The sequence below is a fragment of the Spirulina sp. CCY15215 genome (assembly GCF_016888125.1).
Classification (GTDB): Bacteria; Cyanobacteriota; Cyanobacteriia; order Cyanobacteriales; family Spirulinaceae; genus CCY15215.
In genome coordinates this window covers 1-56,985 of the sequence record NZ_JACSWA010000535.1, presented here as the reverse complement: position 1 = coordinate 56,985, position 56,985 = coordinate 1, and the positions used below count along the sequence as shown (strand labels likewise).

Sequence of the window (56,985 nt, the reverse complement as noted above, 5' to 3'; positions counted from 1 at the left end):
AGCGAGACGACGCGGCTAGGGAGCGAGACGACGCGGCTAGGGAGCGAGACGACGCGGCTAGGGAGCGAGACGACGCGGCTAGGGAGCGAGACGACGCAGCTAGGGAGCGAGACGACGCGGCTAGGGAGCGAGACGACGCGGCTAGGGAGCGAGACGCTCCCACTACTGTATTCTCTTGCTATAGTAGTGCAGGCAAGATGCCTGCTAATGCGTAAGTCCTATTAATTTGATGCAAAATAAAACTGGGAAACTCTTAAATTTTCTCTTGGTCGTTTTTCTCTTGGTTGGTCTATTGTTTTTGGGATTATGGCGTGATATATTGCCTGCCCGTGCAGATAATACAAACTCATTGGAAGAACAAGTATTAAGTATTATTCGCGCTCATCCAGAAGCGATTATCGAGTCTGTACAAAATTATCAACGTCAGCAAGAAGCACAACAAAAGGCGATGCAAAAAGCTGTTGTACAGCAAATGCAGGTCAACCCGCAAGCCTTTATCAGAGATTCTCCTATCCAAGGGGCAGAAGATGGTCAAAATGTTCTCTTCATGTTCTCGGATTTTCAATGCCCATTTTGCTCTCTTGCCAGGGAAACAGTGAAGGAATTTATGGCAAAATATGGCGATCGCGTTACTCTTGTTTACAAAAATCTGCCTCTGAGCATTCATCCTCAAGCCTTAAATGCTGCTGTAGCGGCTTATGCTGCGGGACAACAAGGCAAGTTTTGGCAGTATTATGATGGCTTGTTTGCAAATCAAGAAGATTTAGGAGAAGAATTATATCAAGAACTTGCCGAAGATCTTAATTTAGATTTAGAGCAATTCGATCGCGATCGCAACCGTTCCCAAGCCCAAGATGCGATCGCCGAAGATATCCAACTAGCGCGATCGCTACTCATTCAAGGAACGCCCTTTTTTGCCTTCAATGGTGAAGCCTTAAGCGGTGCAGTTGATTTGAAAACATTGGAAACAGTATTTGCGAAAGAGAGTAAAGAGTAAAAATTTGGAATTCAAATTTTATTCTCCATCATTTATTCTTCCTTCACCAACACACCGCGCAGAAAAATATCAGCAATGCCTTCTGCCATTTCTTTCATAGATTCTGGCGAGGCATTGGGGTCAATAATAGTGTTGTCAGAAAAACCCGCCACTGCAAACATTCCTAAAAATACCTGGGCGACAATTTTAGGATTCATCTTACGATAAACTCCCCGTTCCATCGCCGTCTCAAAAAATGCCTCAGCTACATCGGTCATTTTATCGATAATTTCTGACTGAATGCGATCGCGCAACTCAGGATGAAATTGCGCCTCCATAAAGCATACCCGCATCAGATCGTGACTTTCGCGCATTCGTAGCATTCGTCTTCGCATGACTTGTGCAACAGCCTTATAACTTCCCATTTCACTCAACTCTGTCAGCAAATCAGTCAGAATTTCAACCCATCCTCGCGTTGCTACTTCCACCAAAATCGCCTTTTTATTGGCAAAATGACGAAATAATGTTCCTTCTGCTACATTTGCCGCCGATGCTAAATCGCGAGTGGTAGTGCCATCATAACCCTTACGCGCAAATAAGCGTTGAGCCGCTTGCAAAATGCGAGTGCGCGTACTCTCTTCTACTGGATGTTCGATGGTGGAGCGTTGATGAAAAACTGCCATAGCTTTACTGTGTAGGGGAAGGTCTTAAATTAAGACTAACGTTATTTTGCCTTTGTTGTGAGCAATTACTGAAAACCTTCACAAAAATTTCTACTGATTAATCTTTTGAGATGTCTATCGTATTTTTACCTATTCCTCTGATTATTTTACAACTTCTCACGCTATCTATCGGTATTTCGATTGAGGCGATCGTTATACACCAAAAATTAAGATTAACGCGCAAACAGAGTATAGAATTTTCAATCTCGATTAATCTTTTATCAACAATTGTCCTCTGGTTTGTCTTTTTTATATTTCAAGGTTTTGCACCAGAAAGCGAGAGGCTACATTTAATTGGTATTATCTTTTTCAATAACTTCAATGGTCTCAATCTGTGGATTCATGTTTATCCCATTCTAGCAGCAGTCTTAGTCATGATGTGTGCCTTAATTATTTTTGTAGAATTCAAGAGTTTACAACTTTTACAAGTGTTTTTAAAAAGTTCTGCCGAACAAAACAATGAAACAATCCAAAATGCTATTCCTTTGATCAATCGAATAAATACAGCAATTGTTAAAGTTGATGTTAAAACAATTGCTACGATTTTTCAAGCTAATGCTTTAAGTAGTTGTGTTGTTGCCTTATTTATCATTTTATTAAATGTATATCAGGCACAATGAAAGATATTTTTGATAAAATCTGGGGTATCTTTAAGCCTCCTCGTGCTTATTGCTGGCAAACGTTATTTTGCTTAAGTTTATTTTCAGGGGGGATGTCCGCGATCGCAAGAGGATTTCTAGGGGAAATTATTGCTATTATAGGTTATCTCCTTTTAATTATTAGTATTGCTTGGATCGGCATTGAAAACCGTTGGCAATCTACGCCTTGGATAGTAGCAGCATCAATTTGTGTATTTTGCTGGAAACTGTTTGGGATAAAGCCACAAATTCTGGTTATTTTGTTGTTTCCTCTCGCGGCATTCCTTGCTTCGCTGGCACATTTTATTACTCAAAATTTAGAGTTTAAAGTGCCTCATTCTAGCAAACGTCAAGCTGTTCTAATTTTACTAGAAACCCAAATTTTACTGGCTTGCTGGCTGCAATTCTATTTTCTCTGTAATGATTGGACTCAACAATATCCTAGTCTTCTTATCGAAGATTTTAGCGATAGTAAGTTTGTCGTAAAATTGGATACTTCTTCTTCTCAACCTCGAGTTTTTTTGATTCTTGAAGAAATGCGAAAATTGCTCGAACAACAATTTGACGATCGCCCCTGGGGGGAAGTCACAGAGCAATTAAAAGCCAGTGAAGGGGCAAGTTTTCTCCCCAATTTTCAGTCTCAAGTCTTGGAAAACTTGAATTTTCTCAAGGAAAATGACCTTTGGGAAATAGAGTCTCAATTATCTTCAATCTCATCGGAATATCAAGTGAAACTAATTGCTCAATGGCTTGGACCTCGCTCTAATAAGACTCTAGAAAATGGAAGCGATCGCCACGAAACAATTTGCGATATTCGCCAACAAGACGAACTCGCGCAAGTCATTTGCAACCTATCAAGAAATAGCAGCTTTACGGACTAAAGATAAAAACTAATTCTAGATGCCATTGTTGCTCGAGATCGCGGATAATTTTAATATGCTTAATAAACTCTCGAAAATAAAAACGTCGCTCGGTTTCTGACAAATCTAACCAAAATTGAGGAAAGGAAATCTCTTGGGCGATCGGTTTTAAATTATCGGGAGGAAGTTGAGACAGTTTTTGTTGCAATTGAGACAATTCTGTGCGGAGTTTATAGTGACGCAGATCGGCGGTTTCTGCATCGAGAATTCCTTGTTTTTGTAAGTCGGGGAGTTGCTGCATAATTGTTTCTTTTTGCGCCATTTGTGCCGCGATCGCGCCTTTAGGACTACTTCTCTCGGGGGCATTCATCCCGGCGATCGCCAAGGGTAAAATTTGACAGATTTGTGCGATAGTTTGTTCTAAAATATCTTGGTAAGGAATGGCTTTACATTTATTTTGTTCGGGACAACTAACGGGACGTAAATACAAGTATTCTTTGCTTTTTTTACGGGCAGTAACGCGGGTAATGGTATGATGAGAGTAGCATTGCCCGCATATTACCAACCCAGCCAGAGAACGCGGCGCACTGGCGCTACGAGAGGGTAAACGACTATTACGCTTTAATAAGCGATCAATTTGTGCGGCTTCTTCGCGGGATAAAATCGCTGTGTGGGTATTGGGAAGAATATCCCCGTTATGATACTTTGTATCGCCGCGATAGATGGGGTTTGTTAACCAACGACGACCGGTTGTGACGGAAATTTTTTTCCCGTATTTCTTTTCTAAGTAGCGAACGGAGCCTCGCAGGGAACTGTAAAGTAAATAATGCTCGAAAAAATCTTTAACAACTGGAGCAGTAGAACGATCTAAAATGTAACGGTCTTTTCCTCTTCGATAACCGTAAGTTGCCTTGCCAGGAGGAGGCATTACTTTGATACGATTGCGGGCATGACCTTGACGAATGCGACGACTGTATTGATTTTGCTGAATTTCTGCGAGAAGGTCGAAAAGGCGATCGCCGGATGGATCTTGTTGATTAGTCTCGAAGGAATGATAATGCTGTTCGGTGGCAATGATGCTAGTTCCTACTGCTTCAATTTGTGCCACTATTGTTGCTACGGTGTTGAGGGTATCTCCCAGTTCGTCTAAGCGACGTAACAGGAGATAATCGGGAGGATTAGTTTTGCAGTCTTGCAGGAGTTGTTGCAGTTGAGCGCGATCGCCTAAATCTCGATAGACTCGATCTATTTCTAACCCCCAAATATTAGCATCGGGGACAGATTCGATCGCAGGGTCGGCATAAATATAAGCAATAATTCTCACCAATTATCTTAAAAGGCTCATCTGAAAATGCAAGCCAGATAAAATCAAACTCCACTTTACCTAACTGTGGTAAAATGGAATCTGATTTTTAGTTTAGCGCCATTTACAATTAAGCTATTTTAAGCCAAGATTTTAAGCTAAGATTTCTAGCTAGTTTGAATCCTAGTCCTAAAAACTTTGCTTTGCTTAAAGATTAGCGATCGCCAGAGGGGGTTTTGTTGCTTTCTTTTGTGTAATTTGGGGGGCAATAGTCCTCAAACTGGGGAAAAGAAAGTGATTTTCTTCTACATACTGAGCGCCAAATAGACCCTTTTCAGCCCAAAAATAGCGGTCTGTTGTATGTTCGTTCCGTTTTACAACCAATAGTGCCGGGGGAATAATTCCTCTCGATGCAATGTATTTACGGGCTGCAGTGACGGGCTTATCCTCACCACTCTCGAGGTTAAATTGAGGCACTAGCTCCAAAATTTTACGTCCTTCTTGGCGACGGCGACTCTTGCGTTTGCGTTTTCTGGCCAAACTGCCTACCTCCTGTTCTCGAAACTAAATTTTTAAGACCCAGTTTGTAATCTTAGTTACAAAACAGTGGCTAGTATATCCGCTTTTTTTCCAAAAATCAAGGGGTTTTAGGAAAATAATAAGTTTTAGTTAATTTAAGCAAAAATCAAAAATCTAACCAAAAGTAATTTTCTGGTAATTCCCCAGTAATTCTCAAATAACTCCCATGATGATTGTTGGTGCGAGACCATTAACAAACGTCAAGTAATGAGAAAATAACTCATAGATATGCCACGGATTCTATCATTTTTTAATAAAATGTACAAGGGGTATTCAGAAGAATATTTGAGAAATGAGGGGGGAGGTGTACTCAGCCCATACCCATTGCCCCGATGTGATCGCTTATTGTTGTTGGGGTTATGATGTTTATTAGACCGAGTTCGGAATTTATTGCCCTGTGTCAAGCTCAGGTTTATCTCCTAGTCCAAGGGCTGGGGGCGACTTGGTGTGCGGTTTATCTAACGGAAAAATGGGTAGAAGGAGTTAATCCCAATCTCGTTCCTGTTGTTGTTTATCCTGATACAAGTATTGTCCGCTATTCTGAGGAGCAGCCTGGCCAATCAGAGAAGAAATGGCCAAAATCTAATCCATCATTTCCTCTCTATTTGCCTGGATCTCAGCGATCGCTGAAAGGAAGAGAAGATCAAGGCAGAGAAGATCAAATCACCGATCATGTCCTAGAAAGTGAGTTTATTACCAGGGAAGGGGAAGTTAAAGATTTTTGGGGAAAACGTCAAGTAATGTTACCGCTTCTTCATGAGGGAGAAGTTTTGGGGGTATTAGTGACCCGCAGAGACGATCGCGAATGGGAAAAACGAGAATTGACCCAAGTTGAAAATATCTTGCAAACCTTAGCCATCGCCAGATATCTCGATCGCCAGCAGGGATGGACAAAAGAACAACTTATACAACAACAGCGCAGTATTGTCGCACAACGAGATCGCTTTGACGATCTCCTGCACCAATTACGCAACCCGATGACGGCATTGCGAACCTTTGGTAAGTTGCTATTAAAGCGACTTCTACCGGAGGACAAGAATAGCGAAATTGCTGAAAATCTGATTCGAGAAAGCGATCGCCTGCAAACTCTCCTCAAGCAATTTGATGTTTATCTCGACGAGATGAGTCAAGATGCAGCAAAATCAGTTGATTTTTCGGTTCCTTCTTGGTCACAAAAATTATTACCAGAAAGTACATCTTCTTCTCTCTCTCTGCTACCGGAAGCACGTTTAAATCTGGAAACCTTTCCCCTTGCCGATATTTTAAACCCCCTGCTGCAATCGGCCTCAGCCATCGCCAGCGATCGCGGGCTAGAATTCAAGATGGATATTCCCGATGATTTGCTCCCCATTCAAGCCGATACTAATGCTTTGCGGGAAGTTTTAAACAATATCCTCGATAATGCCATCAAATATACCCCCAGAGGGGGCTATATTGCTGTAGAAGCTGGGTTAGACCATGAAAATGGACTTCTCCAAGGAGTTGCGATTCGCGACACCGGATATGGCATTCCCGAGGGCGATCGCGATCGCATTTTCGAGCGTCACTATCGGGGAATACAAGAGAAAGGTGAAATTGAAGGGACAGGTTTAGGTTTAGCCATCGTCAAGGGGTTAATTGAGCAAATGCACGGCAAGATAGAAGTATCGGATAATATGGGCGATCGCCTCCCTTTACCCGGTACTACTTTTATTCTTTGGCTACCTTTAGCGTGAACCACAGAAGATTGAATCACCAAAGATTAACCATCATTTTCATTTTCCTTGCCTTCGGGAATCTCCGTCGTGCGCGCTCCTAGTAACATATCAGATAAATTGACTCCAACGGAAGAACCCCCAGCAAATAAAGTTCCCGTTACGCCATTACTTAAACGAGTACGAACCCGTTCCAATAAATCCCCCGAAACCGGAACGTAACCGAATTTGGCGATCGCCGATTGATTTTCCGGATTGATGAGAAACTTAGCAAATTCCTTCACGGCTGGATTTGCCTCTAGTGCTTCCTCACTCACATAGAAAAACAAGGGGCGAGAGAGAGGGCTATAAGTTCCATTGTCGATGGTTTTTCGACTCGGCTCAACGCACTTACCTGCCTCATTTTCAACTGCGATAATCTTCAGGACATCTTTATTCTCCTCATAAGTCGATATCCCTAAAATCCCCAATCCTCCCTCTTCTGCGGTGGTGCTTTGTACAATGAGAGCCTCATCTGCTTGAGCATTATAATCGACACGCCCTTCTACACCCTCACCCTTGCCCAAAATCGCTTCGAGAAAATATTCCGATGTTCCCGAGTCCGAGGGAGGTGCGGAAAGTACGAGAGGAGAATCGGAAAACTCCTTCCGAATATCCTGCCAATTCTCAATCTTTCCGGATGCTTCCGTTGACCAGATTTTTTTCAATTCCTCTCGCTTGAGACAAGTCGCCCAGGTGTTCTTCGGATTAGCAACAACAGCGATCGCATCAAAAGCAAAAGGCATTTCGAGATAGCGGTGTCGTTCCTTGCGACAGACTTTCATCTCATCTTTATTGATGGGTCGTGCAGAATGAACAATATCGATTTCTCCTGCACAAAATTGCTCAAATCCCTGGGTGACTCCCGTACCACCCACACCGACTCGCACTCCTTTATTTGCCTCTTCAAAAGTTTCTGAGAGGGCTAAAGTAACGGGCAAAATTGAACTCGATCCATCGGCGATCGCCAAATAACCGCTTAAAAATGATTCTTCTTCTTCTTTCTTTTCATCTTTTTTAGGTTGAGCCGCGATGACTGATTTTGCCAGTTCCATGCGTTCTTTAACATAATCTGTGGGGGGGATTTTCCACTCTTCTTCCTTTTGAACAATAAATCCCTCCGCTTCCATTTGAATAATGGCTAAATTAACGGCCTCGAGTAACGACTCACTGTCGGGACCGCGACGCATTCCCATGCCCCAAGGAGTGGGAAAAAGGGTCGGCAATCGGCTATTGTTGTAGTCCGACCAATCTGAGTTTCGTACCAGGCCAGCAATAGCGGCTTCCTCCATTGCTCCCCCAACGCATTTTTTGTCTTTGAGGGCAGATAACATCCCTTCGGAGTTCTCAACTTCGAGGATGACCATCCCTAGTTTTTCTAATTCTCCTGCATATACTGATTTTCCCAACGTACAGACTGTTTTCTCCTTCAGATCGCTCCAGGCTTTAATCTCGCTGCTATATTTGGGGATGAGCAACCCTACTCCCGAGGAATAATAAGCCTCACTAAAGGCAATTTGCTGTTTGCGTTCCTCGGTTTGGCTCAAGCTGGTAATGAGAACATCAACTTCACCCGCATCGAGTTTTTCAATCCGTTCTTCCGTTTTTAAGGGAACGAACTCAATCAGTGCTTCTTCACCAATTAATTCTAGGGCGAGGTAACGGGCAATATCGACTTCCAATCCCGCATACTTGCTGTCTTCTCCTTCTCCTTCGGCAAAGCTAAAGGGGGGATAATCATCACTAATACCGATAATGATTTTGCCTTCTTCTTTAATGCGATCCAAGACATTTTTGGCTTCTGTGGCTCCTTCTTCCGTAGTGACCTCCCCTTGAACGGGGTTGCCAGATTGGGTTTTCGGTTTTCCACAAGCGGTAAAACTGGCGATCGCCGCCATGAGAACGATCGCTTTGAAAAGTTTAGGCATCATCATCATCAAAATATCTCCAGAGCAAGTAACAGTGTCAAATCCCGATCGCGGGAAAAGGAAAAATTTACCAAGGGTTAAGTTTTTTAGCCAAGACAGATGGTAAAACAGATCGTAAAATAAAAAAGCAACTTGTTTGCTCGACCCACTGAAACTTCCGCTCATGAATGTTTTTCAACGGTTATTTGGCGATCGCCCCAATAGTCAGCTTCCTTTATTATTACCCCAAACCCCCCAGATTTCCAGTAAAGCAAAATCTTGGTATGAGTGGGGCAGTACTCTCTACCGTTTGGGGCATTGGGAAAGGGCGATCGCCAGTTACGATCGCTCTCTTACGGTGCAGCCCGATTATGGTACAGCCTGGCAGGAGAAGGGTTTAGCTTTGGCACAATTAGAGCGCTACGACGAGGCGATCGCGGCTTGGGACAAAGCCAATCAATTTCAGGCAAGCTCTCCCCAAGCATGGTACGAACGAGGGGAGGTTTTAGCCCAGGCCAATCGCAGCGAAGAAGCCTTAGAAAGTTACGACAAAGCCCTAGAAATGCGCCCTGGAGATGAGATGGGGTGGTTGCGAAAGGGAGATTTACTCTGTCAGCTTCAGCGCTACGAAGAAGCCTTGGAGAGTTACGACAAAGCCCTGGAAATTAAGGAAGATTGGCCAATGGGTTGGAGCAAGCGCGGAGTCGTTTTGCTTCACTTGAACCGCACAGAAGAAGCCTTAAAAAGCTACGATCGCGTCATCGCTGTTGATGAAAGCGCACCGGAAAGTTGGCGCAACCGAGGTTGGTTGCTCTCCCAAATGGGACGTTATCAGGAGGCTCTACAAAGTTACGATCGCGCCCTCGATCTCCAGCAAAATTCTGCTTCTCTCTGGCAAGATCGCGGAGAAGTTCTTTCTTTGATGCAGCGTTATGGGGAGGCGATCGCGGCTTACGATCGCGCTTTGAGCTTACAACCCCAAAATGACCAAAGTTTGCTCAAAAAAGGCGATGCACTGGTACAGGTGAAGCGCTACAAGGAGGCGATCGCCATTTACGACGGTCTTCTTGACTTCAAACCCAATAATGAGGAAGCCTGGGGAGGAAAAGGAACTGCCCTGAATGGATTAGAACAATACGACGAGGCGATCGCCGCTTGCGATCGAGCCCTCAGTTTGAATCCCCAAGATTGGGAAATTTGGTTGCAACGCAGTAATGCGGCCTTTCATTCCCCTGGAGCGATCGCCAGCTTACCCGTCGAGATCGCGCCTTATCCCAGCAATTCCGACCTGCACAAACCGGGGTATCCAGGCGCTAGGGCTGCCCTAGAAGAGGGCTTAAAACACTGCGATCGCGCTGGAAATCCTGAAGGTTGGGGGGAACTGCAACGGGCGATCGGGCATTTACATATCGAACGAGGCAATCAAACCAAAGACCCTTTAGGGGACTGGTGTAATGCTATTCTGCGCTACAATGATGCCCTCTCGGTTCTCACCCCAGAGACATTTCCCGAGGCACACCGCGCCACCCTCAAGGATTTTATCGAAGTCTGTCGCGCTTTGAGCGAAAGCGATGCCGCTAAGAAATTATTAGGAGACAATGCCTATTTACTCGATCGCTTACTGGATCCTGTCCCTTTAGGGGAACAAACCAGCACCCTTTCCCAGCAACTGGCGATGGCGGTGCAAGGGCAGTTTAGTGAAAAAGAAAAAGCAGGAGGAAGCAAAATTCTAGAAAAGCGCGATCGCGTCCATCTCGAACCAGAAAAGGGGGATACTGAAGTTGGCGATACTGAAGTTAGCGATACTGAGGTTGGCGATACTGAAGTTGGCGATACTGAAGTTGGCGATACTAACTTAGCCGAAATTTCACCCATTGATGAAACCCTTGAAGCTCAAATTTTATCCCCCAAAGAATCGCAATTTGACGGGGGGAATAAATATATTTTTTACATTGCCCTGGGACTGGGAACCGTGAGTTTGTGTTTGGGAATTGTCGGCAGTCTCTTATTTTGGAGCGAACGTCGGGATAAACTCAACGAAGGGCAACTCAATGCCAAGCGAGAGGCGCTCTGGGCTTCTTTTGAAATCGAACAAGAATTGCGTCTCGCCCAAAAAAATGCCCTCGATCTGTCGAATTTATTCTCTTCAGGTCAACTTGGAGATGCTAGCATTCCGGAACTTTTACAACAGAACTTGAAAAAAATTCCCAATCTTGCCCGTTTAGGGGTAGCGTATCAACCTTTTGCCTATTCTCCCGATCTCCGGCTCCATGCTCCAATAGCGATACATGTTGAAGATGAGGTGAAGTTTCTGGAGGGGGAAAAATTAGATTTTAACTATATTCTCCCGCAATATCCGTGGTATCGAGAAACTCTCAATGAAGGACCCAATTGGGGAGAGCCTTATGCAGGTCCGGAAGAAACCCCTTTAAGCGAACTGGCGATCGGATTTTATACGCCTTTCTCGAGAATTGTCGCCGGACAAGCGACACCTCGGGGGGTTATTTTTGCTGAATATTCCCTCAATCAACTTAAGGCTGTTGTTAATAATCTCGATATTGGCAAAACAGGTTATGGTTTTTTAGTCTCAGATAGTGGCGTTTTTCTCTCTCATCCCAATGGCGATCTCATTGATGGAAAAACCAATCTTCTCGATCTCGCTCGCGCTCAAGATAATCCTGAATTTTTAGCTTTAGTTGAAAAAGGATTGAAAGGGGAACAAGTTGAGGGGAATTTTACCGATGAAATTACGGGACAGCGAGCCTGGTTGCTGCTTCAACCTATCTCTTTGAATGGTTGGGCAGTTGGGGTAGTTTTTCTAGAAGAAGAATTACTTCCAGATAGCAATACTGTGCGGCAAAAAACGATTGGCATTGCCTTAGCATTTGCTATTTTCCTGATCTTGGGTTCTGTTGTTTTCTTGCGCGTTGATAAAGGAGAAAAGAAGAATTTATGGGCATCTTCTATTTTTGCGAGTGTAATTTTAATTGCGAAAATTGGTCTGGTGTGGAATTTGGCTCTGGCTAATCGTAATTATGTTTCCTCTCGCAATTTGTTACTCTCCCAAACGGAGGTAACAAAAGCTGTTGCTGAACCGATTAAAACGGCGATACAAGCAGGTAAAGATGCTCCCGTACAAATTCCCACAGGGATATTCTTACAGTCTATTGATTTTCGCAGTGCGAACGAAGTATTTGTCACGGGTTATATTTGGCAAAAATATAGTAAGGATATCGATCCAAATATCGCTAGGGGCTTTATTTTTCCCGATGCAGTTGATTCTAATGATGTTGAAATACGAGAGGAATATCGTTACGAGCAAGATGACAAAGAGATAATCGGCTGGTATTTTGAAACCAGTTTACGCCAAAACTTTCAGTTTAATAGCTATCCTTTTGATAGTAAAGATATTACCCTACGGCTCTGGCCGAGTGAATGGAATGAAACGGTTATTTTAACCCCCGATCTAGCAAGTTATGAGGTGATAAATCCGCGCTCGACACCGGGTTTAGATACGGATTTGGATTTAGTAGGCTGGAACATTCAAGACAGTTTCTTTGAGTATCGCCTACGCACGTATAATTCCAATTTCGGTTACGATGGAGTCAATATTGGGGTAGGAATTCCAGAACTTTATTTCACGGTAGTAGCGAAACGAGCATTTATCGGTCCTTTTGTGTCTAAAATTGGTCCTCAGTTTGTCGTGATTTCTTTGCTTTTTGCGATGTTACTTATTTCCGATCGCGACAAAGCAATGGAAATTTTGGCAGCTTGTGCGGGTTTCATTTTCATCGTCATCTTAGATCAAATTTCAGTTCGGGACCAAATAGTTAGTAAAGGATTGATTTATTTTGAGTATTTTTACTTGATTATCTATCTATTCATTTTCCTTGTTTCTATCAATGCAATTCTCTTGTTGGTAAAACCAGATTTTGCTTTAATTCGCTATCAAGATAACCTTGTCTCGAAGGTGTCTTTCTGGCCCTCTTTATTGGGTTTGTTATTACTGGTGACAATCTTTGTTTTTTATTAAAAACGAGTAGCGACGTTGCAGGCAACGTCGCTACAGGATTTCAGGCTTTTAAAATCTCGTTATCCAGAGAGAAATCAATCTCTTTTTTGTTGCGTCCTGATATTAAATAATCTTTGTTAAAAGAGTCTTTTAAGCCAGCAACAAGATCGAATTCGGGTTGCCAATTTAATTCTGTTTTCGCTTTGTGAATATCAGTAAAGAAATGCTGTACTCGTAAAGGGAAAGCCTTGCGTTTGCCAAAGTCAAATTGCTTCGGATCGAAATGAACTAATTTAATTTCATCGGTTGACTTTCCGGTTGCTTCTGTACAAGCTAAAGCTAATCCTTTCAAGGTAATATAGCGATCGCCGGAAATATTATAAATTTGTCCTTTTGCTTTGTCATTACCTAAAATAGCAGCCATTGCTGTTGCTAAATCTTTGATATGACCCAATTGTGTAATTGCTAAACCATCTCCTGGAATAGGAATGGGTCGATCGCGGACAATGCGATCGAAAAACCACGCTTCAACATCATTATAATTGCTGGGACCATAAATATAAACCGGACGCACAGAAGTCCAAGGGAGTCCTATTTGTTTGAGATAACTTTCTGTTTCATGTTTCCCTTTGTGACGACTTTGAGGATCGACGGGATCCCCTTCAATATGAGGCATTTGTTGGGATTTTAAATAGACTCCAGCAGAACTAACATAAACAAAATGCTCGACTTTATCTTTAAATAATTCAACAAGGGGTTTTGTATCGCTTAATTCTCGCCCATTATTGTCAAAAATAGCATCAAAATGCTCATTTTTGAGTTTATCTTTTAGCTCATTGGTGTTTTGGCGATCGCCATGAATTTGTGTAATTCCTTCTACTGGTGCAGGTTTACTGCCTCGGTTGAATAATACCACTTCATGACCGCGATCGACCAGAATTTTTGTTAAAGCTACGCCAATAAAACGAGTTCCACCCATGATTAAAATTCGCATTTTCTCTCCTTTTTTTTAGTTGTGCAGCTACTATTAACTCAATTTGCTAGTTTTTATAACTAGCAACTCAGGTTATTACTATCTATTACCCATTAAAGCAGAGATCGACATCAGTACCGAAAGTTCGATCGCGATCGCCATATTGGGTGCATCTCAAATTTGTAAATCTATGATAGCGATCGGCATCTATTTAAGAGTTTAGTGGTAATAGAGAACCAATTTATCCTTCATTTTTTGGCTAATTCCAGTCCCAATAATGTTGCCATCAAGCCCATAAAAACACTTAATGTTAAATATAATATCAGATCGAAGTAGGCTTTCTCTTTGTAAGAGAGACTTTGCTCGTAAATAAAAGAAGAAAAGGTAGTAAAACCCCCACAAAAACCCGTTAAAAATAATAAACTCCAACCCTGAGATAAGCGATAGCGTTCAATGATTCCTACAAAAAAACCAATTAAAAAACAGCCGATAATGTTAACAGCAAATGTTCCTAGAGGCAAATTACTTTGCCAGCGATCGCCGATCCAAGTTCCAACTAGATATCGACTGATACTTCCCAGTCCACCAGAAAAGAAAATAATCAGAAGGTTTTGCATTGAATGACCTCATAACAATACAATAATCAGTTTTCCCAACGCTCGATTTCTTGCCATATTATTAGCCTTAAAATTCACCAGCATCGTCAACTATTGGCAAAAATTGGGGAGATAATATTTGTGTTAAGTCATAAGGACAAGTTGCAGGGAAGGAGGATAAACCTGTTTCTTTTTCTGCACTGACGATCGCAAGGGGATAAATCTTTTCTTTCACGTCGTCTAGGCTATACTTAAGACTGGGATTTTCTGCTAAGAGTGTTTCTAAGCGAAGGCGTTGCTCTTTAATCGTTAATTGCCAACTCCTAGAACGTAAATTCGGTTGAAATTGCCATTTTAATAGGTGCATAATGAGAACTTCTAATCTACTGCCTAATTCTCTTTTTTCAGAACGCCCCATGTCTTCAATTTCTTCAGTAATATGATGCCAATCTATGCGATCGAAATCTCTGTTTTTTAAGAGTTGAGCCTGTTGTTGCGTCCAGCCATAAAAATCTGTTTCATAAGCGATCGGATTCATTATTTTCACCAATTATTAGCAAACTATTGGAAGATTATACAACGTAAAAAGCGAGTTAGGTCAAGGCAGTACATTTTTCTTTACTTTACCCGTTCATAATATTCAACCTACCAACCGCGATCGCTTGCATTCTTTAAAGGAAGAGAGACAATTTTAGGAGCAATTGTTATTGGGAGTAATGAGAATAACTATTAAGGTGGGGAAGATGGACGCAAGAGACGAAAAAGACTCTCGCTCCATGCTATCCCAAATGGGGTTGCAGAGCGTTCTTTAATTCGTTATATTGGCTAATGAGGTTTCTGACAGAGATGCTCAATGAAACCCCATTCTGCTCTTCTTTTCAAGTCTTTTGTCCTGTATTGAGTAAAAAAGTAGCTATCTCAACTCAAAGAAAAATAAAGAAAAATCATGGTTGATTCTAACTCCTACATTTTGGGTATTAATTGCGTCTATCACGAATCCTCAGCCTGTTTGCTCAAAGATGGTCAAATTATCGCCGCAGTTGAAGAAGAGCGGTTTACTCGAGTCAAACACGCAAAGCTGGCCAGTGTTGATAATCCAGATATATTGCCGGTTAATGCTATCTCATTTTGCTTAAAGGAGGCTGATATAACATGGAATGACATTAATTTCATTGGCTATTCCTTCGAGCCGAAAAAATGGGCTACACAACTGGATAAATCAGCCACGATACCAGGAGAGAGAAAAGAAGGATGGGGAACCATTGAAGGAGAAGAAATCTTCGAGGGCAAACTCAAAGATATTCCCTACAAATTGAGCCAGTTAGCTCAGGAAGATATTGCAGATAAGTTTTTGTGGCTTCCTCACCATTTATGTCACGCAGGAAGTGCTTATTTTGTTTCTCCTTATTCAGAAGCTGCTGTTTTAGTGGTGGATGGTATTGGTGAAGTAGAATCAACGACACTCTACCGAGGAAAAGACAATATTCTCTCGGAGATCGAAGCGATCGCTTGCTATCCAGATAGTCTCGGCACTCTCTGGGAAACCATATCTGTCCTAATGGGTTTTAGCAAATATGATGCAACTAAAGTTATGGGATTAGCTGCCTATGGCAAAGAAGATCAAGAATATTTAGAAATGTTCAAAACATTTGTTAAGGTTCAAGGGCCAATATTTACAATCGATCCGGAAGTTTTACAAGATAATGACTTTACCGACGATTGCAGCGAATTGGAAAATCTCTTCGGTTTACAGAAGCGAAAACTCAATGAGAAACTCGAACAAAAACACGCAGATATTGCTTTAGCGTTACAAAATCTAACGGACATAATTCTCTTAAATATTGCCAACTATCTCTACGATCGCGTCCAGAGTCCCAATCTTTGTCTGGCAGGTGGTGTTGCTTTAAATTGTGTTTCCAACCAGATATTACAAGAGAAAAGTCCTTTTAAAAATCTCTATATTCAACCGGCTGCCCACGATGCAGGAACGGCAATTGGAGCAGCTTATTGTATTTGGAATCAAACTTTAAGGAAACCGCGATCGTACATAATGAAAACCCCCTATTTGGGTCCGGACTATTCTTCAGAAGAAATTCAAACTGTTCTCGATCGCAATCAGCTTCAATATTCCCAAGTTGACAATATAGAAGAGATGACTGCTAAATTAATCTCTGAAGGCAATGTAATCGGCTGGTTTCAAGGAAAGATGGAAATTGGTCCTCGTGCCTTGGGAAATCGGAGTTTAGTGGCAGATCCAAGAAATCCGAATATGAGGGAAATAATGAATCAAAAGGTGAAGCATCGGGAAGATTTTCGACCTTTTGCCCCTTCTGTATTGGAGGAATATGCTCAGGATTGGTTTAAACTTCCGGGAGATTCTTTAGCTCTAGGTTTCATGTTATTTGCTTGTAGTGCTATAGAAGACAAACAAAGTTTAATTCCTGCTATCCTGCACGTGGATGGAACGAGCCGAGTTCAAGTAGTGAATCAACAACTCAATCCCAAATATCACCGATTAATCCAAGCATTTTATCAAATAACGGGCGTTCCTTTAGTTTTAAATACTTCGTTTAATGACACGGAACCTATTGTTTGTAGCCCAGAAGATGCAGTTAAGACTTTTCTCAAAACTAAGATTGATTATCTCGCAATTGGCGATTTTTTAGTTAGGAAGTAATTCTAAATTTGCTGAAGCCTAGATTTGACGGCAATCGCGAGAACCTGCGATCGGTAATTACCTCCAATTTAACTCAAGTTAAATTGGCAGTAATTATATTTTTGTTCAGTTAACTTAAACAAGGTTTAAGTTGATATTCAGGGACAGGAATTTCCCAATATTGTTCGTAGATCTTTTGAGAAGATTTAACCTCAATATTCTTTAAACCCTTTTCGTAGTGAATGACGCAAAGGTGAATATGAGTGATACTATCCTCTTTTGCCTTTTGCCGTAAACCATCGATCTGTTCTATCGTGCCTATCTTCAAGTTAGCGAGATCGTCCATAACCTCATCAAAAGTCAGAACATAAGGATTAAGCAAAACGGTGGTTGTGCCGGACAAATACTTTTGAATCAAATCTAACAAAAGAGTAGGTTTTTCTTGGTTTCCCGGTGCAGCAGTGACAATTTGGGCATGACCATCTTCTTTTAAATATTCATCCAAACGAGCAAAAATTTTGTCGAGAAAGTCGAGTCCATAAGGTCCAGCAGCTGAGTGATAGAAGTAATCCATCCCAGGGGGGGTCGGCTCAAAAGGAGGATTCGAGATAATATAATCAAACTGTCGTTCTTGTACTGGTTGCCAAATCTTTTCTTGACCGTCGAGAACTGTAATTTTATCTTCCACTCCATTGAGGATAAAATTAAAGCCAGCAAAGTTTTTGGCCCTAGGGTTAATCTCCAGTGCTGTTACGCTTTTAGCTCCCTTAGAAATAGCAGCAATTGACAAGACTCCCGATCCCAAACCAATCTCCAATACCTCAGCATTTTGCATTTTATCCTGCCTGAGTTCATCAAGAAAAAATTGCTGTTCGGCAAAAATGGGGAAGACTTGATCGAGTGCTTGATAATCCAATCGATCGGTCAATATGAGAAAATTGTCGATGAGATTGAGACGTTTATCCTCTAGGGCAGATTGAAGAAGTTTAAGGGCATCCATTGCGATCGCAAGTCTAAGTAAATTGGCTAACAAGGTTTTAATCAATAGTATCAGGTTCTTTGATAAGAAGCAGTAATCGCTGATAAAAACGGATGCCAAGAAAAATAGTGGCCATTGTCCATCCTAATGTGAGTCCCCACCAAAAACCATAGATTCCTCTTCCCAGGATAAACCCAAGGATATAGGCACTAACTGCACCAATTACCCAGTAGGACAACAGATTAATAAACATGGGAATGCGCGTATCTTTTAAACCCAATAAAATTCCATTGGCGATTAAATTAAGACTGAAAACGAATTGAAAAACCGCAGTCACGGGTAAGAGCAAACGAGCGATCGCCACGGTTTCGAGATTGGCTGGATCGTTCAAATCTAAATAAATCCAGATGAAGCGATCGGGAAAGAATCCCAATCCTAAACTGGCTAAACCTGAAACCAAGATGGCGATCGCTACCCCAATTCCCACAACGCGAGGAATATTGTCCCACTTTTTTTCTCCGGAACTTTGGCTCACTCGTATGGTTAAAGCATAGCTCAGTCCAACGGGGATGAGGAATAAGATTTCATTAGTCTGAAAGGCAATTTCATTCGCTGAAAGGGTTGCTGCACCTAAATATCCCATTAATAATGTCGTCACTGTGGGCAATCCTAAATCGGCTGCATTTTGTAAAGATACAGGCCAACCGATTTGTAGGATTTCCCCGAATAACTGGCGATCGAAGTGCAGAATCTCACTAAAAATTCGGTAGTCTCGCAGTTGATATCTAATGATGGCGATCGCCGCGATCGCCATCAACCAAAAGACGATGGTACTAGCCCAACCCACTCCAGCAATTCCCAGGGTAGGTAAACCCCAACTACCAAAAATCAGTCCATAATCGGCAATTCCATTCACAATTGCACCACAGAACATAATTGTCGTCACGATCTTGGGTATATTAAGAGCGCTTGCCACTTGTTCCATAATGTAGAGACTCAAGATCGCCGGAATGCTCCAGACAATAGCGTGAAAATAGATTTGTGCCAAAGCAACAATTGCTGCTTTTTGACCGATCCAGAGAAGCAGAGTAGGAGCGTACCACAACAGGAGCATAATGGGCAAACAGAGAAATCCCGCCAGCCAAAATCCTTGGGCAACAATGCGAGGAATTTTCTCAACATCCTTAGCGCCAAAAGCCTCTGCTACAAAGACATTGAGCGATCGTATCAGTCCGTAACAAGTAAATGTTAAAGTATAAAACGAAATCGCACCTAAAGCACCAGCCGCCAGAATTTGACTACCCAGCATCCCCATCATGATAGTATCGACGGTGCTGATGCTGGCCTGAATCAGTTGACTGGCTGAAAGAGGTATCGCTAAATTCAAAAGAAGGCGCAGTTCAGAAAACAGTTTAGATTGCCACAAATCTGATGACAAAAAAGTGTTTTGCATGAGAAATATTGAAAAATCCTGAAGATATATGAGTTTAAGTGAGACTAAAATGTAATTTTCAATCCCAGCAAATGAAGGGGTGGGTTCGGGATAGTACCATATTGAGCATCTCTGTCAGAAACCCCATGAACCAATATACCGAATTAAAGAACGCTTTTTGTTCTGTACTTAGCTTCTGGAGTTATTTTTTGGATTGCTTGATGTTTGCGATCGCAAAATCGTAATTTGCACTATTCTGTTATTGACATTGACCTGTAGTTCCTGTTACTTTCAAAATGTAAATTCAAGACAAGAAAAAAATATTTATGTTACTTGTTTATACCACTCTAGGATCTAGTAGTATTCACGGAATTGGACTTTTTGCAGCACAATTCATTCCTAAAGGAACATTTACATGGCGCTATAATCCTGATTTTGATATCGCCTACAGCACTGAGGAGATTGATAGAATGTCTCTGCCTGCTAAAGAGCAAGTTCTTAAGTATGCTTACTATGACCAAGATTTGCAAAAACATATTCTCTGCTTTGATGACCAGCGATTTATTAATCACTCATCCAATGATCCTAACATTCTTTCCACTCCAAGAGAGGATATAGCGGCACGCGATATCCAAGAAGGAGAAGAACTTTTGTCTGATTACAATTGCTTTGATAATACCTATTTTGAACGCTTGGGCTTGAAGACTCTATTAAATTAAAGATTGACGGTTTTTCAGGAGTTCAAAATAAACTCTTTTGCCAAGATAAAACCATGATGTTATCTTTAAAAGGTTAAGAGTTCCGTTAAACAAAAAGGTGAAGAAGTTGGTGCAGATTTATATATGACGAAGCCTTTCGATCCCGAGGAAGTCTTAGAAAAAGCGATCGCCATCTTAAATTTAAAGTTTTAAGGAGTTATAAGCAGTATAATATTTACATAAGTTTCTTTTTAGGGTATTTATGTCTAAAGTATTGCAAAAAATTCTTAAAGTTAAGACAACAGGAAAATCCTTTCATAACATCACATATCCAATCCAAGATTTAGTTTCTGAATCTGGGGTAAAAATTGGTTTATGTACAATTTTTGTTCGTCATACTTCTGCCAGTTTAGTGATTCAAGAAAATGCCGATCCCGACGTTCTCAAAGACTTAGCCAACTTTTTTAGCCAACTTGTTCCCGAAGATGGGAAAAGTTATATTCACAATGCAGAAGGTGATGACGATATGCCTGCTCACATTCGTTCTGCTTTGACACGAACCTCGGAACAAATTCCTATTTCGGAAGGAAAATTAGTTTTAGGAACTTGGCAAGGAATTTATCTTTGGGAACATCGCCAAAATCCTCATCATCGTCAAATTGTCATTCACGTGAGTGGAAATTAAATTGATTAACGTATTAATGAATTATCTCAAGTTATACATTTAGATGGGAGGAATTCATCTATAATTTAAGTCTAGATGAAATTGCGATCGCCGATTAGACTTCATCTATTGCCCATATTGGGAAGAAATAACACCCATGTATGACTCCGATCGCGAAGATCCCGATATGTCTCTTCGCTACCTTTCTCAATCAGGAACTGTTGACCTCCGCCATCCCGCACGAAATTTAACTCGCGGAATTAGCATCGGATGGCTGCGTGTTTGTGTGTTTATGCTCCTTGATGCGGGATTAGTTTCTCTGGGATGGTTTCTCGCCAAACGAGTCGGTAAAGCCGTTCAGTGGTTGAAAACAGTTGATTCTTTTGCTCTCCTACAACGCAATCCAGAACAAACGGGATTTTTGCTTCCTATTTTGGTTATTACATTAGGAATGATTGCCGCAGCCGGTCTTTATGGAGAGCGATCGAGCCGTCGCCGCTATTTAAGTCTAGTTACTTGTTTGACATTATCTCAATGTCTTTTAGTTGCGTTAACATTTCTTTATCAACCCGGTATTATTTTTTCCCGTTCGACATTTTTATTAGCTTGGTTTTTTACATTAACTTTTGTTCTTACGGGACGTTTGCTTGCAGAAACACTGATTATGACATTGCGACGGGGAGGTACGGTTACTCGTCCCATTGCTCTTATGGGTTATCCCGATGATATGGAAAAAATCAAGCTAATGTTGCAATTGTCAAGTCAAAAAGAATTTGAAATTATCGAATCTATCGATCTGAGCAATTCGGAAACTTACGATCTCTGGTATGAAACTTTAGATCACCTTTACTTCCGAGGAGTTGGAGAAATTTTTATTTGTTCTTGGAAGTCTATTCCCAATCCTTTAGACTGTTATTGGAGTGTTAAATCGGCGGGTTTAAATTTACGCATTGTCCCGATTGATTTAGAAATTCCCAATCAATATCCGAGGATTGAGTTAATTGGTAAAATGCCAACTATTCGTTTTTCTGCTCCCGCTTTAGTGGGGGGAGATTTCTGGCTCAAACGCGGTTTCGATCTCATCGCATCGGTGTTAATTCTTTTATTGGCAAGTCCTCTCTATATTCTGATTATTATCTTAATTAAATTGGATTCTTCAGGTCCAATTTTTTATAAACAGCAGCGTGTCGGTTTGCGCGGGAAACCTTTTAAAGTGTGGAAATTCCGCACAATGGTCAATAATGCAGATCGATTACAGAAAGAATTAGAAAAAGAAAATGTCACTAAAGATGGTGTACTATTCAAAATCAAGGACGATCCTCGCATTACTAAAGTCGGCAGATTTCTCCGTCTCTATAGCTTAGATGAAATTCCTCAAGTCATTAATGTTTTGCTGGGAAATATGAGTTTGGTGGGTCCGCGTCCTCTCCCTCTCAGAGATGTCAAACGATTTGAGGAACATCATCACTTACGTCACAATGTTATGCCTGGAATTACAGGATTGTGGCAGGTTTCTGGGCGATCGGATATTACCGATTTTGAAGATGCTTTTAAATTAGATATTGCCTATATTGAAAACTGGTCTCTCGCTCTTGATTTTCAAATTCTCTTAAAAACAATTAAAGTTGTTCTTGGCAAAGAAGGAGCTTATTAGTTGATAGTTGATAGTTGATAGCTGGGAAAAGAAGGTTTCAGTGGTGTATAATACACTTGTCTAATTGCTATAGGAGATATGACTTGGCAGCGATCGATGACCCAGACCCCCAGAGTATCTCGAAGATCCCGAAGCTGAGTTATCGAGTTGGGATGATGACATTTGGGCAAACAGCGAGGCAGAGGCTCTCGAAATTTGCCGTAATATTGGAAAAACTCGGCAATGTCGGCTAATGTCGGTACGTCCCCTCAGTCGCCTCAAAAGCGCTGGCGTTGCACGTTTCGTTCTTATGAATAGAGGAAGTATGAACAAGAAAAAACCATTCATCGGATTGAATCGCTACGAGATTGGCTGGCCTCCGGTGGGTTATGCCTACTTGTATTTGGATTTTGAAATGCTGGAAAATATGACCCCTCAAGAGGCACTCGAAAAAGTAGAAGCGATTGGGTATCAGCCCAGTTTGAGATTTTTGGAGAAAACAACAGGTCTGGCAACCTGCGCGTTATTGAAGGTTGTCAAAATGGAGGACGAAACTTGTCCTGACAGTCCTTTTGAGGATATTATCGAGGCTCTCTTTGAGACGTTTGGTAATGCCGTGCGATCGCCTTCGGGTCGTCCGAGAGCCTACTACACCCAACAAGGAATCGATCCGGATTATCAAGATGCCCAACTGCGAGAACCTCAACTGGTTGGATCAGTGTAGGCAAATAGCAAAATCCTGTTGGAAAGATTAGTACAAAAGTACCTAACCCAAAAAAATAAGATCGCCCTGAGAAGAATATCCCAAGGACTTTTTTTGCTACCTTATTCCTGAAAAGGTCAGAATGCTTCTAATCGTTGATTTGTGTAACATATTTATTTTTTTTTGTGCTACACTATAAACAATCCATTCAATCTAAGTCAAGTTATGAAGCTCGCGTCTATATTTATTCGTTTTTACAAGTCATTTAACTTTGACTATATCAGAAAGAACAATCTAAAAGTGACGGATCACAAACCTTGGGAGATGATTGGTGAAATGTGGTATCCCTATGTTCAAATTGTTATAGATCCCAAGGTAACAACAGTCGTTGGTGCAAATGAATCAGGAAAATCCCATCTTTTAAGTGCTATTGAAAAGGCAATTTCTGGAGAACACATTAAACGACAAGATTTTTGCCGTTATTCACAGTTTTTTACCGTTCGAGAAGGAAAACTTAAATTTCCAGATTTTGGTTCTGAATGGTCTAATCTTTCTCAAGAAGAAGAAAAAAACATTCGCTCGATTGCAAAAATCCCAGAAGAGATCGCGTTTGATCGTTTCTTTCTTTTTCGAGGTAATAAAGATAACTTAAAAATCTATTTATTAGGTAAAAATAAAAAATATAACGGATATGATCTCAGTCAAAAAAATACAAATATATCAAATATTTTGCCACATCCTTTTATAATTTATTCTGATATTGCACTACCACAAAGTGTTCCAATCAGACAAATCATAAAATGTCACAAACAAAAAGCTAATGGAACAAAATGGGAATTTTTGGAGCGCTCTCAAAAATTAAAAATAAACAACTTGCTTGAGACATTGAGTAAAGACTTTGGTGCTACTCTAAAATCTAATGGTGCAACAACCTTAAATAATCAACCTCTCAATAAATTAATCCTATCTCTAGTTACCGCATTTGAAGAAGATTATGGAATGAATCCAAAAGACATCGATAAACGGAAAAAAGAATTTGAATTGGCTTATAAACTGATTTGCCAAGTTGCTCAAATTGATGCTGAAACTTTAGAAGAGTTAGCGACAGCTTTAACAGAAGGAAATGAAGGATATGTACAAGGATTACTTGCGAAAGTTAACGCACAACTTTCTGATAGTTTAAATTTCCCGAGTTGGTGGGTTCAAGATCGAGATTTTCGATTATGTGTTTCAGCCAGAGATCACGATCTAGTCTTTACAATCAGGGATCGCACTGGAACAGAGTATTCTTTTGCCGAGAGAAGTAGTGGGTTAAAATATTTTTTGAGTTACTACATCCAATATCGCGCTCACCAACCGCATCAAACAACTTCTGAAATCCTATTAATGGATGAACCTGATACTTATTTATCGAGTCAAGCGCAACAAGATCTACTGAAAATCTTTGAAGCCTTTGCAAACGGTGAAGATGAAAAACCGCCGGTTCAAGTTGTTTATGTTACTCATTCTCCTTTTTTGATTGATAAAAATCACTCTCAGCGAATTCGGGTTCTTGAGAAAAGTAAAGAAGGAACTCGAGTAGTTAAAGATGCCGCTAAAAACCACTATGAACCCTTAAGGTCTGCTTTTGGTGCATTTGTAGGAGAAACTGCATTTATTGGAAACTGTAATTTAATCGTTGAAGGTAACTCCGATCAGATTTTAATAGCAGGAGCAGCGACATATTTACGTTCTCTTAATAATGTATCTGAACTAGAAAACTTGGATTTAAATCATGTCACCATTGTTCCAGTAGGTGGAGCGTCTCATGTTCCGTATTTGGTTTATTTAGCTCGAGGTCGAGACGTTGAACAACCTCCTGTTGTTGTATTGCTTGATAGTGATAAGAGTGGCAATGATGCGAAAAAAGATTTGAAAAAAGGAGGATTTCTGAAAAAGAAGGAGTTGTTGAAAGAGAAATTTGTTCTTCAAATAGGTGATTTAGCAAAAGATAAGCAATTGAAACTTCCCGAAGAAATCAAAGATTTTAAACTTATAGAAATCGAAGATTTAATTCCAGTACCTATTTGTGTAGAAGCTGCTAAACTATACGCCAGAGAGGATTGCAAAGCTGATTCAGATTTTATCGATAAAATAACTGAACACAATGTCCTCAGCTATTTGAATAATGGGAAACAAATATTTGATGGAATTCAAAATTGTTTTCGAGACCTTTCTGAAGGAGAATTTCATATTCAAAAAGTTGGATTTGCTCGAAATGTTGTTGGTGCGCTCAACAAATTCTCAAAACAAAAAAGCGATCAAAATAACTTAGCAGATGCAATTCAAAATTTTGAAATTAACTTTAAAATATTATTCCGACGGATTGATGAAATGCGACGAAATGCGGAAAGAGAGGAGAGTAATGAAAAGTTTTCACAAAAAATGGAACGTAGAAAAAATCAGTTTTTAAACGATCACCCCGTATCGGCAAATCGTGAGGATGCGATAGTCTTTCTTGATGATTTAGACTCTATGTTGGATGATAGTAGTCCCAAAAGCGATGAGATTAGACACTCGCTGCAAAATCTTAAACGTGATTATAAGCTCGACACTGAAATGGTGAAACCTGTCGATAATTACCCACAGTTTCGGGAAGCATTGGATCGTATTAAGTATGCTGGAAAAATAGCAAGTCAAGAGAATGATGGATAAAACCTAGCCTGATGCGATCCTGCTGTTGACATTAGTTGATTGAGAATAGTTCATTAAAATTAGCCGTAGTGCATTTCTTGGGTTGGGGGAGTGGCGGTATTGGGGTCAAATTTGCGGAGTTTGAAGATTTGCAGCCCGAGTAGCCAGAGATAGTGAGGATTAAGTAAAATGTATCGTTTCCACAGGCGTTGAGGTTCTTGGATGAGGCGGAAAAACCATTCCATGCCAATGTTTTGCAGGAATTTGGGGGCTTGGGGTAAGAGTCCGGCATGAAAGTCAAAGGCGGCACCAACGGCAAGTAAGGGCATTGATAAAGCGTCGCGGTATTCATAGACCCAAACTTCTTGCCGGGGACATCCTAAACCGACAAAGGTAATGTCCGCACCGCTTTCCTGAATTTGTCGGACGATCTCTTGTTTTTCCTCGGGGGTGGTTTGTCGGAAGCGGGAGGGCTGCATTCCTGCAATTTTTAATTTAGGGTAGCGCGATCGCAGATTGCGAGAAAAGGCTTCGAGGACTTCTCTGCGACTACCATAGAGGAAAATGCCTAAACCTTCTTCTGCGGCTTTCTCACAGGTTAATAGGGTCAAATTGGGTCCGTAGACGCGATCGCGCAATTTGGCTTGATAGAGGAAGTTTAACGCCCAGCGCACGGGTTGACCGTCGGGACAGACGAGATCGAGATGGTTGAGGCGATAGCGGTGAATATTATCTAATGCCCCGGTCATGACACCATGTACGGCTAAAGCGGAGATGGAAAGCCCTTGTTGGGCTTTGGCGGCTTGGACGATGCCATCGACGGCGGCTTCGTAGTCGATAATGTTGATATTAACTCCGAGAATATTGCGCTTTCCGGCATCAAGCATGATTTTACAAGGATGAAAGGTTGCGATCGCCTCAATTGTACAAAAAAGAGGCAATATTAAACAAACCCAAAGTAATGAAAAGCGATCGCGCCATGAAAATCTCTGCACCTACATCGACCCAATTAATCATTGAACCAAAATCCTCGGATTTAAAAGCAACTTTGGCTTTTTTGGCCATTATCCTGTTGGCGATCGCCAGTTTATCTGCATACTTATTTGGCTTTGTCATGCCGAAAGATTCAATCCTACAGTGCGATCGCCTTGTAAATTCTCCCCTACAGTGTCAAATTGAAGAATCTTTTGCCCTCGCCAAAAAGCCGAAAATTGAAAAATTTACTGGCTTAGTGCGATCGCGTCTTGATAAATCTGTTGTTTCCTACTTTGCCGATCGTTATATTCAACTACAAACGAATCAAAAAATCTTAGGATTTGTCTCTATTCCCGATCGCCAGATTTCTTTTCCCACTTCTAATTATTTCGATTTAATTTTTCTCTCGGATGAGGCCAAAAATGCTGTTGTCTGGCAAATTAATCAATTTATTGGCGATCGCACACAAGAACACTTAAAAATCAGGCTCAAATCCTATACTATTCCCCTAATTTTTTGCTTGTTTTATTTTCCAATTTTGCTCATTATATTAACTATCTTAATTCTTGCCATCCTCACCCGAGAAAAATATACTTTCGATAAAAACACTCAAACGATGACATGGTTCAATCAAATCCTACCTTTTCAACCGACAGAATATCAATTTTCTTTTAGCACGCTAAAAATGGAAGTTTACCCCGCCAATGATCAACAACGAGATTATACAATAACCCTACAATCTTATCATCCTACAGCTATTCATTCTCTTTACAGTGGTCGCGATCGCGATCGTGCTGGAGAATTAGCCTTACTCTTGAGCAACTTTCTTGAAATCGAGCAAAATAGCGCTTAAATAACCCTAATGCAGATTATTCTCAGGAGAAAATAATCTCACATTAGGGCTGATATTTAGGTTGAGGGAATAGAAAATGGCGAATTCAATTTGAGATTCCACAAACTAAACTTCTCTACTGTTTCCTCGAGAGAATGTTCGGGTTTTCCCGGAGGTTCCTCTTCATCGCGATGCACCAATATCGAATCAGAAACACGCACCTTTAATTCCCCTGTATTCAAACCATTACGCCATTGACGACCTACCTTCCAAGCGTGAAATTTAATCGCACTCCAGCGAGGATTAGTGGGGAAGCCTACAAAACCAGCACGCAAAGCAGGAAGATAGATATCGGCAATATTCGTCTCGATTTTTACTGTATCGGATAACTCAATCACCCGGAACTTTTCACCTTTGAAGATATCGAACACATCTCTCACCTCCTTGGTTTTACAAGTTTCTGTATTACATCATAATACATTTTTTCCTTTTCTCGATCGCATCATTGCAGAAAATGCAAGAAAAATCAACAGAATGTCATGCGATCGCCAAATCTTTATTTTCTTCCCCAAACTAATTTACATTCCCTGCAAATTTCAGGCACAAGATAGAATGGTTAACGCGATCGCAAATTGCAAGGAAAAGAGACCCAGAAGCCCAAAAAACCGCTTGATTCCCCATTTTCCCTCTGTTAGTTCTCGACTTATGAAGCTCAAGTTAAACATTCTCACGAAAAAAGGGTTGCTTCCCATCGATATCGCCGTCATTGGTGCAATTGGACTATTCTCAATTTTGATTGGTACAGTTTTGGTCATGGGCGATCGCAAACTTCCTCGGGCGACAGAATTTAGTTGGCAGGATCGGCAAATTGGCGTACAAAATGATGCCTTTACCCTCACTTTTAACCGTCCTATGAATTGGAAAACTGTCGAGTCTGGGTTAAAAATAGATCCTCCCCTCCCAGGAAAACTAAGCTGGAAAGGTCAAACTCTCGCTTATACTCTCACGGATCTTCCCATTTACGGAACGACCTACCAGATCGCCATTGAAGGTGCGGAAGAACAAACCCAAGCAACCAACCGGACAGCTAAAGCTCTTAAACCCTTGAAAATGGAGCTAAAGACCCGCGATCGCGCTTTTGCTTATTTGGGTGCAGAAAAGGAAGAACAAGGGCGCTTGATTCTCTACAATGAAACCCAAGCCAAAAGAATTCCTCTCACTCCTCCCGATCTGGTGGTGACAAATTTTCAACCCTATCCCGACGGCGATCGCCTTCTTTTCTCGGCTTACGATCGCCAAAGTGCCACAACAAATGCTCCACAACAACTGTATTCGGTGACGACGGGCTTAAACTATCAACCCGACTCGGAAACCTTACCTTATGGTCGCGTTCAACGCATTCTCGGAGGTGAGAATTATCAAAACTTACAATTCGATCTCGCACAAAATGCCGCGATTGCCGTAGTTCAGCGCATCAACCGTCAAAATCCTTCAGACTCGGGCTTATGGATCGTTCCCGAAAATGGTAGTCCTCGACCTTTGGGTATTCAAGGGAGAACCTTTAAAATTTCCCCCGACGGTCGCTCCCTTGCTGTTGCTGAGAATCAAGGCATTTCTTTTGTTCCACTCACTTCTGATGCAGGAACTTGGAACTTTTTTCCAGGTTATGATCGCGTTATCGCTTTTGCGAGCGGTCAGCGTCGGCAAATCATTGCACTTAAAAGTAATCAAGATTTAACTCGCTCTCTTTTTGTAATTGGCGATCGGGGACAAGAACGAGAAATATTAAATACGACGGGAGCAATTTTAGATTGTCAATTTGAACCCCGAGAAGAACAACTCTTATATTGTCTTCGCACAGAGCCTCTAGATCCCAATTCAACAGCAGAAAAACCGATTCTTTCTATTCTTAATATTACCACAGGTACTGAAGCTCCTTTACTGGCTTTAACGAACGATCCAGAAGTGAGAATGAGTATGTCTCCTGATGGGAGAAGTTTACTTTTCGATCAAATTACCATCGACGATCGCAACCTTTCAACACTTCCTCAAGCGCGGGAAAATTTCCGAACAATGGGTAATATTTGGTCTTTGGATCTTCCTGATTTTATTTCCGGCGATCGCAATGAATTATTGAATTCTCCCCAAAAAATTACCCCTGGTTTAGACCCGCAATGGATACCTTGATTTTAATGAATAATCAAAAAGTTTTATTATCTTTGTTAATTACTTATCGACAAAGAAAAGAACATTTAGAAACCCAATTAAGTTGGTTCTCAGAACAAGCTAAATTAGGGTTATTGGAAAATATTGAAATTTTAATTGTTGAAGGCGATCGCACGTCTTCCCAATGGATTCAAACTGAACTTAAACAGCCCAATTTCCGCTATTTTCATTATCCTTGCGAGGGAATCTTTCCTAAAACAAAAGCCTTGAATTTAGCCCTAAAATATGCCAAAGGAAAATTAGTTACCCCCTTTGATGTCGATCTCATTCCTTGGGAAAATACCCTGCTTCGTCATTTAGAAATGGCAGAACTCAATCCTAAACTGTTACTATCAGGATATCGCATTATGTTAGACAAAAAAACAATTAAGCCAACAAATATAGCAACCCTTGTAGAAAATGCTGCGATCGCACCAGAAGATCAAACTACAGCCCTTTGGAAACAACTCATACATCGAGAGAGATTTGGTGTTTTACCTTTTTTTCAACGCGATCGCCTGTTAGAAATTGGAGGTTGGGATGAAAATTTTCTCGGTTGGGGAGGAGAAGATCAAGATATAATCGAACGATACTTAGCAGATGGGCGTTATTTTTGCCGCAGTCCAGAGTTAATTTATTTGCATCTTTTTCACGAAAAAATAGAACAATGGAATGAAACAGAAATCATTGCAAAAAATCGTCAATATTATTATCAAAAGCGCCGCATTCTTGATATTTTGCTGAATCAACAAAATGAGAATAGGGATGGAACTTGAGTAGGCGATCGCGATAACCCTAACCCTAACCCTAACCCTAACCCATTTCCAGGGATTTTTTGTATGCGATAGGGATTTCAATCCCTGGTGGATCTAACTCTTTCCTAATAGCCAATAAGTTGTCATTTCTCCTTTTCCTTTCACAGAAATTTTGCGCTTCTCACTAAAACGATAGCCATCGCCAAGAATTGCGCGAGCATCGGCAGTCATTTGAATTTTTCCAGGTTCCCCTTGAGCCTCCATACGAGAGGCAATATTCACCGTATCTCCCCACAGATCGTAAATAAATTTTTTCGAGCCGATCACCCCAGCTACCACCGATCCCGTACTGATACCAATGCGAATTTGTAAAGTTTGTTCCCCTTGAATTTGTGTGAGTTTATTTGTATGAAATTGCGGCATGGCCGCCTGCATCGCCAGAGCCATATCTGCGATCGCTTCCAGGTGATCGGGTTTGCGTTCGGGCAGTCCTCCCACTACCATATAAGCATCACCAATCGTTTTAATTTTTTCCAAGTCATATTGATCCGCAAGTCGATCGAACTCTGAGAAGATTTGATTGAGTAGTTCCACCAGTTCAATCGCGGACATTTGAGCAGACAAGGGAGTAAACCCGACAATATCGGCAAAGAGAATGCTCACCGAGTCATATTGTTCCGCGATCGGCCCCGTGTTTTGCTTGAGGCGATCGGCGATGGAACGAGGGAGAATATTGAGGAGAAGACGCTCTGACTGTTGTTTAGCCAGACGCAAAGCCAATTCTGCCCGCTTGCGATCGCTATTGTCCCTGACCATAAAGAGAACTTCATCTTCACCGCTCGGAACAACGCGAATTTCTTCATATTGCAAGCGGCGATCGATCCAAACTTCTTGTTCATAGATTTGGGGTTCTTTGCTGGCGAGAACTGCTCGGACAGCTTGGATTTGACGTTCTGCCATTTCTGGAGCAACCAATTCTCGCACATTTTTACCGACGGGTTCGATATCTAATGACATCACGCTGGCAAACTCTTTTGCTTTGACAAAATCGAGACAGACTCCCTCTGCATTCATGCGAAAGATCAGATCGGGAATGGCGCTGAGAATAGCACGGTTTTTGGCTTCGCTGGTTTGCAAAGCTAGTTCGGTGGCTTTGCGATCGCTGATATTTCGAGCGACAATAATAGCGCTTTCTTCCTCTAAAGGAGAAACACTGGCATCGAGCCAAATCTGTCGATTTTGGAGATTGTCTGAGGGGTTTTTGGGGCTGAGATAGTATTCAATATGTTGCGTTTCTCCCGTATCTAGGGTCGTATGAATGGCTTTGAGAAGGCGATCGGCAGTCTCTCGATCCATGACTTCATGTAGGGTTTTTCCTAACAGTTCTTCAGAAGAACCCAAAGTATTAACAGTTTTGGTCGGTGCAACCTTTAAACAAACCCCAGAGCGATCGTAGATCAGGGTCAAATCTGTCATTGCGGCAAACATACCGCGCTGTTCCGCCTCAATTTGCTTTTGATGGAGATTGTTCCCTAATTGGTCGGCGACTGCGCTGACAAGATGGCTAAGGCGCAGATCCTGCTCTTGGGTTTCTAGGGTAAAAAAGCTCAAGACGGCTAATACTTGCGTTCTTTCCCCACCAAAATTCTCCGCCGCTAGGATCGGAATGCTAAAGGCGGCACTTAAACCGCTCTGTTGTGCCATCTCCAAACGTAGGAAGGGATCTTCACTATTTGCAGACAAATAATGCCATTGGGGTGTACCTATCTCCCAAACTATCCCAGGTAATTCTTCTCCTGGCAATAAAATCAGTGCTTCGCTATATTCTCGAAAGTGATCGATCGCCTGCCCGAGTTGAGCATCAATATTTTGCCGACGACGATACCAACTGGGACTGCATTCAATGGCAGAGCGATCGGCGGTTTTGAGCCAAACTTCTCCATAAATCCAACCTGTTTTTTCGCAAATTTGACGGAGGGCAATTTCGAGGGCTTTGTCGAAGTCGGGGGAGTTACTAATGGCTTGGGATAAGGTTAAGAGAAATTGAACTTCTTCTTCTGCTTGCTGGCGTTGTAATTCCGTTTGACGCGCTGCGATAAATTTACCGAGACTTTGTACCATTAATTCGATTATTTCAATTTCTCGCGCCTCGAAGACATTTTCTCGAATTGTGGGGGAATAGAAATTGAGAATACCGTAAATTTCTTGATTGACCCAAATGGGAGTACCGACATAGGATTCAAGTTTAAATTGTTGGTAAAAGAGGCGATCGCACAGTTCTTTTTTTCTGCCTGCGTGATCGACTGCAATAGTAGACCGTTTGCTAAAGGGTAATTGAGAATAGGTTTCAGCAAGGTCAAAAGAAGAAGAAATAATTCCTTTGCTTTTCTCCTCTTCCACTATTGCCTGTTCCCATTCTCCCCAACTGGCTTCGATATAACAGCGATCGCCTTGAATGCGAGTGATCGTTGCGAGGGAAAACCCAAAAATTTCGCACCCCGTCTTGAGATAATCGGCAAATAATTGGGCGGAATTACTATAAGCGTTGGTGTTGAGGCGATTTAACTGTTTCAGGCGATCGCCAAAATCCTGCAAACGTTGATTTTGTTGAGCGAGTTGTTTTTGGAGAGAACGTAAATATAATTGATTGGTAATGCGAGCGAGAACTTCTGCCTTTTGAAAGGGCTTGGTAATATAGTCTACTCCTCCAACCTCGAAGGCTTTCACCTTATCTCGGGCATCATCTAAAGCACTGAGAAAAATAACGGGAACATCTTTGGTGCGATCGTCTGCCTTAAGACGGCGACAAACTTCATAGCCGTCTATTTCTGGCATCATAATATCGAGCAAAACTAAGTCTGGAATTATCGCACGGGCAGCAGAGAGGGCAATATTGCCATTTAAGGTTGGGCGAACTTCATAGCCTTGCTGTTTGAGCATTGTCACCAGCAAGCGTAGGTTGGCGGGGGTATCGTCAACCACTAAAATATTTCCTTGGGCTGGCTCAATTTTTGGCGTAGTCATTGAAAATTCGCGCGAGTTTGGCATTATCAAAGTTTCTTTCTCTTAAGGAGAAGTAATGCTCAATTAATTTCTCAACCTTGTCCTAGAGTATCCCGGAAACTTACAAGGCTCTACACCCATTGAGGATTCCCTCTATCTCCCGCTAGAGTCCGGATGACTTAGGGGTTAGTTCCTGACTCTTTAAGATTCCCGATTGATATTTCTTTCCACAGTGTAGCGAAGGGAGGGAAATCTTTTGCAGTTATCGAATATATATTTGAGAATGCGATCGCCCCAGCATCAAAGTTAGCAAATGGAGCAAGAATTCCCCCACTCTCTTTTGAGTCCCCCCGTTAACTTGATCGGGTTAACGGGGGAGAACGTCACTACAAGCAATTGAACGGTACGGTAAGGTAGTTTATAATAGAAGCAATGAAGGAATTTTTAAACGCGCTATAAGCTAAACTTTGGCACGTTTGAAGGCTTCGTCTAGGACTTCTGAGAGGGTGGGATGGGTGTGAACATTGAAAGCGAGATCTTGTACTGCTTGACGTTGCGCGATCGCGTTAGCAGCTTCTTGAATCAGATCGGCGGCGTGTAAGCCAATAATATGCACTCCCAGTAATTCTCCCGTATCTTGGCGATAAATAATCTTGGCGATGCCGTCGGTTTCTCCTTCTGCTAATGCCTTGGAATTGCCCTTAAAATAGGTTCTGGCGGTGGCAATGGCAAAACCTTCTTTTTCACCTAATTCCTTGGCTTGGGGTTCGCTTAAGCCCACATAGCTGATTTCCGGATGGGTAAAGGCGGCGGCTGGTATACTGCGATAGTCGATAGTGCGATCGTTGCCGCAAATATTTTCAACTGCAATAATCCCTTGGGCAGATGCGGCATGAGCTAACATCATTTTACCCGTAGCATCCCCGATCGCCCACAGATGCGGCACTGGTTGCCCATCTTTTAGCACTTCCATTTTATCATTAACTTCAATAAAGCCCCGACGGTTGGTTTCTAAGGCGATGGTTTCTAAACCGAGGTTTTTGGTGGCGGGAATGCGTCCGGTGGCCACTAAACAAGCATCGACCTCTAAAATATCAATGGTTTCCTTGGTTTTTGCGTCGGCGAGTTCGATAATGACGGGATATCCGGGGGTAACTTTTTTGGCTAAGGTGCTGCTATAAGTCTCAATATCGCGGGGTTTGAGGAGAACTCTTTCGGCAATTGTGGCAATATCGGGATCGAAGCCTGGCATTAAGACATCTAACGCCTCGATCATGGTGATTTCGCAGCCTAACGCTGAGTAAATATCGGAGAATTCTAAGCCAATATAGCCGCTTCCCACAATAGCCACCCAATCGGGTAAATAGTCTAATTTAATCGCATCATCGCTGGTAAATACCGTATCTCCGTCGATTTCGATGCCGGGGGGGACAAAGGGAATTGAGCCGGTAGAGAGGATGATATTTTTAGCGGTGAGAAATCTTTCTTCGTTGTCGGTTTTGACGGAAACTTTTTGTTCTCCGGCAATTTTTCCCCAACCGCGAATGGTTTCGACTTTGAGACGGGTCAAACTATTGGTGAGATCACCGCGAATTTTGTCAACGAGGTTAGTTGCGTGGTCGGCGATCGCTTGACGGTCAAAACCTACGCTTCCCAGTTGAATACCCATTTCTTGCAGGTGTTGGCTGTTATGAAATTCTCGCACTTTTCCGGAGGCTGCGAGAAGTGCTTTTGAAGGGATACAGCCCCGGTTGACACAGGTTCCACCCATATCTGCGGCTTCGATGATGGCGGTTTTCAGTCCCAGTTTGACGGCGTGCAGGGCGGCTCCGTGACCGCCGACTCCTGCTCCAATAATCACTAAGTCGTAGTCAAAACTCATTTTTTCAATGAACAGTTATCAATCTATGATTATCAATCAATAATGGGGAATTATCAATGCTTGTTAAGCCAATGGGTAATGGGTTGGGGCATGATCATGGGTGTTGGGTCGATTTGACTCCCTACAGATCAAAAATATCTCGATTGAATCTCGCGTTTGAGTTGAAATACCGCCTAATCTCACAATCGATCCGCCAAGCGCTGTCTCATACAAAAAATCTCTTAAAATGAATTAGGGTTGGCGATAATGATTGCTTTAACTTCATCAACTGTAATATATTCTCGCTCCGATTTACTGTAAATTGTCAACAGTAAAATACTGATTTCTGACTCTTGTAAATAAATCAAACGATATCCCGCACTTTTTCCTTTTTTGATGTTACTGTTTTTGACTCTAACTTTGTACAAAAATAAATCTTCACCAAATCCGGATAAGCGATCGCCGATAAAATTTCCATTTTGTAATTCTGTAAGAAGAGATTGAGTATCAAAACGAATATTGCGATACTTCTTAGACAATTCTTTGAGTCTCTTTTTATATTCAGGAGTCAAATCAATATTGACAGGAGAGGATTTCTTCTGCATCAATTCCCTCCCACATTTGGTCTAAAGGAATTCTTTTTCCTTCTTTTGCTTCCCTTAATGCTTGTCTCAAACTTGCTTTAATTTCCTCTACTGGTGTATCGTCGGACTCGAGATCGGGTTCATTGGGGACAATAACAATAACTTTAACTTGACAAGGAATAGAAATATCTGTAGCAATTGCCAAGCGATCGCGCAAAACTAACTCTCCATTTTCATTGACTGTGCCTATCACTTCAAAGGCTTGCATGGCTCAATTCCTCTCATTTTCAATTTAACTTTATCTTAACAATTTCTTCTGGCTAAATGGCGATCGCATTTTGAAAAACTATCCCCATTATCTCAAAGCCTTGCCTCTCCTTCAAGCGTGACCTAAAGCTAACCCAACAACTAGCATTCCCAACACTAAAAAGGGTTGTGCGCTGGCTTGATACTTAACATCATTCTTTAAAGGATCGCGCAAGAAATACATATCTTGAAACACGATTTGAGGAATCACTAACAGGATCACAAGAGTTGCATAAAGATTCTGATGAATACTAACTAAATATCCCGCTACTCCGGCTTGAAAAGTATCAATCATGATGACACAGATCCAAGCTGCAGTTGTGATTCCAAACATTACCGGAAGGGACTGTAAACCTAACTCGCGATCGCCTTCCACGCTCTTAAAATCATTCACCACCGCAATACCTAAACCTGCCAAACTATAGAATAGGGTCAAAATAATCAGCGTGACATTTAATTCCCCAAATAAAGCATGACCTGCCCACCAAGGCAAAGCAATATAGCTCGATCCGAGGGCATAATTTCCCAGCCAACCATTTTTCTTTAATTTGAGAGGAGGTGCAGAATAAATATAAGCAATAAATGCCCCAAATGCTGTCAAACAAAGCATGATAGGAAAATCGTGACCCGCCCAAACATCTAAAAAGTAGGATAAACCCAATCCAGCGAAGAGTAAAACAAGAATTTGGGTTACTACTTGAGACACAGAAATAGCCCCCGAAGGAATGGGGCGATAGGGTTCGTTAATGGCATCGATTTCGCGATCGTAAAAATCGTTTAGGGTTTGGGTATAACCTGCCATTAACGGTCCCGATAAAAGCATACAAGTTAACGCCACCAAGAAGTCATTGATACCCCAAGTATAGCCCCCGGAAGAGGCCGCCCCACAAACTACACCCCAAATTAAAGGAATCCATGTAATCGGTTTCATTAACTGCAAGCGGATCTTCCAAATATTGGTTTCTCCTGATGCAGCCCCCTTCATGCCTAAAAGTTGGCGGGTTTTAGAAGTTTCTGTACTTTGTTCTGGGTTTTGTGTCACTTTGTTTTACTCCTAAGCGATCGCCTAGAGGGAAAGAATTAAATAATTGTCTTGAAACTTGGCACCTTTTACCGGTTGTCCCGTTAAGGGAGGAGGCAAAATAATATTACGACGACGATCGCCAGCTTCAATGGTAATTTCCGTGCCGTATTGGGTCAATTTAACCTGTTTTTTGTCAAATCCAGGTAAAAAGACCTTGACTTGGCGGTTGTTCGTATCTATCTGCAAAGGTTTAGGAATATCTCCCACCTCACGAATATTGGGGAGTGCGGCGGCGATCGCCTCTAAATCTTTGCTTTGAGGAAGTTCTGTGTAAGATAGGGGGGAAAATTCTGCTGTTAATTGGCGATCGGCACCTTCTCGATTCCAGAATACACCCCCGACATTCACCCCCGCTAACTGGGCGCTACCCCATAAATATTTAGCCGTGGCGATCGCAATGGGATCGTTATTAGTCACCAAATAGGCGATCGCCCGCTTGGGATCGGAAACCGCATCAATTCCTTCCTCTAATAGGGTTTTCGTCTCATTAAGAGGTTGTTCCGCAAAATTTTCCAAGGACCAGGAAACATTAAAAATTGCCGCAGTGATGGGCTGTATGAAGGGAGAGAGGGCTTTCCCCAAATCTGACTCTAAAATTAATTCCCGGAAGCGACGGATATACCAATTGGTATTTTCCGGTACACCGAGGGCGCTAATTAAGGCCAGATCCGCCGTCCCATCATAGACGATCACATCGAACTTCTGGCTGGCATTATAATTACGAATTTCGTAAAGACCAAGGGCGCTTTCAAAGCCAGGAAATGTCCCTAATTCTTGTCCGTAAATGTTTTTCAAGGTTGAGAAACGCAAATATTTGGCTTCCATTTCCTTGATTTCTTCCCAACCCTTCGCCAATAAAAAGGGGGTGTCAAACTGCACCGCCCAAAAATTGGGGGCAATTTCCTCGGGTTCGACTCCCACCGATCGCCCCAACAATAAGCCAAAAGCCGGGCTGGGGTCTTGGGTGGCCAGAAGAACGCGATCGCCATTTTTAGCAAGTCTTTTGGCGGCGGCGATCGCCACGGTGGTGCAACCGACTCCGCCCTTGCCCAAAAAAGTTATCAGGTGAGCCATTACAATGTTTTAAACTATTTGTAAACTGTTCCTAAACTGTTTTGAGTTCATCTTCAAAGAACCAACTGGCACTGTTGTCGGCAAATTCGACAATCAGGCCTACGCCGCTACCATCAGTCATTTTATAGCCGGTAATCGTACCAACTGCGCCGAGTTTCTTAGCAATATCTTGACCGACGCGATCGCGAATCCGACAGATTTTAACTTTTGTCCCGATTTCCATTCCGACTCTAACCTCAGTTTGCTGTAAAAATTTTGACCACTACACAGTTTACGGGAAAAGGGAGAAGAGGGGAAGAAGTAAAGCGTAACCCGTAAAGAACCTACCTAATCTTACCTCTTACCTCCTGCCTCTTGACTCTTGCCTCTTAACTGTTTATTGTTGACTGTTGACCGTTTATAGTAAGTTCATGGCTCTTTCCCTTCCTGGCAATGCAACTTGGGAAGATTTTCGCCGCTATTGGGATTTAGTTTACGTCCTGTCAGCACGGCATTTGAAGGTACGATACCGAGGCTCTTTCTTAGGGATTTATTGGTCGGTTTTGAATCCCTTGGTCATGACGGGGTTGTATGCCGCCATTTTTGGTAATATTTTTGCTACCTACTACGATAATTCTTTATTAAACTATATGCTTGCTGCCTTTACAGGGCTAACGGTTATTAATTTATATTCCACGGCAACAATCCAAAGTGTTAATATTGTCGTTTGGGGAAGTCCTCTCTTAAATAAAATTCGTCTTCCCGTCAGCGTATTTCCCGTCTCGATGGTCATGGCAAATATGTTTCAATTTATTGCAGGAGTGGTTCCTGTCCTGGCGATCGTCACCCTTTTTACCTCCAAAAATCCCCTCAATGTTTTATTGCTCGTGTTTCCGATTCTCTCAATGTTTTTGTTATGTGTAGGTGTTGCTTTCTTGGTCAGCGCACTCTATGTTTTTTTCCGGGATCTACCTAATTTTTATGAGGTAATTGTTTTTGTTTTAGGATTGAGTACGCCAATTTTTTATCCTCCTACTATTGTTCCCCCTAATTTACGTCAATTTCTAGTTTTCAATCCTCTCTATCCTATTTTGGAGAGCCTGCGAGATATTGCCATTTCAGGGACTCTTCCCGCACCCTACCCCATTGTGCATTCTTTGCTCAATGGAGTGTTAGTGTTGAGTGTAGGCTGGTTGTGTTTTCAACGGTGGCGATCGCAGTTTATGGACCTTCTGTAATCGATGGAGTTAATTCGTTTAGATAATGTGTCGCTGTTACGACGGACCCAGGAGGAGTTTTCTTACGACCTGAAAAGGACGTTTTTTTCTATGTTAGAAGGAAATTATCGCAAACCTGTTCGGCGCTTGGTTTTGGATAGTATCAATCTGACTGTGAATGCTCATGAAAAAGTAGGAATTGTCGGTGCAAATGGGTCAGGAAAATCGACGCTCTTAAAGTTGATGTGCGGTATTTTAGAACCAACTAAAGGTAAAGTTAGGGTACAAGGCAGCATCGCCCCCTTGTTGGAGCTAGAAGCAGGATTTGATAAGGATATTTCTGTTTATGATAATATTATTCTCTATGGGGTTTTATTGGGTTTTTCCCGTGCGGAAATGAAACAAAGGGCAAGAGAAATTTTAGAATTTGCCGAAATAGAAGAGTTTAAATTACTGCCGGTGAAAGGACTTTCCTCGGGCATGAAAGCACGTTTGGGGTTTGCGATCGCTACCGACGTACAGCCAGATATTCTCATTCTCGATGAAGTTTTATCCGTTGGAGACGAGCATTTTAAGATGAAATGCAAAAAGCGCATCGATAGTTTTTGGCAGGGAAATGCAACTATTTTAGTAGTATCTCACGATTTAGATTTTATTCGCCAATATTGCGAGCGGGTGATTTGGTTGGATCGTGGTAAATTAATGTTTGCAGGAGAACCCCAAGAGACAGTCAGCAAATATTTAAAATATAGTACCTAGCCGCGATCGCATTCTCTTAGTTTTACGCGATAATAAACCCACAATTCCTTTTCCGAATACCAGAAAAAGGAACTCATTGACAATTCGCCCTCAATTGCTCATGATAAGAATACATTGATAAGTTTAGAAGATAAGTTTAGAAGTTTTGTAAAATAAGGAGAACGCGATCGCGGATTTACCCACGAACAATAGTTCAACTAATTCAAAAGTTCTATCTTTCTTCATGCTATCTTTCTTCATGCTATCTTTCTCCATGCTATCTTTCTCCATGCTATCTTTCTCCATGCTATCTTTCTCCATGTAAACAAATCAATAAGTCTTATAAGTAATTATTGATCGCAAAAGGGCAAATCGACCATGACGACGATGACAATTAATATCATTACCATTGTTGCAGAAGTTAGTTTAGTTCTTATCTTTTTCTTTCTCGTTGATTGGAGCTTTAGCAAACTCTATCGACAAATTTTCAAAATCCCGATACTGGAAAAAAGGAAAAGCAGTGCTTCCGCAATTCGTCGCAATGTACGCGGTTTTCTTTTTCTGATTAGTTTTCTAGTTTCTTTGGGTATCGTTGGTATTAATAGTTTTCTGATCTATCGCGGTGAAAATATTCGCGATTATAGCTTAGAACTCATTCGCAAAATTCCCACAGAATTTTGGATTTCTCTGGGTTTAGGAGTGGTCAAAAGTATTGGAGCAATTATTGTTACAAGTATTGCTTTACGAATTTTTAATAATGGATTGGATAGTGTATCAAAATACGCTCAAAAATTTGACGGAATTGCTGATAATGATGACAGCGTTGCCGACTTTTTTAATGCCTTTAAAAAGAACATTAATAGTGCATCTTGGATTGCGATCGCCATTCTTTGCGCTCAATTTCTGATTCTACCTGCTGTTGTTACTAAATACTTATATATTTTACTGCGAATTTATATAATTATTGCTATCGGCTTGCTAATTTTTAAAATTGTTGCAGTCATCATTGATAGCCTTGACGGTCTTAGTGTTAAATATTCTAACCCAGACAATATCTTACGATTTTACGAACAACTCCGACATCTAGTTTCATTTCTCAAGCGTTGTTTGGAATATATTATTTATATTATCATGGCAACATTGGTTATTCAACAGATTGATTTTGTTGCTGGTTTATCGAACTGGGGACCCGTTGGAATTAAATTAATTGCGATCGTTCTTCTAAGTCGCATCTTAATCTCAGTTATTTATTTATCGGTTGAAGAATTACTGCTCAATTCCCAAGATTTAACCCCCACTCAACAACAACGCCGCGAAACAATAACACCTCTCGTCCAAAGTATTTCCAAATATTTTGTTTATTTCGGATCGGGAGTTTTTATGCTCGATACCATTGGAGTGGATCCAGCCCCTATCTTAGCAGGTGCAGGGATATTGGGGTTAGCCGTCGGTTTTGGGGCGCAAAATTTAGTTAATGATATTGTTTCCGGTTTCTTTATTCTCTTTGAAAACTATTATTTAGTGGGGGATTACATTGAAACAGAAGAAGCATCGGGATATGTAGAAGCGATCGAATTGAGGACGACACGCCTTCGCCATCATCACGGACAAGTCCATATTTTACGCAATGGGGATATTACCTCGATTACCAACTACTCAAAAGAGTTTGTTTATGCTGCGGTTGATATTGGGGTCGATTATAATACCAATCTCGATCGCCTTTACGAAATTATTGAGGCGATCGGTTATCAACTCCAAGAAGAAAATGAAGATGTTCTCGAACCCACGCATTTTGAGGGAATTGAGGAATTTGGCGATATTCGTATTGTTATTCATACCAAAACTAAAGTCAAACCAGGGCAACATTTACAAATCCAACGTATTTTAAGGAAACGCTACAAAGAAGAATTCGACCGTGAAGGGATATATATTCCTGTGAGTGAAATGGCAGATAAACCCGACTGGGCAGTTAAACTTGAAAAAGAAGAAAGAAACCAAATTGCCAGAAATGCTAAACAAGAACGACCAAAAATTGTTAAACCTCAACCCCCCAAATCAAATCAACCTCCCCAGTCAAATCAACTAATGAATACAGATACTCAAGTGCAAACGCCCAAAGAAACAACTAAGAAAAAGAGAAGATTTTGGCAGTTTTAGTTATCGTTTATCGTGTTTGTCAAATCATACCTTGATTAGGGGATAAAGAAAAATCGAGATTTTTCTGGCAAAAGAGGTCAGTCAAAATGGGAAAAACTGCGATCGCGAGGTAAGCTAAATCTTAGCAGGCAAACAAACAGACAGATTAAGACCGCGAACAATGAAATCATTATTAGTCCGTTGGACAGCAAGTTTAGGTATTTCTTTCGGCATTCTCCTCGGTATGGGAAGCCAAAATTTCACCGCTTATGCGTTACCTGACGGTGATGTTGAGCGCATTCTTTCCCCTATCCCGGTTTTTATGGTAACGGACGCAGAAGGAAAACCTTTAACCGCATCGAGTCAAGAAGGAGAACAAGTTGCGGGAGTCTTCATCAGCCGTAGTGACGCTCAATCATTTATCACCAATCTCGGTACAAACAATCCCGATCTAGCACGCCAACTGCAAGTTTCACCCCTCCCCCTCATTCAAATTGTCCGACAGGCTCGAGCGCAAAGTTCAGTTCAGTTTGAGTTTGTCTCGATGCGAGGACAAGTTGAAGCTGCACAACAGGTTCAACAAGATTTTCAAGGTACACCTCTTTTTGCGGCCAAGGCCGAATCAACGGGAGGCTATCTGAGTATTACCGTTAACGATCGCCAAGTGATTCCCTTCTTTTTTGAGAAACAAAAACTTGATGCCCTTGTCAACCGCTTTACCCAACAAAATCCTAACCAAGCCAATAGCATCAGGGTTCAAGTGATCCCTTTAGAGGCGGTTATCGACACTTTAGCCAATTCCGAGGAAGAAGGATTGAAGCAAATTATACTTGTTTTATCCGATGAATCTTTACAATACGTGCGATCGCTGCAGCAACAAACCCCTTAAGGATCGCGCGATCGCGAAAGAGTGGGTATATGAGGCATTGCAGTTGCCACATTTCCTAACTTGTTAAACTGATATATAGGCAAACTCTTGGTGAATTTAAGGATTGAAGACTATGTGGATATTTGGTGTGATTGCGATCGTGGTTTATGGGGCTGGGATTTGGAAATTCTGGAAAGGATACAAACAAACCAACTTCCAGCCAGGCTTCACAAATCGCGTCGCCTTATCGTTACTTTGGCCAGTTTTATTAATTACGAACAAATCCTATCGGCAAAATTTTCAGAAAGCATTAAAGGGACGTTAAGGGATTGCTCAAAACCCTGAAAAAGGTGTGGATAATTGGGGGAACGAGTGAAAGTCGCGAGATTGTCACCTTGTTAGTCTCTCGTAGCATTCCCTGTTTGGTCACGGTGACGACGGAGGCCGCGCGATCGCTTTATCCCCCCAGTCCAAGGCTCGATATTCGCACAGGACGCTTAACCCCCGATCGACTCAAGGAATTTTTGTGCCGGGAAACAATTGCTGCTGTGGTGGATGCTTCCCACCCCTATGCCAGCAGTATTTCTCACCATGCGATCGCCATAAGCGCTCAATTTAAGATTCCCTATTTACGCTATGAACGTCCAGTCTTGGCAACAGAAGGGGAAATATTGGTCGAGAGTTTCCAGGAATTGCTGGCTGGGGATTATCTGTGCGATCGCCGCGTCTTGCTGACGGTGGGATGTAAAACTTTACCTCTTTTTCAACCTTGGCACGATCGCGCCACTCTTTTTGCCCGCGTCCTTCCTGTTGTAAACTCATTAGAAGTGGCGATCGCGGCTGGATTTTCCCCGCATCGACTCATTGCCCTGCGTCCTCCCCTTTCTGGGGAACTTGAGGAGGCACTTTGGAGACAGTGGCACATCGATTTGGTTGTGACCAAGGCATCGGGACGAGAAGGAGGAGAGGAGATTAAGCGATCCGTTGCTGCTAAATTGGGAATTCCTTTACTGGTTGTTGCGCGACCTTCCGTAAGTTATCCCCAACAAACTGCAAATTTAGAAGATGTTTTCGCGTTTTGCGATCGGCATTTAAAATAGTTCACTTGAGGAGAAAAACAATGGTAGATTCCCTAACCCCAGAAGTTAGCGATCGCATTTGCAAGCACATGAATAAAGATCATAGCGATGCGATCGTCTTATATGCCCGCGTTTTTGGCAAGACTCCGGAAGCCACTAGCGCCCAAATGCTGGCGATCGATGCGGAAGGTATGAATTTAACGGTACAAGCCAATGGGACAGATATCCCCATGCGGATCTCTTTCGACCATACTTTAGTAGATGCTAAAGATGCTCATCATACTCTTGTGAGCATGATCGAACAAACTAAATAAACTTAATAATGGTGACATAATCCCCCGATCGCTATTCATTGTTGTAAATCTATAATTGATTTGCACAAATTCCCGCACCTAATAAGCCAACTTGTGGATTTAAAATGACATGAATAGGAACATTATTTAAAATGGGACTGACGCGACCTTTTGTGTTAAAAGCCGTCATAAACTTGCCTTCTTGTAATACGGGGAGAATTTTCGCCGCAATTCCCCCTGCAATATATAATCCCCCATAAGGTAATAATTTTAAAGCCAAATTGCCCGCTTCTGCCCCATAAGCATCGATAAATAAATCCAATGTTTCCTTGCATAAGCGATCGCCTTTTTCCGTGGCTCCTCGCGAAACAATTGCGCCAATATCAGCATCTTTTTGCGCGATCGCCCTACCAATTTCCAGCGACTCGGGAATCTCTCCCAAAGACTTTAAAAACTCATAAATAGCAGCAATTCCCATACCAGAAACGACCCTTTCTACAGATACCCGCTTCAACTCTCTTACTTCGTGAAAATATTTTAGTAACTTAAACTCTCGTTCATTGCGAGGGGCAAAATCCGCGTGTCCTCCCTCCGAGGCAAACACCCGATATCCCGTTTCTTGAGGAATCACAAACCCCTCTCCCAGACCAGTACCCGCGCCAATAATCGCAATCGGTGCCGTCTTATCCGCCGGAACATCCTGTAAACTGTGAATATCCTCCAGTTTTAATCCGAAAACCCCATAGCCGATCGCGGCAAAATCATTAATTAAACTCACTTTTATGATACCGAGTTCCTTCTCCAAACGCCGTCCATCTAATACCCAACTCAAATTAGTGAGAGTACAGCGATCATCTGCCACCGGACCCGCGATCGCAAAACAGGCCTTCTCTGGGTGTAATTCCTGACCTACTTCCTTTGTAGCCATTGCGAGAAATTGTTGCGCGATCGGCACGAGATCGGCAAAATCTTGACTGAGATACTTTGCCTCAAAAATAGGGTTAAGTCCCTTCTCTGTCAATTCTACGGCTTGTAAAATCGTCTTCGTGCCGCCAATATCGCCTGCTAGGAGTAATGTCATCAGCCTTCTTCTTGGTTTTGCTGCTTATCAATCTATAATGATAGCTTATAACCGTTCCTTTTTGTCTAAATTTTCTTCAGATTTAAGTATGATTATAAAATTATCTTGTCGCTCACTAAGCGGAAAGTTGTTGAAATCTCCCAGAGTGACAAAACAGGGGTAGAGTTATCAATGGTCAATGTTTGTGTAAGTCCAGTTAAAGTGGTTAAAATAGAAACGACAGCAAAATAATTTATTTCTCCCCATGTGATATGATTAACCTCACCCAAAGGCAGAAAAACTCACTCTCAACTTCTCCCCCAAGAAGAGACTTACCCACCATGTACGATCTGCCGAGTGAAGAAGTAGGAGAATCCGGTTTGCCCGACCAGTATCACCCCATCCAAGCCGAACTTTTAGAGCAAACATTTCAACTCCGTACTTACCCATTAGAGCGGGTTTTTTCGGCAATGGATTTGAATATTTATTACGATGAAAATAACACGCGGCGATATAAACGTCCGGATTGGTTTGGGGTTGTTGGAGTGTCCCGATTGTACGAAGAACGGGATTTACGATTGAGTTACGTCGTCTGGCAAGAAGGAGTCAATCCGTTTATTGTTGTTGAGTTATTGTCCCCCAGCACCCAAGCCCAAGATTTAGGGCAGGTGGAAGCCGATCCCGACGGGAATCCGACAAAATGGCAGGTTTACGAGCAAATTTTGCAAGTCCCGTACTATGTTGTTTACGACCGCCAACAGGATGCTTTTCGGGTGTTTCATTTAGAAAACAATTGCTATCAAGAATTAGAAATAAGTAATAATCGCTTGTGGTTAGAAGAATTGGAGTTGGGATTGGGATTATGGCAAGGAATTCATAAAGGAATCGATCGCTTATGGTTGCGCTTTTACGATACTTCAGGAGATTGGATTCCCACTTCAGAAGAACGAGCCGATCGCGAACGACAAAGAGCCGATCGCTTCAGAAACTTGCTCATTGAAAATGGCATTGACCCCGATGGGATTGAGGAATTTTAGGGGTTGACGGATATCGAGATCGACGATAACGATCCGGGTGCTTAAAACAGCAGGACAGGGTTCTCCTGCCAAAAATTGACTCAGATCGAGGACGGGGACGATCCGACCCTGATAGTTAAAACGTCCGGCGATCGCGGGCTGCGTGCCGTGATATTTGATGAGGTCAACTTTGGGAATCACCTCAACAACAAGGGTCGTATCGAGGGCATAACGTTCTTTACCAACCCGAAAAAGAAGCATTAACATGACGAAAAACTACGCGCTTTTATTTCTAGAATACCCAATCCAACTAGGGTATTATGTTGAGAGGTTTCGATGAGGACAGATGAATGCAAAAAGGACGACCCATTCAAACATTCCTAACCATTAGTACGAGTATCGCGATCGCCGCGATTCTCGGTTCGGGTTTCATATTGGCACAAAAACAGGGGGCATTCGCTCGCATTGAACAGTGGATCGCCGAGCAGAACCTTCTCCCTGTGGGTAAAATTGCCCCCAAACCCGCCGACGATCGCTCTTCTGTCCTCCCCCTCGTCCTCCTCTCTTCCGAAGCCCGTGCCGTCCAATTAGATGAAATTGCCTTGAGCGATCGCCCTTCCATCGAACGCAGTCGCGCCCGCTACTTACTGGCGATCGATCACCTCGCTCAATTGGAAGGGGGTAAAGCCCTGCGTTTATTGAACGATCTTGAAGATGAATATCCTCTCCTTGCCCCCTATATCCTCCTCAAACGGGCGAGAGCTTACGAATTGACCAATGAACTCGATCGCTCAAAAACAACCCTAGAGAGCCTGATTGAGACCTATCCTGATTCCCTCGCAGTGGCTGAGGCATACTACCATTTGACCGAATACGATCCCCAATACGGCGATCGCGCCATTGCCGAATATCCCCAACACCCCCTCACCCATGAAATTGTTCGTAAAGGGTTGGAGGGCAAACTAGATCAGCCCAAATTGCTGCTCTTTTTGGCCAAAAATACCCCCGATGCCCCTGGTATGACGGATATTCGCGATTACTTGGTGAAAAATTATCGCGATCGCCTCACCCCAGAGGAATGGGAAGCGATCGCCGATGGCTATTGGGAACAGTGGGAATATGGCAAGGCGGGTAGTGCTTACGCCAAAGCCCCAAACACTTCAGAAAACCTCTATCGCACCGCCCGAGGGCGAGATTTGGGGAACAGTAAAGCGGAAGCCAAAATTAGCTATCAACAACTCGTGGAAGAGTTCCCCCAAGCAGAAGAAACCGGACTCGCACTCCTCCACTTGGCGCGACTTTCCGATCCCCAAGAGGCCTTGCAATACCTCGATCGCACTATCCAAAATTACCGCGATCGCGCCCCGGATGCCCTCCTCGAAAAAGCGAAACTCCTCGAAAAACAGAGGAATGGCAAAGCAGCAAGTGAAGCCAAACAACTGATCCTCAATCAATATCCCCAGTCCGAAGCCGCCGCCCGCTACCGTTGGGAAACCGCGCAGAATTATGCCAAAAAAGGAGAATATATTCAAGCATGGAAATGGGCGCACCCTATTGCTGCCAACAATTCCAACAGTAATTTAGCCCCCAAAGCGTCCTTTTGGGTGGGAAAATGGGCGACTCGTCTCAACCGCCCTGAAGATGCACAAGCTGCCTATAAATACGTCCTAGCCAAACATCCTGAATCCTATTATGCTTGGCGATCTGCGGCTCTTTTGGGTTGGGATGTGGGCAGTTTTACCACTGTGCGAGATAAACAACCGGAGGTTGTCCCTCCGCAATTTCGTCCCCCTCCTCCTGCGGGATCGGAACTCTTCCAAGAACTCTATCAACTCGGTCAAGATGAGGATGCTTGGACCCTTTGGCAAGCGGAATTTGGCAACCGACAAGACCCCAGTGTTGCAGAACAATTTACGGAAGGATTATTACTACAAACTACTGGGGATTATTTGAAAGGTATTAATTTAATTTGGAGTTTAAAAGAGCGAGAAAAACCAGAGGAAAGGGAGGAATGGTTGGCACTGCGTCAAACGCCGCAATATTGGCAGGCATTATTTCCTTTTCCCTACAATGACACAATTATAAAATGGTCAAAGGAACATAAAATTAATCCGATGTTGGTGGTTTCTTTGATTCGCCAAGAGTCGCGTTTTGAGCCAGAAATTCGCTCTTCGGCGGGGGCAACTGGGTTAATGCAAGTGATGCCGGAAACGGGAAAATGGATTGCCGAAAAGATCGCTTTGAAGGACTATTCTTTGATCGATCCAGAAGATAATATTTCCTTGGGAACGTGGTTTTTAAATTATACTCATGAAGAATATAAAAATAATTCCATGTTGGCGATCGCCAGTTATAATGCGGGTCCGGGTAATGTAAGCGGCTGGGTTAAAAAGTTTGGCTTTAACGACTCTGATGAATTTGTTGAAAAAATTCCCTTTGGCGAAACCAAAAATTATGTAGAATCTGTCTTTAGTAATTATTGGAATTACTTACGCATTTATAACCCAGAAGTATCTAAATTAATTAATAATTAATTAATTTAGATACTAATTCAGGTTGAAGGCAACATTGTTGTGGTCAACCAAAAATCTTCAATTTTACGCACGACCTCAAATAAATGCTGAAGATTGGCAGATTTATTTAAGTAACAATTTGCGTGAAGATCGTAACTGGTTAATATATCATCCTCTCTTTTAGAGCTTGTTAAAATGAGTACGGGAATATGTTTGAGGTTAGGATCGGCTTTAATTTCTGCCAAGACTTCATGGCCATTTTTCTTGGGTAAATTTAAGTCGAGGAGAATGATATCGGGACGGGGTACGCTGGTATAATCTCGTTCTTGTCGTAGATAAGCGATCGCTTCTACCCCATCATTGACACTCATCATTTGATGGGTTCCCCCATTTTCCTTAAAAGCCTCTTTAATAAGGCGCACATGGGCGATATTATCTTCAACTAGCAATATATTGCGATTGGTCATCTCAATTTTTTAAAATCGGGATTGTAAATAAATGTTTCTCTCTACTTTACATGGTTTGCTTTATATTTCGCAACAGTAAAAAGGGAAACAATCCACAGTTTGTATATAAGTGTAAACACCGAGGAAAAACCGATCGCAATAACAAGGGAAAACTACCGACAAATTCCTACAAGGCGATCGCGTCCCAGATATTCCCATGCTAATCCCGCCCCGATCGGTCACAATAGGAAACGATGCCGTTAGGGAGTCTGAATTTTAAGGAATGACTGTACCAGTACAAGAAAAACCCAAACAAGATGATGTTTTATTGGGACAATCTCTAGCGCAATTGACGGAATGGGTGCGATCGCAGGGTCAGCCTCCCTATCGCGGGAAGCAGCTTCATCAATGGTTATACCAAAAAGGGGCGCGATCGCTTGTTGATATTACTGTCTTTCCCAAACAGTGGCGAGAGGAACTCAAGGGGGTTAAAATTGGGCGATCGCAGATCCATCATAAAAGTATCGCCCCAGATCAAACCCGTAAATATCTCTTGCGTCTGGAAGATGATGCGATCGTAGAAACTGTTGGTATTCCCACGGAAAAACGCCTCACGGTGTGCGTTTCTTCCCAAGTTGGCTGTCCCATGACCTGCGATTTTTGCGCCACGGGAAAAGGCGAATTTCTCCGCAGTCTGAAAGCATGGGAAATTGTCGATCAGGTTCTGACAGTACAGGAGGATTTTCAACAGAGGGTTTCTAATGTCGTCTTTATGGGCATGGGAGAACCTTTATTAAACTTAGAAGAAGTGGTGGCTTCGGTCAAAACTTTGAATGAAGATGTGGGGATCGGTCAGCGATCGCTGGTTATTTCTACGGTAGGAGTTCCCCATCGCATTCGCCAACTCGCGGAACACCATTTACAAATTACTTTTGCGGTAAGTCTCCATGCACCTAACCAAAAATTAAGAACCCAATTAATTCCCAGTGCTAACCACTATTCCCTTGAAAAACTTATGGCAGATTGTCGTAAATATGTCAATATGACGGGTCGGCGAGTTACTTTTGAATATATTCTGCTTGCGGGAGTGAATGATGATCCTCAACAGGCGATCGAATTAGCAAAATTGATTCAAGGATTGCAAAGTCATGTTAATTTAATCCCCTACAATCCCATTTCTGAAGCAGATTATCAACGTCCGAATACCCACAGCATCCAACAGTTTAAACATACCCTCGAACAGTATAAAATAGCGGTTAGCATTCGCTATTCTCGAGGTTTAGAAGCTGATGCGGCCTGCGGACAACTCAGGGCTTCAACTGTTACTCCAGAACTGACACATTCGGAGGTAAAGTGAAAGCATTAATTCTCTCGGGTGGAAAAGGAACTCGCTTGCGTCCCTTAACTTATACAGGAGCAAAACAACTCGTACCTGTTGCCAATAAGCCGATTTTATGGTATGGAATTGAGGCGATCGCGGCGGCGGGAATTAACGAGATCGGTATTGTTATTAGTCCAGAAACGGGAGAAGAAGTCAAGGCAAAAACGGGAAATGGGAGTCGTTTTGGTGTTAAGATAACTTATATTCTGCAAGAAGAACCCGCAGGACTGGCTCATGCTGTTAAAGTTTCTCAAAGTTTTCTCCAGGATTCTCCTTTTGTTTTATATTTGGGGGATAATTTGATTCGCGATCGCCTACAAGAATTTCTCGCTAAGTTTCAACAACAACAATTAAATGGATTAATTTTACTACACGAAGTTAAAAATCCGAGTGCTTTTGGAGTCGCAAAGATGGACGATCGCGGCAGACTTTTACAGTTAATCGAAAAGCCGAAAGATCCACAGTCTAATTTAGCGTTAGTTGGGGTTTATTTTTTCGATCGCACTATTCATCAGGCGATCGCAGAAATTAAGTCTTCCCCGCGAGGAGAATTAGAAATTACTGACGCGATCCAAACTTTAATCGATCGACAGTATAATGTTCAAGCAATGCAATTATCGGGATGGTGGTTGGATACAGGGAAAAAAGACGATCTCCTTGAAGCAAATCACATTGTTTTAGATGATTTTCTAGAAACAAAAATTGCTGGTAATCTAGACTCAGATTCTCAGATCTATGGGCGCGTTGAAGTGGGGAAAGGAACGCAATTAATTAATTGTACCATACGCGGTCCCGCGATCGTTGGCGAAAATTGTCACCTAGAAAATTGTTTTATCGGTCCTTATAGTAGTATTGCTGATAATGTTACGCTTATCGATACAGATATCGATCATAGTGTTATTTTATCCGGTGCTAAAATTGTTAATATTCACCAACGTATTGTGGATAGTTTAATTGGACAACGCGCCCAATTAATTCTGGCTTCTAAGCGCCCAAAAGCTATTCGTTTTATGATTGGAGATGATTGTAAGATTGAGTTAATGTCTTAAAATAATGGTAAAATAATGAACAAAATAATGAACAAAAATATTTATTTAGTAGTTGTTAATTACAATTCAACTGATTTAATTGAGCGACTTATCAAATCCTGTGGGTCTATTTCAAACATTTTTTGTCAATTTGTTATTATTAATAATTCTCCCGAAGATGATACTATTAAAACATTAGAATCCGAGAAAGTATTCGTTTTAGAAACAGAGAAAAATATTGGTTTTGGCAATGGCTGTAATGTGGGTTTAAACTGGATTTGGAAGCGCGATCGCAATGCAATTGTCTGGCTGATTAATCCTGACACAATCTTACCTAAAAATACTTTAGAACAAGTAGAACCATTTTTCTCTCAATATGCCCATATCTCTATTTTAGGTACCGTGATTTATACTCCAGAAGAAAAGATTTGGTTTGCAGGAGGAAAATTTATCCCCAGTCGTGGTGCTATTATTGAAGAAAATTTAATCGATCGCGCTTCTGAAGAACCTTATGTTATTTGTGATTGGATTAGTGGCTGTAGCTTATTAATTAATTTTGAGAAGTTTTCTATTTGTCCCCAATTCGATCCGCAATATTTTCTCTATTATGAAGACTTTGATTTTTGTCAGCGTTATCGTCAAGAAGGACATCAAATTGCAATTACCGATCGCATGGCGATCGTGCATTATCCTTCCTCAATTACAAATCGCAATATCCAGAAAAAGTTAGAACATAGCACCTATAGTTACCTTTTAACTTTAAACAAATATGCCCCTCTTTCTATTTTTCTTTTTCGCTTTTTTCGCGTGTTCATTTATGGACTTATTTTATTACCCATTAAACCGCAAATTAGTTTGGGGAAATTAATGGGAATTTCTCGCTATTTGAGACAATTACTATAAACTATCGAGGAATTCATCAAGATTCACATTCCCTTGACGTAATGCACTTTTAAGAGTTGCTGGAGAAAGTTCTGATTTCAGGGGGATTGTACAATTTAGATGTCTTTTCAGAATAACATGATCCCCTGTTTGCCGATCGCGTGCAAACCCTAACTTCATTAAAGCACTAACTGCACGATCTCCAGAAATGCCTGTTAATTCAGATAGACGGATCGCATTCGATTTATTATCAATTACCTCATCATTTATAACGATATCATTCTCAGAATTATCTGACGCGATCGCCTTTTTTAGATGCCAAATCTGTGCTTTTGCCGATATTAACTCTTGAGTCAGATCATTCTTTTCTTGTAGCAAATTTTCATTTTCAGCAATAGCATAGTCGATCGTCGGAATATCTTCTTTGTGTTTTAAAACTTTTTGAGTTTGTGCTAATTCTTGCGCTAATTCTTGTTGTTGCTGTATTTGTTCCGATAATTGCACTTGATAATTGGCGATCGCATTTTCCCATTCTTGGAGATCGCCAGTTAAACGCTTCTGCAACTCTAGATTATCTTGTTTTTGTTCCTGCCAAAAACTTTCCATAACGTGAAGGCGATCGCGTAATATTGTCCCGTCACGCTTTCTTTGATACTGGAAATATTCCCCTAAACTCCAAAAAGTGATACTCATTCCCAGCCAACTAACTAAAGTTACGCTAGAAAAATGCGATCGCCTCTCTTTTCCTTCCGCGCGATCGGCTGATTGTAACACTATCAGCCCAAAACTACCACAGATCGCCCCTGCGATCGCCAACCGCATCAAACTAGCAATAATAGCGCTAAAGCGAGGAATTTTCTGACTTGCACTTTGCGATTTTCTCATCGATCGGAACAAATGCAGGCTTAATGTTCTCGATATTATTATACCAGTCTATGGGTGCTGTTAAGGTGAATCGATAAAAATACTAATATGTAAAAGGCGATCGCGCACCAATTACTAAAAGAGATAAAACCAATTTAAGATTCCATCCACAATGTCACCCCCAAACAGAAACCGGGAAGGAGAAAAAAAGCAGAGAAAATATAAACAAAAGCCCAAATTTTTTGCTGACAAGCCACCTTTGCCAACATTTTTGCTCCGAAAAGCGGAATATTTCTTAAAAAAGGAAGACCATAAATCAGAATCACTCCGATCGCATTGTAAAGTAAATGCACCAAAGCAATTTCTAAAGCTGGTAACTGATTTGTAGTGACTGCTGTTGCTGCAATTGTCGCAGTAATGCAAGTACCAATATTTGCCCCTAACGTAAAAGGATAAACCTGTTCTAACGTTAAAAATCCCGTCCCAGCTAAAGGGACAATTAAACTCGTCGTTGTAGAAGAAGATTGCACAAAAATCGTCACTAGCATACCAGAAAAAATTCCTTTTAATGCTCCCGATCCGATCGCCCCTTCTAACATTTCCTTAGCTTTTCCCACCAACAACTCTTTTAAGAGTTTGCCCAAATAGAAAATGGCAAGAAAAATCGCCACAATACCGAAAATAATTAAGATTATCCCATTAAAAGGATCGGGAAATGAATTGGCGATCGCGGCTAAAATCCCTTCAACGGGAGACGTGACAGCAGCAATTAAATTAAATTTCTCCGCATCCATCGCAATTTCTCCAACCAAGAAACCCCCCAAGATTCGCGCCATTTTCTCAAAAAAGTGAGTAAAAATCTCCAACGGTAGAAAGATAGCCACCGCAATAAAATTAAAGAAATCGTGAATTGTCGCCGCCGCAAATGCCCGTTGAAACTCCTCCTTCTCGCGAATGTGACCCAAACTAACAAGAGTATTGGTAATTGTCGTGCCAATATTAGACCCCATAATCATCGGCACCGCCAGAGAAACAGGCAAACCCCCCGCCACCAACCCCACGATAATTGATGTAACTGTACTAGAAGATTGAATTAAAGCCGTCGCCAACATCCCCACAATTAATCCCGCAAAAGGATTAGTCGCAAAGGCAAACAAATCTATTGCCCTCTCTCCTGCCACTGCCTGAAACCCCGCCCCGATCGCCCCTACCGCCACGAGAAGCAAATAAACCAAGGCGATCGCCCCCAGCCAATAATGAAGGCGAGATGGGGCTGCGATCGCCCTCTGAGTCTTTTCAATTGTTTCGCTCATAATTTGGTCATTGAGAAATCTTGCTTTAGTTGTCTTTTTTCTTTCAATCTTAAACAATTTTTAATATTTATTGTGCCTTAAATTACGTTTTTTCTGGCAAATATCAGCACGACAATTAATATTTAATTTCTTCTTTATATGATAATTTCAAAGATCGAGCTAAGATAGACAAGATTGACAAATTTTAGAAGTAAAACTTCCAATTGTTAACAATTCAGAATTCTTACATAGAGGACTTATAGAGGACTTATGACGAAACGAACCTTTGGTGTTATCGGTTTGGCAGTAATGGGAGAAAACTTGGCTCTGAATGTAGAAAGTCGAGGTTTTCCCATTGCAGTTTATAACCGAACCGAAAGCAAAACAAAAGCATTTATGGAAACGCGGGCCCAAGGAAAAGACGTAAAAGCGGCTTATTCCCTTGAAGAATTCGTGAAATTACTCGAACCTCCCCGCAAAGTTTTAGTCATGGTAAAAGCAGGTAAACCTGTTGATGCTGTTATCCAACAATTAAAACCTCTCCTCGAAAAAGGAGACATGATTATTGACGGCGGAAATTCCCTTTATGATGATACCGAACGACGCACCCAAGAATTAGAAGCCACTGGACTTGGATTTGTGGGGATGGGTGTTAGTGGAGGTGAAGAAGGTGCCTTAAAAGGTCCTAGTTTGATGCCAGGAGGAACAGAAGCAGCTTATAAAGAACTTGAACCCATTCTAACTAAAATTGCTGCCCAAGTTGATGATGGTCCTTGCGTTACTTTCATCGGACCCGGAGGCGCAGGTCACTATGTTAAAATGGTTCACAATGGCATTGAATACGGCGATATGCAGTTAATTGCCGAAGCCTACGATCTCCTAAAATCTTGTTTGGGATTGAGCAATCAAGAACTCCATGAAATCTTTGCTGAATGGAATACCACAGATGAGTTAAACTCCTTCTTGATTGAAATTACAGCAGATATTTTCAAATATGTCGATAAAGAGTCCAATACTCATTTACTCGATTTCATTCTTGATGCGGCGGGACAAAAAGGGACGGGACGCTGGACGGTGGTGAGTGCGTTAGAATTAGGGGTAGCTATTCCCACAATTTTTGCCGCAGTCAATGCCCGTATCATGTCTTCTTATAAGGAGGAACGAGTTGCAGCATCCCAAGAAATTACGGCTACTACAACTCCTTTTACTGGCGATAAGAAAGAGTTTATCAACAAAGTAAAAGATGCTTTGTATTGTTCCAAAATGTGTTCCTATGCTCAAGGAATGGCTTTATTAAGGAAGGCTTCTGAGGAGAAAGGCTACAATCTCAATTTGGCTGAAGATGCTCGCATTTGGAAAGGGGGCTGTATCATTCAAGCGGGTTTTCTTGATAAAATCAAGAATGCTTTCACTGAAAATCCCAACTTACCCAATTTACTCTTGGCACCAGAATTCAAACAAAGTATTCTCGATCGCCAGCAAGCATGGCGAGATGTGTTAGTTGTCGCCAATAGTACCGGGATCGCCGTACCCGCATTTAGTGCTTCTTTGGATTACTTTGACAGCTATCGCCGCGATCGCCTCCCGCAAAATCTCACTCAAGCGCAACGAGATTATTTTGGGGCGCATACCTACGAACGGGTTGATAAGCCTCGCGGAGAATCTTTCCATACAGAATGGGTCAGGAACCTCAGCCTAAAGGCGTGAGGCTTGAAAGAGAAATCTGACAAGCCATTCTGACCAGACTAAGTACCCAGCGTACTACGTTATTTGGGTC

Annotated in this window: 51 protein-coding genes and 1 pseudogene; 28 read left to right on the top strand and 24 right to left on the bottom strand. The window is 41.9% G+C overall.

What is annotated here, in order from left to right:
- The first annotated feature begins 229 nt into the window (after window positions 1-229).
- Window positions 230-997 (top strand): DsbA family protein, encoded by a 768-nt coding sequence (locus JUI58_RS18735; protein WP_204105331.1) that lies wholly within the window; start codon window positions 230-232, stop codon window positions 995-997.
- Window positions 998-1,029: 32 nt separating this feature from the next.
- Here the strand turns inward: JUI58_RS18735 and JUI58_RS18730 are convergent, their stop codons facing one another.
- Window positions 1,030-1,659, bottom strand: coding sequence for a TetR/AcrR family transcriptional regulator (locus tag JUI58_RS18730; protein WP_204105330.1), 630 nt, complete (start codon window positions 1,657-1,659; stop codon window positions 1,030-1,032).
- 110 nt (window positions 1,660-1,769) lie between these two features.
- Here JUI58_RS18730 and fraC point away from each other — a divergent pair, with 110 nt between their 5' ends.
- Both fraC and JUI58_RS18720 read left to right on the top strand, forming a co-directional pair.
- Window positions 1,770-2,318, top strand: a complete 549-nt coding sequence (gene fraC, locus JUI58_RS18725) for a filament integrity protein FraC (RefSeq protein ID WP_204105329.1) — start codon at window positions 1,770-1,772, stop codon at window positions 2,316-2,318.
- Complete coding sequence (locus JUI58_RS18720) at window positions 2,315-3,217, top strand: DUF5357 family protein (RefSeq protein ID WP_204105328.1); 903 nt, start codon at window positions 2,315-2,317, stop codon at window positions 3,215-3,217. Before fraC ends, JUI58_RS18720 begins: the two co-directional genes overlap by 4 nt.
- Here the strand turns inward: JUI58_RS18720 and JUI58_RS18715 are convergent.
- Window positions 3,207-4,520, bottom strand: coding sequence for a recombinase family protein (locus JUI58_RS18715; protein ID WP_348539923.1), 1,314 nt, complete (start codon window positions 4,518-4,520; stop codon window positions 3,207-3,209). The genes JUI58_RS18720 and JUI58_RS18715 overlap by 11 nt on opposite strands.
- 186 nt (window positions 4,521-4,706) lie before the next feature.
- Window positions 4,707-5,039, bottom strand: coding sequence for a DUF3155 domain-containing protein (locus tag JUI58_RS18710; RefSeq protein ID WP_204105326.1), 333 nt, complete (start codon window positions 5,037-5,039; stop codon window positions 4,707-4,709).
- Window positions 5,040-5,437: 398 nt separating this feature from the next.
- Between JUI58_RS18710 and JUI58_RS18705 the strand changes: the two genes are divergently transcribed.
- Window positions 5,438-6,793, top strand: a complete 1,356-nt coding sequence (locus JUI58_RS18705; RefSeq protein WP_204105325.1) for a HAMP domain-containing sensor histidine kinase — start codon at window positions 5,438-5,440, stop codon at window positions 6,791-6,793.
- Between the two features lie 26 nt (window positions 6,794-6,819).
- On the opposite strand, the gene JUI58_RS18700 is transcribed toward JUI58_RS18705, so the two are convergent.
- Window positions 6,820-8,904: a phosphate ABC transporter substrate-binding protein PstS family protein gene (locus tag JUI58_RS18700; protein WP_204105324.1), complete on the bottom strand. Its 2,085-nt coding sequence runs from the start codon at window positions 8,902-8,904 to the stop codon at window positions 6,820-6,822.
- Here JUI58_RS18700 and JUI58_RS18695 point away from each other — a divergent pair.
- On the top strand, window positions 8,903-12,751 hold the full coding sequence (locus JUI58_RS18695) for a tetratricopeptide repeat protein (protein WP_204105323.1): 3,849 nt from the start codon (window positions 8,903-8,905) through the stop codon (window positions 12,749-12,751). The genes JUI58_RS18700 and JUI58_RS18695 overlap by 2 nt on opposite strands.
- Before the next feature lie 40 nt (window positions 12,752-12,791).
- Here JUI58_RS18695 and JUI58_RS18690 read toward each other — a convergent pair whose 3' ends face one another.
- On the bottom strand, window positions 12,792-13,724 hold the full coding sequence (locus tag JUI58_RS18690) for an NAD-dependent epimerase/dehydratase family protein (protein ID WP_204105322.1): 933 nt from the start codon (window positions 13,722-13,724) through the stop codon (window positions 12,792-12,794).
- Between the two features lie 43 nt (window positions 13,725-13,767).
- On the opposite strand from JUI58_RS18690, the gene JUI58_RS18685 reads away from it, so the two are divergent.
- A complete protein-coding gene (locus JUI58_RS18685; RefSeq protein ID WP_204105321.1) occupies window positions 13,768-13,926 on the top strand; it encodes a hypothetical protein in 159 nt (52 codons plus the stop codon).
- Window positions 13,927-13,951: 25 nt separating this feature from the next.
- On the opposite strand, the gene crcB is transcribed toward JUI58_RS18685, so the two are convergent.
- Window positions 13,952-14,320, bottom strand: coding sequence for a fluoride efflux transporter CrcB (crcB, locus tag JUI58_RS18680; RefSeq protein ID WP_204105320.1), 369 nt, complete (start codon window positions 14,318-14,320; stop codon window positions 13,952-13,954).
- Between the two features lie 67 nt (window positions 14,321-14,387).
- On the bottom strand, window positions 14,388-14,837 hold the full coding sequence (locus JUI58_RS18675) for a DUF29 domain-containing protein (RefSeq protein ID WP_204105335.1): 450 nt from the start codon (window positions 14,835-14,837) through the stop codon (window positions 14,388-14,390).
- A 408-nt stretch (window positions 14,838-15,245) separates the two neighbouring features.
- Here JUI58_RS18675 and JUI58_RS18670 point away from each other — a divergent pair, with 408 nt between their 5' ends.
- Window positions 15,246-16,976, top strand: coding sequence for a carbamoyltransferase C-terminal domain-containing protein (locus tag JUI58_RS18670; protein ID WP_204105319.1), 1,731 nt, complete (start codon window positions 15,246-15,248; stop codon window positions 16,974-16,976).
- A 109-nt stretch (window positions 16,977-17,085) separates the two neighbouring features.
- Here the strand turns inward: JUI58_RS18670 and JUI58_RS18665 are convergent, their stop codons facing one another.
- Window positions 17,086-17,988 (bottom strand): methyltransferase, encoded by a 903-nt coding sequence (locus tag JUI58_RS18665; RefSeq protein ID WP_204105318.1) that lies wholly within the window; start codon window positions 17,986-17,988, stop codon window positions 17,086-17,088.
- A 4-nt stretch (window positions 17,989-17,992) separates the two neighbouring features.
- A complete protein-coding gene (locus JUI58_RS18660; protein ID WP_204105317.1) occupies window positions 17,993-19,387 on the bottom strand; it encodes an MATE family efflux transporter in 1,395 nt (464 codons plus the stop codon).
- A gap of 305 nt (window positions 19,388-19,692) precedes the next feature.
- Between JUI58_RS18660 and JUI58_RS18655 the strand changes: the two genes are divergently transcribed.
- The 5 genes from JUI58_RS18655 to JUI58_RS18635 all read left to right on the top strand — a co-directional run bounded on the left by JUI58_RS18655 (window position 19,693) and on the right by JUI58_RS18635 (window position 25,758).
- Window positions 19,693-20,085, top strand: coding sequence for an SET domain-containing protein (locus JUI58_RS18655; RefSeq protein WP_204105316.1), 393 nt, complete (start codon window positions 19,693-19,695; stop codon window positions 20,083-20,085).
- Window positions 20,086-20,326: 241 nt separating this feature from the next.
- Window positions 20,327-20,749: a secondary thiamine-phosphate synthase enzyme YjbQ gene (locus JUI58_RS18650; protein WP_204105315.1), complete on the top strand. Its 423-nt coding sequence runs from the start codon at window positions 20,327-20,329 to the stop codon at window positions 20,747-20,749.
- Between the two features lie 136 nt (window positions 20,750-20,885).
- Entirely contained in the window at window positions 20,886-22,382 is a 1,497-nt protein-coding gene (locus tag JUI58_RS18645) for a sugar transferase (RefSeq protein WP_204105314.1), read from the top strand.
- 232 nt (window positions 22,383-22,614) lie between these two features.
- Window positions 22,615-23,085, top strand: a complete 471-nt coding sequence (locus JUI58_RS18640) for a hypothetical protein (RefSeq protein ID WP_204105313.1) — start codon at window positions 22,615-22,617, stop codon at window positions 23,083-23,085.
- A 279-nt stretch (window positions 23,086-23,364) separates the two neighbouring features.
- Complete coding sequence (locus JUI58_RS18635; RefSeq protein WP_204105312.1) at window positions 23,365-25,758, top strand: AAA family ATPase; 2,394 nt, start codon at window positions 23,365-23,367, stop codon at window positions 25,756-25,758.
- Between the two features lie 59 nt (window positions 25,759-25,817).
- Here JUI58_RS18635 and JUI58_RS18630 read toward each other — a convergent pair whose 3' ends face one another.
- Window positions 25,818-26,624 (bottom strand): WecB/TagA/CpsF family glycosyltransferase, encoded by an 807-nt coding sequence (locus JUI58_RS18630; RefSeq protein WP_204105334.1) that lies wholly within the window; start codon window positions 26,622-26,624, stop codon window positions 25,818-25,820.
- Between the two features lie 74 nt (window positions 26,625-26,698).
- Between JUI58_RS18630 and JUI58_RS18625 the strand changes: the two genes are divergently transcribed.
- Window positions 26,699-27,565 (top strand): hypothetical protein, encoded by an 867-nt coding sequence (locus JUI58_RS18625; protein WP_204105311.1) that lies wholly within the window; start codon window positions 26,699-26,701, stop codon window positions 27,563-27,565.
- A gap of 56 nt (window positions 27,566-27,621) precedes the next feature.
- Here JUI58_RS18625 and JUI58_RS18620 read toward each other — a convergent pair whose 3' ends face one another.
- Window positions 27,622-27,975: a hypothetical protein gene (locus JUI58_RS18620; RefSeq protein WP_204105310.1), complete on the bottom strand. Its 354-nt coding sequence runs from the start codon at window positions 27,973-27,975 to the stop codon at window positions 27,622-27,624.
- Window positions 27,976-27,988: 13 nt separating this feature from the next.
- Here JUI58_RS18620 and JUI58_RS18615 point away from each other — a divergent pair, with 13 nt between their 5' ends.
- Both JUI58_RS18615 and JUI58_RS18610 read left to right on the top strand, forming a co-directional pair.
- A complete protein-coding gene (locus JUI58_RS18615; protein ID WP_204105309.1) occupies window positions 27,989-29,731 on the top strand; it encodes an Ig-like domain-containing protein in 1,743 nt (580 codons plus the stop codon).
- A gap of 5 nt (window positions 29,732-29,736) precedes the next feature.
- The gene (locus tag JUI58_RS18610; protein ID WP_204105308.1) at window positions 29,737-30,525 is read left to right on the top strand and encodes a galactosyltransferase-related protein; all 789 of its coding nucleotides are present in this window, start codon (window positions 29,737-29,739) and stop codon (window positions 30,523-30,525) included.
- A gap of 93 nt (window positions 30,526-30,618) precedes the next feature.
- Here JUI58_RS18610 and JUI58_RS18605 read toward each other — a convergent pair whose 3' ends face one another.
- The 7 genes from JUI58_RS18605 to JUI58_RS18575 form a co-directional block, all read right to left on the bottom strand.
- Window positions 30,619-33,528 carry an adenylate/guanylate cyclase domain-containing protein gene (locus tag JUI58_RS18605; protein ID WP_204105307.1) on the bottom strand — a complete coding sequence of 970 codons (2,910 nt, stop codon included), beginning with the start codon at window positions 33,526-33,528 and terminating at the stop codon, window positions 30,619-30,621.
- A gap of 439 nt (window positions 33,529-33,967) precedes the next feature.
- The gene (gene lpdA / locus JUI58_RS18600; RefSeq protein ID WP_204105306.1) at window positions 33,968-35,389 is read right to left on the bottom strand and encodes a dihydrolipoyl dehydrogenase; all 1,422 of its coding nucleotides are present in this window, start codon (window positions 35,387-35,389) and stop codon (window positions 33,968-33,970) included.
- Between the two features lie 221 nt (window positions 35,390-35,610).
- Window positions 35,611-35,973, bottom strand: a complete 363-nt coding sequence (locus JUI58_RS18595) for a type II toxin-antitoxin system RelE/ParE family toxin (RefSeq protein WP_204105305.1) — start codon at window positions 35,971-35,973, stop codon at window positions 35,611-35,613.
- Entirely contained in the window at window positions 35,942-36,220 is a 279-nt protein-coding gene (locus tag JUI58_RS18590) for a hypothetical protein (protein ID WP_204105304.1), read from the bottom strand. Before JUI58_RS18590 ends, JUI58_RS18595 begins: the two co-directional genes overlap by 32 nt.
- A 111-nt stretch (window positions 36,221-36,331) precedes the next feature.
- Window positions 36,332-37,300 (bottom strand): chlorophyll synthase ChlG, encoded by a 969-nt coding sequence (gene chlG / locus JUI58_RS18585; RefSeq protein WP_348539922.1) that lies wholly within the window; start codon window positions 37,298-37,300, stop codon window positions 36,332-36,334.
- A 24-nt stretch (window positions 37,301-37,324) separates the two neighbouring features.
- The gene (locus tag JUI58_RS18580) at window positions 37,325-38,416 is read right to left on the bottom strand and encodes an ArsA family ATPase (RefSeq protein WP_204105303.1); all 1,092 of its coding nucleotides are present in this window, start codon (window positions 38,414-38,416) and stop codon (window positions 37,325-37,327) included.
- Between the two features lie 31 nt (window positions 38,417-38,447).
- A complete protein-coding gene (locus tag JUI58_RS18575) occupies window positions 38,448-38,639 on the bottom strand; it encodes a DUF2862 domain-containing protein (RefSeq protein WP_204105302.1) in 192 nt (63 codons plus the stop codon).
- Window positions 38,640-38,826: 187 nt separating this feature from the next.
- Here JUI58_RS18575 and JUI58_RS18570 point away from each other — a divergent pair, with 187 nt between their 5' ends.
- Both JUI58_RS18570 and JUI58_RS18565 read left to right on the top strand, forming a co-directional pair.
- Window positions 38,827-39,633 carry an ABC transporter permease gene (locus JUI58_RS18570; protein ID WP_204105301.1) on the top strand — a complete coding sequence of 269 codons (807 nt, stop codon included), beginning with the start codon at window positions 38,827-38,829 and terminating at the stop codon, window positions 39,631-39,633.
- A gap of 3 nt (window positions 39,634-39,636) precedes the next feature.
- Window positions 39,637-40,371 carry an ABC transporter ATP-binding protein gene (locus JUI58_RS18565; protein WP_204105300.1) on the top strand — a complete coding sequence of 245 codons (735 nt, stop codon included), beginning with the start codon at window positions 39,637-39,639 and terminating at the stop codon, window positions 40,369-40,371.
- 123 nt (window positions 40,372-40,494) lie between these two features.
- On the opposite strand, the pseudogene JUI58_RS18560 reads toward JUI58_RS18565, so the two are convergent.
- Window positions 40,495-40,671: pseudogene (locus tag JUI58_RS18560) on the bottom strand (hypothetical protein); the annotation flags it as partial.
- 57 nt (window positions 40,672-40,728) lie between these two features.
- Between JUI58_RS18560 and JUI58_RS18555 the strand changes: the two are divergent.
- The 5 genes from JUI58_RS18555 (at window position 40,729) to JUI58_RS18535 (ending at window position 44,747) form a co-directional block, all read left to right on the top strand.
- Complete coding sequence (locus JUI58_RS18555; RefSeq protein ID WP_204105298.1) at window positions 40,729-42,507, top strand: mechanosensitive ion channel family protein; 1,779 nt, start codon at window positions 40,729-40,731, stop codon at window positions 42,505-42,507.
- 160 nt (window positions 42,508-42,667) lie between these two features.
- Window positions 42,668-43,375, top strand: a complete 708-nt coding sequence (locus tag JUI58_RS18550) for a Tic22 family protein (protein ID WP_204105297.1) — start codon at window positions 42,668-42,670, stop codon at window positions 43,373-43,375.
- A gap of 112 nt (window positions 43,376-43,487) precedes the next feature.
- The gene (locus JUI58_RS18545; protein WP_204105296.1) at window positions 43,488-43,679 is read left to right on the top strand and encodes a hypothetical protein; all 192 of its coding nucleotides are present in this window, start codon (window positions 43,488-43,490) and stop codon (window positions 43,677-43,679) included.
- Window positions 43,680-43,683: 4 nt separating this feature from the next.
- Complete coding sequence (locus JUI58_RS18540) at window positions 43,684-44,454, top strand: cobalt-precorrin-6A reductase (protein WP_204105295.1); 771 nt, start codon at window positions 43,684-43,686, stop codon at window positions 44,452-44,454.
- Between the two features lie 20 nt (window positions 44,455-44,474).
- Complete coding sequence (locus JUI58_RS18535) at window positions 44,475-44,747, top strand: DUF2470 domain-containing protein (RefSeq protein ID WP_204105294.1); 273 nt, start codon at window positions 44,475-44,477, stop codon at window positions 44,745-44,747.
- 49 nt (window positions 44,748-44,796) lie between these two features.
- Here JUI58_RS18535 and JUI58_RS18530 read toward each other — a convergent pair whose 3' ends face one another.
- Window positions 44,797-45,807, bottom strand: coding sequence for a glucokinase (locus tag JUI58_RS18530; RefSeq protein ID WP_204105293.1), 1,011 nt, complete (start codon window positions 45,805-45,807; stop codon window positions 44,797-44,799).
- A 320-nt stretch (window positions 45,808-46,127) separates the two neighbouring features.
- Between JUI58_RS18530 and JUI58_RS18525 the strand changes: the two genes are divergently transcribed.
- Window positions 46,128-46,823: a Uma2 family endonuclease gene (locus JUI58_RS18525; RefSeq protein WP_204105332.1), complete on the top strand. Its 696-nt coding sequence runs from the start codon at window positions 46,128-46,130 to the stop codon at window positions 46,821-46,823.
- Here JUI58_RS18525 and JUI58_RS18520 read toward each other — a convergent pair.
- Window positions 46,725-47,069 carry a chemotaxis protein CheW gene (locus JUI58_RS18520; RefSeq protein WP_204105292.1) on the bottom strand — a complete coding sequence of 115 codons (345 nt, stop codon included), beginning with the start codon at window positions 47,067-47,069 and terminating at the stop codon, window positions 46,725-46,727. The two genes, JUI58_RS18525 and JUI58_RS18520, sit on opposite strands and share 99 nt — an antisense overlap.
- Before the next feature lie 83 nt (window positions 47,070-47,152).
- On the opposite strand from JUI58_RS18520, the gene JUI58_RS18515 reads away from it, so the two are divergent.
- Window positions 47,153-49,336: a transglycosylase SLT domain-containing protein gene (locus JUI58_RS18515; RefSeq protein ID WP_204105291.1), complete on the top strand. Its 2,184-nt coding sequence runs from the start codon at window positions 47,153-47,155 to the stop codon at window positions 49,334-49,336.
- 17 nt (window positions 49,337-49,353) lie between these two features.
- Here the strand turns inward: JUI58_RS18515 and JUI58_RS18510 are convergent, their stop codons facing one another.
- Window positions 49,354-49,782: a response regulator gene (locus JUI58_RS18510; RefSeq protein ID WP_204105290.1), complete on the bottom strand. Its 429-nt coding sequence runs from the start codon at window positions 49,780-49,782 to the stop codon at window positions 49,354-49,356.
- A gap of 262 nt (window positions 49,783-50,044) precedes the next feature.
- Here JUI58_RS18510 and rlmN point away from each other — a divergent pair, with 262 nt between their 5' ends.
- The 3 genes from rlmN to JUI58_RS18495 are packed head-to-tail and all read left to right on the top strand — an operon-like array spanning window position 50,045 to window position 53,073.
- On the top strand, window positions 50,045-51,118 hold the full coding sequence (gene rlmN, locus JUI58_RS18505; protein WP_204105289.1) for a 23S rRNA (adenine(2503)-C(2))-methyltransferase RlmN: 1,074 nt from the start codon (window positions 50,045-50,047) through the stop codon (window positions 51,116-51,118).
- The gene (locus JUI58_RS18500) at window positions 51,115-52,191 is read left to right on the top strand and encodes a glucose-1-phosphate thymidylyltransferase (RefSeq protein ID WP_204105288.1); all 1,077 of its coding nucleotides are present in this window, start codon (window positions 51,115-51,117) and stop codon (window positions 52,189-52,191) included. The genes rlmN and JUI58_RS18500 overlap by 4 nt, the downstream gene beginning before the upstream one ends.
- A gap of 27 nt (window positions 52,192-52,218) precedes the next feature.
- Complete coding sequence (locus tag JUI58_RS18495) at window positions 52,219-53,073, top strand: glycosyltransferase family 2 protein (RefSeq protein ID WP_204105287.1); 855 nt, start codon at window positions 52,219-52,221, stop codon at window positions 53,071-53,073.
- On the opposite strand, the gene JUI58_RS18490 is transcribed toward JUI58_RS18495, so the two are convergent.
- Complete coding sequence (locus JUI58_RS18490; RefSeq protein ID WP_204105286.1) at window positions 53,068-53,937, bottom strand: type II toxin-antitoxin system HicA family toxin; 870 nt, start codon at window positions 53,935-53,937, stop codon at window positions 53,068-53,070. The genes JUI58_RS18495 and JUI58_RS18490 overlap by 6 nt on opposite strands.
- Before the next feature lie 134 nt (window positions 53,938-54,071).
- Window positions 54,072-55,229, bottom strand: a complete 1,158-nt coding sequence (locus JUI58_RS18485) for a Na/Pi symporter (RefSeq protein WP_204105285.1) — start codon at window positions 55,227-55,229, stop codon at window positions 54,072-54,074.
- Between the two features lie 249 nt (window positions 55,230-55,478).
- Here JUI58_RS18485 and gnd point away from each other — a divergent pair, with 249 nt between their 5' ends.
- On the top strand, window positions 55,479-56,915 hold the full coding sequence (gene gnd / locus JUI58_RS18480; protein ID WP_204105284.1) for a decarboxylating NADP(+)-dependent phosphogluconate dehydrogenase: 1,437 nt from the start codon (window positions 55,479-55,481) through the stop codon (window positions 56,913-56,915).
- Window positions 56,916-56,985: the final 70 nt, after the last annotated feature.

Coding starts and splice junctions, on each gene's coding strand:
- JUI58_RS18735 (WP_204105331.1), top strand. CDS start 230: ATGCAAAATAAAACTGGGAAACTCTTAAATTTTCTCTTGGTCGTTTTT.
- JUI58_RS18730 (WP_204105330.1), bottom strand. CDS start 1,659: ATGGCAGTTTTTCATCAACGCTCCACCATCGAACATCCAGTAGAAGAG.
- fraC (WP_204105329.1), top strand. CDS start 1,770: ATGTCTATCGTATTTTTACCTATTCCTCTGATTATTTTACAACTTCTC.
- JUI58_RS18720 (WP_204105328.1), top strand. CDS start 2,315: ATGAAAGATATTTTTGATAAAATCTGGGGTATCTTTAAGCCTCCTCGT.
- JUI58_RS18705 (WP_204105325.1), top strand. CDS start 5,438: ATGATGTTTATTAGACCGAGTTCGGAATTTATTGCCCTGTGTCAAGCT.
- JUI58_RS18695 (WP_204105323.1), top strand. CDS start 8,903: ATGAATGTTTTTCAACGGTTATTTGGCGATCGCCCCAATAGTCAGCTT.
- JUI58_RS18700 (WP_204105324.1), bottom strand. CDS start 8,904: ATGAGCGGAAGTTTCAGTGGGTCGAGCAAACAAGTTGCTTTTTTATTT.
- JUI58_RS18690 (WP_204105322.1), bottom strand. CDS start 13,724: ATGCGAATTTTAATCATGGGTGGAACTCGTTTTATTGGCGTAGCTTTA.
- crcB (WP_204105320.1), bottom strand. CDS start 14,320: ATGCAAAACCTTCTGATTATTTTCTTTTCTGGTGGACTGGGAAGTATC.
- JUI58_RS18675 (WP_204105335.1), bottom strand. CDS start 14,837: ATGAATCCGATCGCTTATGAAACAGATTTTTATGGCTGGACGCAACAA.
- JUI58_RS18670 (WP_204105319.1), top strand. CDS start 15,246: ATGGTTGATTCTAACTCCTACATTTTGGGTATTAATTGCGTCTATCAC.
- JUI58_RS18660 (WP_204105317.1), bottom strand. CDS start 19,387: ATGCAAAACACTTTTTTGTCATCAGATTTGTGGCAATCTAAACTGTTT.
- JUI58_RS18655 (WP_204105316.1), top strand. CDS start 19,693: ATGTTACTTGTTTATACCACTCTAGGATCTAGTAGTATTCACGGAATT.
- JUI58_RS18650 (WP_204105315.1), top strand. CDS start 20,327: ATGTCTAAAGTATTGCAAAAAATTCTTAAAGTTAAGACAACAGGAAAA.
- JUI58_RS18645 (WP_204105314.1), top strand. CDS start 20,886: ATGTATGACTCCGATCGCGAAGATCCCGATATGTCTCTTCGCTACCTT.
- JUI58_RS18640 (WP_204105313.1), top strand. CDS start 22,615: ATGTCGGTACGTCCCCTCAGTCGCCTCAAAAGCGCTGGCGTTGCACGT.
- JUI58_RS18630 (WP_204105334.1), bottom strand. CDS start 26,624: ATGCTTGATGCCGGAAAGCGCAATATTCTCGGAGTTAATATCAACATT.
- JUI58_RS18625 (WP_204105311.1), top strand. CDS start 26,699: ATGAAAAGCGATCGCGCCATGAAAATCTCTGCACCTACATCGACCCAA.
- JUI58_RS18610 (WP_204105308.1), top strand. CDS start 29,737: ATGAATAATCAAAAAGTTTTATTATCTTTGTTAATTACTTATCGACAA.
- JUI58_RS18605 (WP_204105307.1), bottom strand. CDS start 33,528: ATGACTACGCCAAAAATTGAGCCAGCCCAAGGAAATATTTTAGTGGTT.
- lpdA (WP_204105306.1), bottom strand. CDS start 35,389: ATGAGTTTTGACTACGACTTAGTGATTATTGGAGCAGGAGTCGGCGGT.
- JUI58_RS18595 (WP_204105305.1), bottom strand. CDS start 35,973: ATGCAGAAGAAATCCTCTCCTGTCAATATTGATTTGACTCCTGAATAT.
- JUI58_RS18590 (WP_204105304.1), bottom strand. CDS start 36,220: ATGCAAGCCTTTGAAGTGATAGGCACAGTCAATGAAAATGGAGAGTTA.
- JUI58_RS18580 (WP_204105303.1), bottom strand. CDS start 38,416: ATGGCTCACCTGATAACTTTTTTGGGCAAGGGCGGAGTCGGTTGCACC.
- JUI58_RS18575 (WP_204105302.1), bottom strand. CDS start 38,639: ATGGAAATCGGGACAAAAGTTAAAATCTGTCGGATTCGCGATCGCGTC.
- JUI58_RS18570 (WP_204105301.1), top strand. CDS start 38,827: ATGGCTCTTTCCCTTCCTGGCAATGCAACTTGGGAAGATTTTCGCCGC.
- JUI58_RS18565 (WP_204105300.1), top strand. CDS start 39,637: ATGGAGTTAATTCGTTTAGATAATGTGTCGCTGTTACGACGGACCCAG.
- JUI58_RS18555 (WP_204105298.1), top strand. CDS start 40,729: ATGACGACGATGACAATTAATATCATTACCATTGTTGCAGAAGTTAGT.
- JUI58_RS18550 (WP_204105297.1), top strand. CDS start 42,668: ATGAAATCATTATTAGTCCGTTGGACAGCAAGTTTAGGTATTTCTTTC.
- JUI58_RS18545 (WP_204105296.1), top strand. CDS start 43,488: ATGTGGATATTTGGTGTGATTGCGATCGTGGTTTATGGGGCTGGGATT.
- JUI58_RS18535 (WP_204105294.1), top strand. CDS start 44,475: ATGGTAGATTCCCTAACCCCAGAAGTTAGCGATCGCATTTGCAAGCAC.
- JUI58_RS18530 (WP_204105293.1), bottom strand. CDS start 45,807: ATGACATTACTCCTAGCAGGCGATATTGGCGGCACGAAGACGATTTTA.
- JUI58_RS18525 (WP_204105332.1), top strand. CDS start 46,128: ATGTACGATCTGCCGAGTGAAGAAGTAGGAGAATCCGGTTTGCCCGAC.
- JUI58_RS18520 (WP_204105292.1), bottom strand. CDS start 47,069: ATGTTAATGCTTCTTTTTCGGGTTGGTAAAGAACGTTATGCCCTCGAT.
- JUI58_RS18515 (WP_204105291.1), top strand. CDS start 47,153: ATGCAAAAAGGACGACCCATTCAAACATTCCTAACCATTAGTACGAGT.
- JUI58_RS18510 (WP_204105290.1), bottom strand. CDS start 49,782: ATGACCAATCGCAATATATTGCTAGTTGAAGATAATATCGCCCATGTG.
- rlmN (WP_204105289.1), top strand. CDS start 50,045: ATGACTGTACCAGTACAAGAAAAACCCAAACAAGATGATGTTTTATTG.
- JUI58_RS18495 (WP_204105287.1), top strand. CDS start 52,219: ATGAACAAAAATATTTATTTAGTAGTTGTTAATTACAATTCAACTGAT.
- JUI58_RS18490 (WP_204105286.1), bottom strand. CDS start 53,937: ATGAGAAAATCGCAAAGTGCAAGTCAGAAAATTCCTCGCTTTAGCGCT.
- JUI58_RS18485 (WP_204105285.1), bottom strand. CDS start 55,229: ATGAGCGAAACAATTGAAAAGACTCAGAGGGCGATCGCAGCCCCATCT.
- gnd (WP_204105284.1), top strand. CDS start 55,479: ATGACGAAACGAACCTTTGGTGTTATCGGTTTGGCAGTAATGGGAGAA.